This window comes from Bartonella krasnovii (assembly GCF_003606345.3).
Classification (GTDB): Bacteria; Pseudomonadota; Alphaproteobacteria; order Rhizobiales; family Rhizobiaceae; genus Bartonella; species Bartonella krasnovii.
On the sequence record NZ_CP031844.2, the window covers coordinates 2,056,371 to 2,114,041 of the forward strand.

Genomic DNA, 57,671 nt, shown 5'->3' on the forward strand with positions numbered 1-57,671 from the left:
GACGTTCCAAGAGCGGTAATAAGTGTTCCGATCATATCAGATGAGAGCATGCGGTCGAAGCGAGCTCGTTCAACATTAAGGATTTTACCGCGGAGAGGTAAAATTGCTTGATTTTGCCGTGAACGTCCACTTTTTGCTGAACCACCCGCCGAATCTCCCTCGACAATAAATATTTCTGATTTTGCAGGATCACGCTCTTGGCAATCGGCAAGTTTTCCTGGCAGAGAAGTGATGTCAAGCGCTCCTTTTCTCCTTGTCAGTTCACGTGCTTTGCGTGCTGCTTCACGTGCTGCTGCAGCTTCCACCACTTTACTAATGAGAAGCTTTGCTTCATTCGGATGTTCTTCCAGCCATATTGAAAGACCTTCATTGACCAAATTTTCAACAATAGGGCGCACTTCAGAAGAAACCAATTTGTCCTTTGTTTGTGAAGAAAATTTAGGATCAGGAACTTTGACAGAAAGAATAGCTGTTAATCCTTCACGGCAATCATCACCGGTTAAATTTACTTTTTCTTTTTTGGCAATCCCTGAAGATTCAGCATAACCATTAATTTGGCGTGTAAGAGCACTTCTAAAACCGATTAAATGCGTTCCACCATCCCGCTGAGGAATATTATTGGTAAAACACAAGACCTTTTCATGATAGGAATCATTCCACCATAGAGCAACATCAACGCTCATACCATCTTTTTCACTCGCAATATAAATAGGAGTGTCTAGGAGCGCTTTTTTTGATTGATCAATATATTTAACAAACTCTATCAATCCGCCTTCATAATGCAATTCAACAGATTTAATGTCAGCGTGACGCTCGTCAACAAGAAGAATATAAACCCCAGAATTGAGAAAGGCCAATTCCCGTAAACGACGCTCTAAAGTTTCAAAATCAAACTCAACCATAGTAAAGGTTTCAGAGCTTGGTAAAAATCTAATTTCTGTTCCACTTTCTTGATCACAATCGCCAACAACTTTTAATGGAGCATCAGCCACTCCATGGGTAAAAGACATTTCATGAATTTTACCATTACGTTTGATTTGCAATTTAAGCCAAACAGAGAGTGCATTTACCACAGAGACACCAACACCGTGTAATCCACCTGAAACTTTATAAGAGTTTTGATCAAACTTTCCGCCGGCATGAAGTTGTGTCATGATAACTTCAGCGGCAGAAATACCTTCTGTTGGATGGATATCAGTTGGAATTCCACGTCCATTATCACGAACAGAACAAGAACCATCAGCATGGAGTGTGACGTTTACAAGAGTTGCATGACCGGCTAAAGCTTCATCGATAGCATTGTCTACAACTTCATAGACCATATGATGTAACCCCGATCCATCATCCGTATCACCGATATACATACCCGGACGTTTACGTACAGCATCAAGACCTTTGAGAACTTTGATAGAAGCGGCGCCATAGTCATCGCCTTTTGTCGGTGAGGTGCTTTGTGTCGGTGAGGTTATCTCATCACTCATAAGTTAGTCCATTTCTGTATTAAATTTACAATATTTTATCCGCTTTTTAAAAGCTCAACGTTCTGCTCAGTTATTTATGGAATAACCACATTAAACATTTACCGTATATCAGCGCTAGATTCAATATCTGTCGGTATATTGGAGAGAATAATAAAACGATATGACGCTATTATACAGTAAAACTCGTCACTTAGGGTAGTCATATAAGACAAGTGAGCACTTTTTTGATATATTTTAAGTATTTTTACAATGCGTGGTGAATATTCAGCGCAAAATTTATCTGTATGGCCTTTCGTTAAGTGAATTGCATGAATGGGAAGACAGAAAAATTTAAAAGTGTAATTTATCGAGAGAAGCTGAGTTTGAAGAAGATAACGTCAAATACTTATAAAGGCTATAAGGTTCATTTCTTCCAAATTGCTTTTTATACATTTGTTTAAAAAAATATATGAAAATTCTTAAAACTTTTAACAATTAAAAAAAGAGAAAGAATTTTATTTATGAAACGGAAGATATTTTGGTGAAGTGCGTTAGATAATAATTAAACAGAGTTTTATATTATCTTTGAAAAATGGGGGAGAGATTTTGAAAATAAGGAAACCTATACATGTAAAACATCTTCAATGGCATTTACGGTATTTTTTACCCCATAATTTATACACTCTTTTTATTCGCATTTTATTTGTTGCAGGGGGATTTTTATTTTGCTCTTACGCAGAAGCTGACATAGCTGGAAGGTTGCCTTCTTTTTTTGATTCGCATGAATATTTTGTACAACCTGATACCAAGAATATCACTCGTTTACGTTTTGTAACAACTTTTGATTTTCCTCCTTTTAATTTTCTTGATCAAACGGGGCATCTTACAGGTTATAATATCGATTTATTGCGTGCTATTTGCTCAAAATTAAAATTAGAGGAGTTTTGTGAAGTAGAAGTGGTTCCTTGGAAAGAGCTTGTTGAACATGTCAAAAATGGTGGTGCAGAAGTCATTATTGCGGGTTTAAAAGAAACAAGTCAAACCCAACAAGATCTTGTTTTTACAAAGTCATATTTGCGCTTTCCTGCGCGATTTGTTGCTTCTCGACAGTTCAACCTTGATGAGCCAATAAGCAACCAATTGGTTCATTTAACCAGTGGCGTTTTATCTAAAACTATTCACGAAAAGCTCTTTCATGATTATTTTCCTAAAGCAAAATGGCGAGGATTTAAAGAGAGGAAAGAGCTCTATAAAGCCTTACAGGAGCATAAAATTGACCTTATTTTTGATGATGGATTTGCTTTATCGTTATGGTTCAAAAATCAAAAATCTATTGATTTTTACCATTTTGTTGGGGGGCCATATATGGCACCTCAGTTATTGGGTCAAGGAATGCAGCTTGCTGTTTCAAAAAAGAACGAAAAATTGATTGCTATCCTCAATTATGCCCTAAAATCTCTAGAAGAGGATGGTAAACTCACAGAGCTTTATTTGCGTTATTTTCCAATAAGTTTTTACTAATGAACAGTTTTTTAGTGAAGAGCTGTTAATCTTTCTGTTCCCAGTCGATAGGAGATGGCTTCTGCGAGATGATGACGTGAAAGATTATCGGATTCATCAAGGTCAGCAATCGTACGCGCAACTTTGAGAATACGATGATAAGCACGTGCAGAAAGATGCATTTTTTCACTCACATTTCGTAAGAGTATGGCGGCATTTTTATCAGGAATAGCAATTTGTTCTATAATTTTGGCAGGGCAATCGCCATTGGTTCGGATATGATCCAACCCTAGTGCTGCAAAACGTTTGGCTTGAATGGTGCGGCAACGTGCAACGCGTTTTGCAACATCGCAGCTTTTTTCTGATTGCTCTGGTTGCATAAGGTCCATTGCTGTCAAAGCAGGAACATCAATCCGTAAATCAATTCGATCAAGAAGCGGACCAGAAATACGGGATTGATAATCGATTTGACAGCGTATACCTTTAGCACAAACATGGCCTTTTTCACCTGCCATACCGCATCGGCAAGGGTTCATTGCGGCAATAAGTTGGAAACGAGCAGGATAGCTGATATGGTGATTAGCTCTAGCGATAACCGCTTCTCCACTTTCTAAAGGTTGACGAAGGGAATCAAGAACTTGCGGAGAAAATTCAGGCAACTCATCAAGAAATAATACGCCATTATGAGCAAGAGAGATTTCTCCTGGACGTCCTTTAAGTCCCCCACCAATCATTGCTGCCATAGAAGCAGAATGATGTGGGGAACGAAAGGGACAATGAAGTGAAATGGTATTATGAATCGTTTCTCCTGTAATAGATGCAATCAGACAGACATCTAAAAGCTCACGGCTATTAAGAGGGGGTAAAATAGAAGGTAAGCGTTGCGCCAACATAGATTTTCCAGCACCAGGAGGACCAACAAACAAAAGGTTATGGCGTCCAGCAGCACAAACTTCTAAGGCACGTTTGGCTGTTTTTTGTCCTTTGATTTCACAAAGATCTGGAAGTTCAGTTTCGATAGTATATTGGCGCGGTTGTGGACGTTTTTGAATTTGTGTCCCTTTAAAATGATTAACGATAGTGAGAAGTGTCTCTGGAGCAAGAATATTTATTTCTGCATTTGCCCATGCTGCTTCAGGTCCACATTGAAAGGGACAAATCAGTCCTTTATCGAGTGATACAGCTGTCATGGCCGCTGGTAAAACGCCATTGACAGCAGTCAGTGAACCATCCAGTGACAATTCACCTAAAATGACATAGTCTTGCGCTACTTCTGGAGGGAGGATTCCCATAGCAAGCATTAAGCCTACAGCAATTGGCAAATCATAATGTGATCCCTCTTTAGGCAAATCAGCTGGTGCAAGATTAATCGTAATTCGTTTGGTTGGCATAGAAAGCCCACAAGCATGGAGAGCTGCTTGTACGCGTTCGCGGCTTTCTGCAACGGCCTTATCGGCTAACCCAACGATAGCCATTCCTATTTTACCGGATGAAATCATAACCTGTACATCGACAGGAACTGCTTCTAGACCGCGAAAAGCAACAGTTGTAATACGTGCGATCATTTATCTCCCCCCTTTAGATTTGGGAGAGACAATCATATCTACGCATAAAAATCAAGAAGCATCTCTATGGCTTTTTTTATGGATAGATCTATATATGTACGCGGGTTTTTGTAGCGTTCTGAAAATTATTTGTACAAATTTAACCATGATAATATGGAGCGCAATAAAACATTTATAATAAGCTCAATGAATATGTTAAGAAAAAAACGAGGGTGTTTATATGACACAACAGAGAAGAATTTTGTGAAGATATGAGGGGAGGAGGACGTTATATATCGCAGAATATTATCTGATGCGATAAAACGTGTAAAGTATGCAAATTAGTTATATTTACCTTTATTATTTTATATTATTTAGAAGTGTGGTAGATGCAAAGTGTATTAAAGGTATCTGATTTATGGTATACCAGACGAGAATTTTGTTAAAATCAGAAACTGTGCGCAGTGTATTTATAGGTTTGTGTTTCGCTTTTTCTTTTCCACAGCCACTTGCTGCATTTGACTTTTTCGGTCTCCCTCTTTTTGGTCAGAAGAAAACAAATTCTTCTTCACATTCTGTTAAAAGTACAGAGAGATTTTATAAAGTTGATATTGTTACCCCACCAGGGGCACCACCGGAAGGCATAAAAATAGTTAAATCTGTCTCTTCTCTTTTTGCAGATAAAGAGAAAGCATCTGCGAGTTCTTCTGGTTTGTTAGCCAAAGCGCGTTCAGACTATCGTGCTATTCTTTCTGCTCTTTATGCTGATGGGCGCTATGGTGGTGTTATTAGTATTAAAATTAATGGCTTAGAAGCCGCTGATTTAAGTCCAGTAACGCAACTTCCAGCACAATCCAATATCGTTATTACGATTAATGCTGGCCCACAATATGTTTTTAGTATTGCAGATATTGATAAAGTAGCGCTTCCTGAAAAGCGTAAAGCGCATAAAATGCCCACAATTGAAGAATTGGGCTATAAAGTTGGCGCTATTGCCAAATCTGAAACCATTTTGAAAGCAGAAAAATGGGCGGTAGAAGGATGGCGTAAACAAGGTTATGCAAAAGCTAAAATTATAAAAAGTGATATCGTGGCTGATCATGCTGCGTTGCGTATTGAAGGAAGGATTGTCGTTGATCCTGGACCAAAGGCTCATTATGGTCCTTTAAGTATCCGTAATATAAGTAAGAAACCACGTGTCGATTCAGCTTATATCGCATGGATGACCGGACTAAAACCCGGACAGAAATATGATTCCGACGCGTTAGCTAAGGCAAATGAACGTCTTGCACGCCTTGGTGTTTTTCGTGCTATCAATATCCGTGAGGCTGATACCATTAACCCAGATGGCAGTTTACCACTTATGCTTATTGTACAAGAACGTAAACCGCGTCGTTTTGGTGTAGGGGGTAGTTATTCAACATTAGATGGGGCTGGTTTTGAAGCTTATTGGATGCATAACAATCTTTTTGGTCATGCAGAAATCCTTAAAATTGAAACAAAAATGAGTGGTGTTGGCAGCAACAAAAAACAATCATATAGTTTTAAAAATTTTGATTATCTTTTCGGTGCTACGTTTATAAAGCCGGGTGTATTCACACCTGATACAGATCTCAGGTCAGAATTAAAAATACAGCAAGATGTTCTGGAAAATTACACAACAAAAGCGATCAAAGGGAAATTAGGTATTACGCATATTTTCAATAGTAATCTATCGGGACAGGCTGCTATAGAAGTTTCAAATGGTTATTCACGTGATATCTATTTTGGAAGCCGTAATTTTACAACAATTGGTCTTCCTACTGGTTTGATTTATGATAGTCGTAATAATAGGTTTAATGCAACAAAAGGTTTATATGGTGAAGTTCTCATTGAACCCTTTTATGAGATGCGTTTTAGCAATTTTGTTGCAAAAGTAACGGCAGAAGGCCGTTCTTATTGGGCGTTAGGCGAAGGGGATCGTTTTGTTTTTGCTGCGCGGGCAAAGCTTGGTACAATTCTTGGAAATAATACAGCACAGGTTCCTGCAGATACGCTCTTTTTTGCTGGTGGTGGGGGCTCTGTTCGTGGTTATGCTTATCGTAATATTGGTATCAAAACAGAAAATGATGCGGTTGTTGGTGGACGAGCACTTATTGAGGGATCGGCAGAATTGCGTGTTTCTTTAAATGATAAAATAGGATTTGTCGGTTTTCTTGATGGAGGTCTCGTAGGGGAAAAGGCGAAATTTGATTTTTCTCAAAAAATTAAATGGGGAGCCGGTATAGGAGGCCGCTATATGACAGGTCTTGGTCCTTTGCGCGTTGATTTAGCCTTTCCTTTAAAAAGAGAGAAGGGTGATCCTCGTATTGGTTTTTATGTGGGTATAGGACAAGCATTTTAATGAAAAAAACTGTACGTTTATCAGCTTTCTTCTTTGGATTTGTGTTTTTTTTGGTCGGTGGTTTTGTTCTTGCACAAAGAGAAGACCGTTTTCCTTCTAGCGAAGAGATAGCAGACGATCGTTCATGGTTTGTTTCTTTAATTGAAAGCAAGCTTTCAGCGCCTAATCGTCAAGTTCGCTTGTACAATATGCAAGGAGCGCTATCTTCTCAAACATCAATTGATGCTATTACTGTCAGTGATAAAAAGGGAATTTGGCTTAAAATTACCAATGCCAAAATGGATTGGAATCGTCTAGCCTTGCTAAAAGGGCGGATGGATATTAATCAGCTTTCGGCAGAACGGGTTACGTTTTTGCGCAAACCACAAAGCAATTCTTCTCTTGAGATAGGTAAGTTTTCTTTACCAAAATTGCCGCTTGCTCTTTCGATCAATACACTTGCAGCTCAACATGTGACGTTTGAGCAAAATCTTTTTGGTTTTTCTGCTGATATGTCCTTAGAAGGCAATCTTACTTTGGCGAGTGGTTATTTTGATGTTAATATGGTGGCGCATCGTTTAGATGCACCGGGGTCTTTTTCTGTTCTTACCAAGATATCAGAGAATAATCGTACAGCTCAAATTGATATCTCTGCTGATGAACCGCAAAATGGCATTTTGGCGAATGTTTTTAACATGGAAAAACGCCCAGCATTGAATCTCGCGATTAAAGGTGATGGTACTTTTGATGATTTGGTTATCAAACTTTCTTTAGAATCCGATCATCATTCTATTTTAGATGGTCATGTTGTTCTTGCAAGTGTTTCAGAAGGACACAGTTTTTCTACGAAACTAGAGGGTAGATTAGATCCTTTAATACCTTCTCAATATCGTCATCTCTTCGCATCTGATATAATATTAAAAGCAGAGGCAAGAAGGACAAGAGAGGGGGTGACCCACCTTGATCAGATGGTTCTTCAGGGCAAAGCAATGAATGTTATCGCCAATGCTGAAATAACCGCCGATGGTTTTTTGCGGCGGCTTTTTGTTGATGGTAAAATGGCTCTTGATAACGAAAAGGAGTTTGTTCATTTGCCCATATTAGAGGCGTCAAAACCTGCGAATGCTCTTTCTTTGAACATTGACTATGGTCGCGAAGGACAACAATCTTGGAATGGGCGGCTTGTTGTCAATCATTTTAGCAATAACAATATTTATGTTCGCGATGCGGTTTTTGATATGGGGGGAGTAAGCGAAAATCTTGACAATGCGGCTTCTCGTCATGTTGGTGTTCAGGTTAATGGAACGCTTCAAGGGGTTAAAAAGATTAAGGAAGGGGTCGTAGAAGATTTAAGCCAAGCGGTTCATATGTATTTAGATACGGATATTGTTTCGAATAAACCGATTTTAATTCATGATCTTAGTGTTACGGCTCAGGGTTTTTCTTCTTGGTTGAAAGGGACAATGGAGAATTTTATTTTTAAAGGCGATCTTGGGTTAAAAGCCAAAACACTAGCTCCTTTAGAACTATTCAGTAAAAAACCCCTCTCTGGTAGAGCAGATATTAAAGCCAAAGGAACAATTGGTCTATTGAGTGGCATTTTTGATCTGAAATTATCAGGAATGGCTGACAATATGAAAATAGGCGTGCAGCCTTTTGATCGTTTATTTAAAGGAAATGTCACTCTTTCAGGTAGCATTGCCCACAACACGACGGGCTTTATTTTACGTCATTTGAATTTGAAAAATCAATATACAAACATACAGGCTAATGGTTATTTTTCGGATGAAAGCGCTAAAATGGATTTATCTGCTCAAATATCTGATCTCGCCAAATTAGATCCAAAGATAAGCGGTGCTCTTACAATTCAAGGAACTGCAAGAGGGCGCAATAGCCATATAAAGCTCAATACAAGTGCTCATATTGATAAAGCGTTCGTTATGGGGAAGGAACTTCGAAACACAACATTTAACATAAAAGCACTTATAGATAATACAACACCCGTTACGTCTTTTACGGGGAGTGTAAAAGGTGAAGGAGTTTTTGCTCATAAGCCTCTACATTTGTCTGCTTCTTTTAAGGATTCTCATAAAATTAGAAAACTTGAGAATATTGATATTAAAGGGGGAAGTGCAAAAATAACGGGTGATCTTTCTCAACAACTTGGAGGTTTTTTGAAAGGAGCGCTGCATATTGATGCCGATGATATTTCAGTGCTTTCAGCGTTATTTTTACAGGATGGTAGTGGACAAGTAAAAGGAGATTTTATTTTTGATGAACAAAATGGTAGACAAAAAGCCCATGTGAAGGCGCATGTTAATCATTTGAATTTTGCCAAGAATAAAATAAAAAAACTGGCAATAGATGCCGATATATTCGATCCTTTTGGTACGACACAGTTTGAAGGTGTTATCAATGCAGAGCATATCCAAACTCCTTTGATAATGATCAATCGTTTAAATGCTCATGCCAATAGAAATAATGAACAAACGGTTTTTACTGTCCAAGCGATGTTGCATGATGCTCTTAATGCTCAGCTTTCTGGTCGTGCAAGGAGTGTAGAACTTCCAAAAGGCATAAAACGGGAAGTGCAAATTGAAACCGTAGATTTAAAACAACACCATTTTCATGCAACATTGCCAAAACCATCGATAATTGTTTTTGATAAAGATGGAATGACAATCAATGAATTAGGAATTGCAATAAATGGCGGTAAAATCACCCTTGCGGGGAATATTCAAGATACTTTGAATTTGCAACTTACCGTGGATTCTCTCCCTGCTACTTTAGCTAATCTGTGGAAATCCGATCTTGGAGCATCAGGGAGTTTAACTGGAAAGGTTATGATTCGTGGTCATTTAAAAAAACCTGATATAACCTATGATATAAAAGGTGAGGAACTAACAACCGTTGCTCTTCAAGATAAAAAAATTATGCCTTTTTCGCTTTCTGCTACGGGAAAAACTTTAGATCAAAACCTTACTTTGAATGCAAGTTTAACAGGGGAAGGAGTACAAGCACAAGCTCAGGGGCTGGTATCTTTAGAGAAAGACAAACTTGACCTCCATATTAATTTGCAAAATTTATCTGCACGTTTGGCGAATAGCTTTATTGCAAGACAAGCGCTTGATGGGGCGGTGATAGGCAAAATTGATATTGGTGGGACAATGAAGGATCCATCGGCTCATTTTGAGCTTTCGAGTCAAAGCCTAACCACTATGACGCATAAAGGACCGATGTCAATCAATATAAATACTCGTGGTTCTTATAAAAAATCGACATTGCATATTGAAAATATGATAGCAACTGGAGATAAAGGATTAGATCTTTCCATTCATGGGCCTGTTTCTCTTAATGGTTCAGAGGCAAAATTAAATGTTAAAGGGATAATACCTCTTGATTTTGTTAATCTCTTATTAGCTAAGCGTGGTGCATATATAACGGGTACAGCAAGAGTTGATACAGTTCTTAATGGTGCGTTATCAAAGCCACAATTTACTGGAAATATTTCTATAGCCGATGGTAGCTTTTTGGATTCAAAAACCCATGTAGGATTGAATAATATAACGCTTGAAGGCAAATTAAATGGCGATCATATTCTTATAGAGAAAGCTTCAGCTTCTTCATCTGAGGGAGGGAGAGTTTCTGCTTCAGGCCGTATTTCTAATGATCTAGAGACAGATTTGATCTTTCATCTTGATAATGCCAATTATAATGATGGCTCTATGATTCTTGCAACATTGTCAGGCGAGATGACAATGACAGGTAACTTTCTAAGTGATCTTGTTATTGGTGGAGATATCATCGTTGAAAAAGCTGAAATTCTGGTTCCTGATCATTTTCAAAATGCTAAGTTTCTTGATGTCAAAAATAAGAATTTAACAAAGCCAATTCAAAAAACACTTGAACGTGCTGATGCTAAGAGCACGAATAAAAGTCCTAGTGCCACAGAAGAATCATCATCTGTTGTGTTATCAAATATGCGTATTACAGCACGCAATCAACTTTTTGTACGAGGAAAAGGGTTAGATGCCGAACTGGGAGGGCGCATTAATTTAGCAGGTCCATTAAATGATGTGCATCCAGTGGGTGAATTTAGAATGATTCGTGGACGTTTTGATATTCTTTCACAACGTCTTAATTTTGATCAAGGACAAGCAAGTTTTAGCGGTAATCTTAATCCTACGGTTTATTTTGTAACCAATAATAACAGTGGTGATATTCGCGTCACTGTAACCGTAAGTGGAACGATTGATAATCTTGATATTAATTTTTCTTCGCAACCGAATTTGCCACAGGATGAGATTTTAGCGCGTTTAATTTTTAAGCGCTCTCTTAATGAACTATCACCATTTCAGATTGCTCAACTTGCGGCAGCCGCTGCTGATCTTGCGGGTGGTTCTAACACATCTTTGTTGAACACTTTACGAACTAAAATTGGACTTGATGACCTTGATGTTATCGTTAATGAAAAGGGTAATACAGGTTTACGCATTGGACGCTACATACACAATAACATTTATTTAGGCTTTGAAGCAGGATCTGATGGAACGACGAAAGGGACAATTAATTTGGATATTTCGCGTCACCTTAAAGCTAAAGGTTCTATAGGAAATGAAAAAAATTCGAGTATTGGTCTCTTTTATGAAAGAGACTACTAAAGATTAAAGTTTAAAAAACAAGTTTTTTATTTTTTGTCTCTCATTTCTAAGATTGAGAAAGGAAGCTTAGACTAGAAAAATACTTAAACCTTATTCTCAAGCCCATTCCATGCTGTTGACTAAAGAGTGTATTGTATGCAAATATTGATTTATAAAGTTAATTTATCTTTATTTACCTTGAATTAGAGCTTTGAAAGCCGTAAGCTACTCTCATTGCATAATTAAAAATCAACAGCATTCAACAAAATAAAAGAAAAGGCTTTCATCTAAATCCAAGAAATTTATTTTCGATAAACCATAAATTTTTTGCCAATTCCTAATTGAAATAATATTTTTTTACAAATAGGGCGTTAACTTCTATCCGTTTTTTACTTTAAATCTTCTTTAAATACCTAGAAATTAGGGCGTGTGTTTTTTGAACTGGATATTATGAAGTTTTTTATAAAATCCATTTTCTTTTGCGAGTAATTCTTTCTGAGTTCCTTGTTCAATCAGTTGTCCATTTTGTATGACCACAATTTTATGAGCACGAGCAATCGTTGAAAGGCGATGAGCAATAATGATCGTTGTACGCCCTTTGGTAAGATGATGAATAGCTTCATTAATTTGTGCTTCGGTGTGTGAATCGAGCGCGCTTGTTGCTTCATCAAGAATGAGAATTTCACTATCGTGAATCATTGCTCTAGCAATAGCGAGTCGTTGTTTTTGCCCCCCTGAAAGATTACAGCCATTATCGCCTATTTGTGTATCATAACCATTTGGCAAATTCATAATAAAGTCATGAGCATTTGCTGCTTTTGCTGCTGCGATAATTTCGTCATCACGAGCGCCTTCTTTTCCAAGCCCAATATTATATTTAACGGTACCTTGAAAAAGAAAAGTATCTTGCCCTACATAGGCCATCAGTTTTCTCAGAGAACGAAATGTTGTGTAGCGAATATCTTGATCATTAATCAATATGCGTCCTTTTGTGGGGTCATAAAGGCGCATAATAAGATTGATAAGTGTTGACTTTCCTGAGCCGGACGGTCCCACCAATGCGGTTATTTTTCCGGCTTCTATTTCTAAATTGATGTCTTTTAACACTATTTTGTTATCAGTATATGCAAAAGAAACATGTTCGAAACGAATAGCTCCTTGCGTTTTATTTAGATCTTTAGCTTCTTTATGTTCTGTAACAGTAAGGGGACGATCAAGTATTTCAAACATTGTACGGATATTGACCAAGCCAGATTCAATTTTGACACGGACATTTGCTAGTCTTTTTGCGGGGTCATAAGCTAAAAGTAAAGCAACAATAAAGGACATAAACTCACCTTGAACACCTGCGCGTTGGGTTGCAAGGTATCCAGAAAAACAGATAATACCGGCAATAGCGACACCTGTGAGTGTTTCCATAATTGGATTGGTAATCGCTTCAAGTGTTGCAATATTGTTTGTTTGTTTTTCAACATCACAAATGGCTTTGTCCATCCTTTTTTTCATGACTTCTTCTAGTGAAAAAGCCTTAATAACTCGAATGCCAACAGCCGTTTCCTGTACGATTTTGATAATTTCACCAAGTGAAAAAAGTTCTTTTTCCATAAGGCGACGAACGCGTTTTAAAGCCATTCGAACACCGAAAAAAGCCAGTGGTCCTACGATTAAAGTAATGGAGATTAACACAAAGTTTTGAATGAACATGACAAGCAACAAACCACTAACGGAAAGCAAATCACGCACAAAAGTTGTGATAATAGTATCAATGATATTACGCACAGCTGTCGCATTATGGGTTACGCGAACAAGCAAATCAGATGACGTGTTATTATGATAAAAAGAGACACCTTGTTCCATAAGGCGCGCATAAATTTTACGCTGTTGTTCAGCAATGATACTGTTGCCTGCTTTGCTTAAAAAGTAAGTTTGGGCAAAAGTTGCAATCCCTTTAAGAATAAAGATAAAGGCAATGAAGCTAGAAATCAAAACGATCATAGCAAAATTTTGCGCAGCAACAATATAATTAACAACATCACGCATAATCCATGCACTGGTTGCAGTTGTGCAGGAGATAATGATCATTGAGATAATAGCTGCACTGTACCAACGCGCATGTTTATGAAAATTTTCTCGCAAAAGGCGAATAATAAGATGTTTATCAAAAGAGGAAAGTTGTTTTTTGGCCATGAAGTGCTTCTATATTTTCTTGTTGTTTTATGCAAGATTGAAGCGCTCTTAATTCAAAAGCTCCTTAATCTTTTTTACAAAAAGAGCCTTCTTCTTTCAATATGTGTCATACTCTTTCATGTGACAGTGCTTCATATGATGTAAAATCCTCCCATAAAATGGTCTATGCGCCACTGTTTCATTTATATAAGATATAAGCTGATACCACTACTTTATTGGCATTCCCATATCGCAACCGTCCCCTAGACTCTTGAAAAAGTTCACAAGAGGATTATGGCTTTTTTCTATGCATATGATACTACCACTTATGACGTGCAAGCCAATATTTTTGTGTGATTTCATATTGAAAAGATTTGAAATAAGAGAAATCTACGATATCCATTTCCTTATTCGAAAAAAAAATAAATTATCATTATTAATTGATACGTTATTCTATTCTGCTCCAATGTAAAATATCGCGCAAGAAATTTTCATACTTTGAACATTTATAAATACATCATTTTCATTCTATAATGTTGCGTATCCGCTTTATCCTATTACATTCAAAAAGTTAGACTAAAGGAATAAAAAAATTTTAAAGGCTTTGGTATTAAACCAACAAAACGATCTCTCTTTAAAAGAGATAGTAGCTAAAGTTGCTGAGAATGCTGACAATAGAGTGGATAATAAGAGGAAATTTGTACTGAGGAAATGATCTTTTATTTAAAAAAATAAACACAGGTTATCCACTGGCTTATTGAATACTGTTTTATAAAGTGTTGTTATTAAGCACCTACATCTTTACGCTTATGAAGGAACAAGCCGACACCATCACACACTTTGCAAGCTTGTGGGTGCTGCGACAATCTTTGGCACTCGAGATTTTTCATAAGAGGCATTTTTGCTCTTTATCTTGTACAGTTTTTATTTACGCAGGCTTCTCCGTTTGTGATGTGCAAAGCAAGAGATTTTGATTGATTCAACATGGAACAAATTTGAACTGAAAGAATCTTACGATCTTTGAAACTCTTATTCAACATGCAAGCAATGAATTGTTTTTATAAATCAGTATGTTGGTATTACAAGCAACATATGAAAATAGTTGTACTAATGGGCACCATTATCTTTACGATTATGAAAGTTCAAGTTAACATCCTCATTCCTTTACCCTTTTCCATATTGCTATAGGCTTTGGCATTTGAAATGGTTCACAAAAGACATTTCTACTTTCTTAATATTTTATGTATTATTTCTGTTTGTGCTCTCTCATTTAATATGCAAAATAACACATTTTCCTTATAAATCGAGAAAGCATTGTTAAACTCTTCAAAGAATCTATACCAATTTATAAAACTTTAAAAACACTACAAAACTCTCCGTAACGCCTTTAACCAATATCCATCCGCTTAATCTTTATGAGTTGCACAAAGACATCATTTCAACGAAAAGTTATTTAGGTGCTATCACCATCATTATTTGCCGCCCTTCAAGCTTTGGCTCCAATTCAACTTTGGCAATACCACTTGTATCTTCTTTTACACGCTGAAGAAGTTTTAATCCAAGATCCTGGTGAGCCATCTCACGACCACGAAAACGCAAAGTAATCTTTACTTTATCACCATGGTCAATAAAACGATGAACAGCCTTGAGCTTGACTCCATAATCATGGACATCAACATTCGGGCGCATTTTAATCTCTTTAATTTCAATGACTTTTTGTTTTTTGCGTGTTTCAGCAGCTTTTTTTTGAGTTTGATATTTTAGTTTGCCCAAATCGATGATTTTACATACGGGTGGTTCCGCATTTGGTACAATTTCAACCAAATCAAGCCCGGCTTCTGCGGCCATAGCAAGAGCTTCTTGTATCGCAACAACTCCCTGATGTTGTCCCTCATCATTGATAAGCTGAACATGGGGCACCCGAATATCATGATTTGAACGCGGTCCGTCTTTTGGGGTAGGTGTCATTTTAAATGGTCTACGAATGGTTTATGCTCCTTAATTTTGATTCAACTACGATTATTTAATATACAATTATACACATAAAGACAACAATAATTCGTGTATTTTTCATTATTTGATTTGTTACTTTTTTTAAAAATTTAGATTATAAAAGTTTTTCTCTTGATTTAAAGAAATTGTTTTATGGAGGAAAAGAATCATGAATCAAAATGTTCCTTGCCAGTTTTTTTCATTTGAGGACACTTCTCTTGCAGTGCGTCATCGCAAAGGGCGCCACTCTCCAGGTTTGGTTTGGCTTCATGGCTATCAATCCGATATGTTAGGAAGTAAGGCGATGTTGATTGATCAGTTTGCTCAAAAGCATGATTTGTCTTGTTTGCGTTTTGATTACTCTGGTCATGGGGAATCTGAAGGAGATTTTTTTCAGGGAACGATTTCACGTTGGGTGAGTGAAAGTTTAGCAGCTTTTGAAACCTATTGTGAGGGGCCGCAAATTTTGGTTGGTTCCTCTATGGGGGGATGGATTGCTTTAAGGCTTTCTATGATGTTAGCACAGAAAAATAAGAAGCTCGCTGGTATGCTATTAATTGCTCCAGCTCCTGATTTTACACAAACTTTGGTGGAACCAGAATTAGGCCCAGAAGAATGGGAAATTTTGGAAAAAAAAGGCTATATTGAACGACCTGCTGCTGGTGATGAGGAGCCGATGCCCTTTACAAAAAAGTTGATTGAAGATGGACGCGAAAATTGTGTCATGAAAGGGTGTATTGATGTTGGCTGTCCGGTCCATATTTTACAAGGGATGGAAGACGACAAGATACCCTATCAGCATACATTGACTTTACTTGATCATTTACCTCTTCATAACGTAACATTGACACTTGTGCGTGATGCAGATCATCGTTTTTCTCGTCCACAGGATTTAGATTGTCTAGAAACAGCTTTGAAATCTTTGATTGATCAGATTAATGAAAAATAAGGGGGCTATTTATTGGTGATGAAGATAAATATATGAGTATTTCTGAAAAGCATTTTATTTTTTCTGATCACGTTATTCCTATACGTGTGCGAGAAAATAAGCACGCACGCCGTTTTACCTTACGTATTGATGCCAGAAGCCTGGAGGTTTGTGTAACAACACCACCAGCGATAGATCTCTATGCGATTGAAAGCTTTATTGAAAAACATCGGTCTTGGATTGAGACGCGCCTTACGCGTATACAAATTTCTCATGAAAATACCTATCTCAAAGAGGGAGCAACAATACCTTTCTTGGGTGTTTCTCATACCATAAAGCATGAGAAAGGACGTGGAGTAACAAAAATTGTTACAGCAGATGCGGAGCAAGGGCCTAAAATTATTGTTTATGGTCAATTAGAATATCTTCCAAGACGCATTGCTGATGTTTTAAAAAAGCAAGCAGCGCTTATTATAACACCCTTAGTGACACATTATGCTCATCAGGTAGAGCGGAAAGTCAAATCCATTTGCTATAAAGATACGAGAAGTCGTTGGGGATCTTGTTCCATCGATAAGCGTCTTTCTTTTTCTTGGCGTCTTATTATGGCACCAAAAGAAGTTGTTGAGTATGTTGTCGCCCATGAAGTTGCTCATCTTGTTGAAATGAACCACGGACCAAGATTTTGGGCTCTTTGTGAGAAACTTTGTCCTGATAGTAAAACGCATCGTGCTTGGTTGAAAGAAAATGCCCATAGACTACACGCTATTAATTTTGATTCATATAAATTAGAAGCGTAAAAACGTGCAAATGTGTAAATAAGAGTAATATTTAACGGAACTTTTTGTTGAGCGTTTCGTTGTGTATGTGCTTCGTCATGCATGATGAGGAAGCCATTGAAGCTCTCAGCACGATTGTCCTCCCCTGCTTGGTTTGCTGAGTGTCTTCAATGTTTTTGCTTTATCTTTTTTACCATTCAGCGTAATAACCTTAAGTTCCGATGATTTATAACAAATGGGAAGGGGTTTTTATGTCTGTTCTTACAGATCCACTTCAGCTATTACAGGCACTTATTCGTTGTCCTTCTGTTACACCTCATGAAGCAGGGGCTTTATCAACGTTGGAACAATTTTTGAAAAAAATGGGATTTCATGTCGAGCGCCCTATTTTTACGGATAAAAATACAGATAATGTTGAAAATCTTTATGCAAAAATGGGAAGCGAAGGACCTCATCTTATGTTTGCGGGTCATACAGATGTTGTGCCGCCAGGTGCATTAGAAGATTGGACTTATCCACCTTTTGAAGCTGTTATAGATCAGAAGAAATTATATGGGCGGGGGGCTGTTGACATGAAAGGCTCTATCGCCTGTTTTATTGCGGCTCTCGCGCGGGTTCTTGAGAAACAATCCATTAAAGGAACAATAAGCCTTTTGATTACTGGTGATGAAGAGGGGCCTGCTATTAATGGCACGGTAAAACTTCTCCAATGGGCAGAAGAAAAAGGCGAAAAATGGACTGCAGCTCTTGTGGGAGAACCAACAAGCGTAAAGACTGTTGGTGATGTTATAAAAATTGGTCGCCGCGGATCGATTTCTGGGGTCATTACCGTGAAAGGTCGCCAAGGTCATGTTGCTTTTCCAGAGCGCGCTGCCAATCCTTTGCCTTTGGCAAGTAAGCTTATTCAAGCATTGACACAAACGGCTTTAGATCAAGGGACAGAGAATTTTCAGCCCAGTAATTTAGAACTAACAACAATCGATACCGGTAATTTGGCGGTCAATGTTATTCCAGCGCAGACAACGGTTCGTTTTAATATACGCTACAATGATCTTTGGACAAAAGAAACCTTGATGGGGGAAATTGAAAAGCGTCTTGCTCTGGTGCAATCAAGAAATAATAGTGGTCAATATCCCTTTTATCAGCTTGAATGGATTCCGAGTTTAGGGGATGTTTTCTTGACCAAAAATGATAAACTTATTCAAATTTTATCCAATGCTATTGAAAATGTAACAGGGAATGCGCCAGAATGCTCCACGTCTGGGGGAACTTCAGATGCGCGATTTATTAAGGATTATTGCCCCGTGGTTGAATTTGGCTTACCAGGGCAAACGATGCATATGGTTGATGAATGTGTTGCCCTTGATGCAGTGGAAACGCTCACTTTTATTTATGAGCGTTTTATTATTGATTTTTTTGCCTAAAGAAATAATTGTTCGGTTCAATGATATCTTTATCTTATTTTGCCATAGAACCCTTTTGTTCCCATAAAACATCATCTTTTGAGGTGTTAATATATTAAGTGGTTTTAGAGTATGTGGTGCGCAGTTTTAAAGCTGGAGTTTTCGCTCGTAAAGCCTTCAGCTCAGTGAATCACATCAGTGGAAAATCAAGTGGAACCTGTTTTAAGAAGTAGAGCCGTTTACAGACCGGATTGGGTTAAGAGTATTCATCCTTTAAGGTGAAGGGAAGCAGTTAGCGCGCAATTCATATATAGAATGAACATTATATCACAATTGGTTATGATGACAAGTTGAAGTCATAAAGACACATAAGAATAGGTCGCTTTTTTAAGAAGTTTTTACAACGTAAATACATTCATTTCTACTATATATCTTAATATGTTTTCACGCAAAAAATTCTTTATTTCAATAATTCTCTATTAGAGTAAAATCCACAGAAACACACTTTAAGTTTATTTTACCATGCTCTTTTTACGCTTATGAAAAAGAAAGTCAGATCATCATATACTTTTCTATCGCAAAATATTTTGGTAACTCTAGGCGCTTTAAAATAGTCATAAAAAGCATTTTTACGTCTTTTGTATAGTTTGTACCCACACACTTCACTATTTTTAAAAAAGTAAGAATTAATATATTATAAGCATTTTTGAAAAAAGATCTTACGATACTTTAATTTCATTTTTTCTATGACAAATAATGATGATCATTAAAATCAATATGTTGTTATAAAGGCTTTAGTTTGCAAGTTGGCTGATAATATGATCAAGAACAATACGTCCTTTGGTTGTTGCTTTTAAGCGTTGATTATCCACCATTTCGACCAATTCTTGGTGTTGTAAATCGATCAGTTTTTCCATTGGGATGCGTTTTGGGCTTAAAGTTTCATAACGTGTAAGCTCCAAGCCTTCACAAAGGCGTAACCCCATAAGGAGCATTTCATTCGCCTGTTGCTGAAGAGTTAATCGTTCTGTTTCAACACAGCCGTGTCCTGTTTTTTCGACTAATGCAAGCCATTGTTCGGGATTTTTTTCATTGATTGTGACATAACGTTCATGGTTTTCAAGGTGTGATAAAGATGTTTTTGAAAAGGGGAAAGAATGATTTGATATATTTTCAATAAAACGACCGTGTGCTCCTGGACCAAAGCCTGCATATTGGTGATAACGCCAATAAAGAAGGTTGTGTGCTGATTCAGCACCAGGCATGGCATGGTTTGAGATTTCATAGGCGGGAAGTCCATACAGAGCTGTTATTTCTTGGGTAAGATGATACAGATCTGCTGCGAGCTCTGATGGGGGAAGGATAAGCCTTCCTGCATCATGAAGTCGTTTAAAGGCAGTTCCTTCTTCGATTGTCAATTGGTAAAGAGAAAGATGGTCTGCTGCCAAATCAATGGCTTGTACAAGTTCAGATTTCCATTGTTCAAGAGTTTGTTCAGGACGAGCATAAATAAGATCAAAGGATAAGCGTGGAAAAATTTTCCGTGCTAAATCAATAGCATAAAGAGCTTGTTCTACATTATGGAGGCGGCCAAGTTTACGCAATGCTTTATCATTGAGTGCTTGTATTCCTAGAGATAAGCGATTAACACCTGCAGCGCGGTATCCGCGAAAACGTTCTGCTTCCACACTGGATGGATTAGCTTCCAACGTAATTTCAACTTTATCATCAAGTATCCACTTTTTTGCAAGTGCTTGCAAGAGGGCATCAACAGTTTGCGGCTCCATAAGAGAGGGGGTTCCACCACCAATAAAAATACTCGTAATATGGCGTGGACCTATTTTATGGTATTGTGTTTCTATTTCGCGCTCAAAGGCGGTGACAAAACGCGGCTGATCAACACCATGAAGGCGAACATGTGAATTAAAGTCACAATAGGGACATTTAGCAGCACAAAAGGGCCAATGAATATAAATTCCAAAAGGTTCATTCATGAGAATGCCAAAAGGTTTTCTGCCAAAAGTTTAAAAGCTCGTGCACGATGTGAAAGAGGAGGAATATCATTGTGTTGCCAGCCGTGTTTTTGCTCTGTTGACATTTCTCCAAATGTATTTTCATATCCATCTGGTAAAAAAATAGGATCAAAGCCAAAGCCTTTATCTCCCCGTGGAGGCCAAATGAATGTTCCTTCAACGTATCCGCGGAAATAATCTGCATGAGTGTCAGGCCACGCGATGCAAATGACGGATATAAAACGGCATTTTCGTTGGCTTTTTTCTCGTGCTCCGACTTTTTGAAGTTCATCTTCTATTCTTTGCATCGCTTTTGGAAAATCACGTGTACCGTCGGCTTGAATCGCCCAATCGGCTGTATAAACGCCCGGTGCACCACCCAATGCATTGACTTCTAAGCCTGAATCATCAGAGAGAGCAGGAAGTCCTGTTTTTTTTGCTGCTGCAAAAGCTTTAATGTAAGCATTTTTTTCAAATGTTGTTCCTGTTTCTTTCGGTTCTGGCAAGCCAAGCTCTTTTGCTGATTGTATTATTAAACCGAAAGGTGCAACCAAGGTGGTGATCTCATGTAATTTGCCGGTGTTATGTGTCGCAATAACAAGTCTTTTATCGGCTATACTTCTCATATAGATTTCTCCAAAAATGAAAGGGGAACTATTTTTGCGCTAGGAACCAGCTTAAATGCTCATATACACACATATTCTACTTAATTTTACATGATAGAGTTATTTTACACGTTTTATGATATTCTATTCAAATAAAATTTTTCATATTTTGTGAAGACGACGATTAAAAAGACATGAGAGACGACTTTTTTTATGAAAGCATTTTTATGATAAAAATCTAATTTTCTACTCCCAGTGGTTTATAAATAAACAAGCTCCTCTTGGTCAGCGCCTAAAGAGACCAATTACTACCTTAAATATCCAATCACACACTCTAATAAAAACATCTCATGCATAATAATTATGCTTATATCATCACTTTAAAAGATGGTGTTTTGTGGCTCAATAGGATAATATATTTTGATACTACTTTAGATTATTTGACCAAACATTGGCAAAACTTATATAAGAGAAGAGTGTTTTTTTAAGTAGTGAAATAATTTTTATGAAGCACAAGCCTATTGATAATGAGCTAAAATATCTTGATGAGCGTTCGCGTGATATTTTCCGCCATATTGTTGAAGCCTATCTTAATGATGGTGAACCCGTAGGGTCACGCAATCTTTCGCGACTTTTGCAACAGACCTTATCACCTGCGACGATTCGCAATGTGATGAGTGATCTTGAACATCTCGGTTTGATTTATGCACCGCATGTTTCAGCAGGGCGAATGCCAACCCAATCGGGTTTACGCTTTTTTGTTGATGCATTTATGGAAGCGGGTGATTTGCCAAACGAAGAGAGAGAAAATATTGAAATGCAAGTTAAAGAGGCAGGTCATGCACAATCGGTTGAACATTTTCTTGTTCAAGCAAGCCGAGTTCTTTCAGATCTCTCTCGTGGAGCAGGGCTTGTTCTCGCAACAAAACAAGAAGGAACATTGAAGCATATTGAATTCGTACGCCTTGATAGAGAGCATGCTCTTGCTGTTTTAGTGACACAACAAGGTGAGGTTGAAAATCGTATTGTTCATTTGCCAGAAGGGGTTACCCATGCACAATTGACAGAAGCAACGAATTTTCTTAATGCCCATATTCAAGGGCGTACATTGAGTGAAGCTAAAGGAGAAATTGCTTGTCTATGTGCAGAAACACGGGCAGCACTTGATGATTTATCACATCATCTTGTTGAAACGGGATTAGCTCTTTGGGGAGGAGAAGGTGCTGATCATAAAATACACCTCATTGTTCGTGGACGCAGTAATTTGCTTGAAGATGTGAAAGCAGAAGAAGATTTAGAACGGTTACGCCATTTGTTTGATGATCTTGAAACACGTGAAAGTATGGCTCAGCTTCTTGATTTAACAGATGAAGGGTCAGGGGTCCGAATTTTTATTGGTTCGGAAAATAAGTTATTTTCACTTTCTGGTTCTTCTTTAGTCGTAGCGCCTTATCGTGATTCACAACAAAGAGTCATTGGTGCTTTAGGTGTTATTGGTCCTACACGGCTTAATTATGCAAGGATTGTACCCATGGTTGATTATACAGCCCAACTTGTGTCACAGTTATTGCGTTAAACGATGCGGTTAAGTATTTTTACTATAGAAGCTCATTGTATTAATATGCATTAATACCCCTTGATTTTTGTCTGTAAAATTTCGATATCGAGAATAACAAATCTTATGAAGGAATAGAATTTTTATGTCTGATGAAAAAAACAAGTTTACTGACGCTTCATTTGAAAATTGTGATTTAAAAAATCCAGCTGATCGTAATGCACTTAAACAAGCAGCGGATGAATTTTTAAAAACACATAAAACAGAAGCACACGGAGGCGTTGAAGAAGAAAGTAATGAGGTTGATCCTTTAGCATCTTTACAGGATGAAAACAAAGAGTTGAAAGATCAGCTTTTACGTCTTGCTGCGGATATGGAAAATCTTCGACGCCGTACTGCGCGTGATGTAGCGGATGCGAAGGCTTATTCCATTGCTAATTTTGCACGAGATATGTTATCTGTTTCTGACAATCTCAATCGCGCTTTGGAAGCGATTCCAGAAGGTTCACGAGAAAGTGATTCTGGTTTGAAATCATTAGCAGAAGGTGTTGAAATGACTGAACGTGCCATGATGGCAGCATTAGAACGTCATGGGGTGCAGAAAATTCATCCAGAGGGACAAAAATTTGATCCTCATTTTCATCAAGCGATGTTTGAAATTCCTAATGCCGATGTTCCCGATAACACTGTTCAACAAGTGGTTCAGGCTGGTTATATTATTGGAGAAAGGGTTTTACGTCCAGCGATAGTTGGTGTGGCCAAAGGAGGAACAAAAGAAGCTTCTATTGAAACTGATTCGGCTTAAAACATATCAATAACAAGTTTCCAGCGTAAAATGCAGTATTCTCTGTAATTTCGCCGATATGGGGTCTTTCCTCAAAGAATTTTAAAGGGTGTTACAAACACCCTTTTATCTTTGAAGTGGCCAACTTCCTTTTACAATATATGGAGCATCGCTTGAGGGAGATGGCGATGAAAATAAAACAAAATGATTAACATCAAAGGGAGGAAATGAAAAATCACTCCGAGAGGACAGATAAGGAGGAAGGTCTTCAGGCTTAATATCGAGCAATCGGGCAATAGTAATATGCGGTGTAAATTCTTTTTTATCCGGCTCCAGTCTCAAGTGGCTACGAATACATTGCATCTTTTCGTGTAAAAGATTGAGAGCTTCACAAGGTTCAATGCGGACAACAAGAGAATGTGGAGCGTTTTCTGAACCAAAAACGTCAAAATCCTTCATTTGTAGCATAAAAGGAGGGAGCTTTATTATGTCAAAGGCATGCCTAAGGGCATCTTCTGTATCACTTTCAACTTCACCGAAAAAAGACAAAGTGATGTGAAAGTTCTGCGGATTAATCCACTGTGCATTTGGTAAGCCATTTTGCAACGATACAAGTTGTTGTGTTGTTTGTTGAGGAATCTGAAGGGCACTAAATAAACGATCCATAATGTTATCTCCTTATAATGAAAAGATGCTATCCCAAGTGCAATAAAAGATAAAAAGTGCAATAACAGATAAATTAAAAGCGAAAAATGCCACGAAAGATAAGGCGATAATATAGAAAAATAATGTCTAAAAAATGCTTACCATAATTATAAATGTAGAAAGGTTATTTGTTGTAAGAAAATGGTTATGATGTCGATCAAAATAAAAATTGCGTTTTCATAATAGTAGATCACAATAATCTGAAGCCGGGGATTTCTTGTGTATTATAAAGGTTACAAAGCTAGCAAAAAATAAAGAAAGTTGATCAATTTCTGATTTCTGACATTATATTGATATTTTCTTTTACTTAAAAGCAAACATATTCAGTCCAAGCCAAAATTCTCTTTTCTGTAAAGATGTAAACCATATGATTAAGTTGGATAACAACCATAATACACAATAGCTATTTAAATGGGCCCAATAATGTTAGGACAGAAAACAAAAAAATCTGCCTAATACAATTAGAATAAACTGCCACATTTATAATAATTGTGCCAATCTACAGTGGATATGAATCTCGGCATAAAAATGAGAGAAGAAATCACAATTCAAGATAATGATAGAAAAATTTTATTCTCTAAGGATCATCATTCTTGTTTATTGTGAGAAAGGGCTAGTTTTCCTCTCCAAAGTTGTTATTGATGAGCTTTTCAAGAGCATTAAGGGCATCTGTTGCTTCTGGCCCCCAAACACGAATAGTAAGGTTGCAACCGGATGAAGCCGCTAGCATCATGAGTCCCATAATTGATGTTCCACCAACGATTTTTCCATCTTTTTCAACTTCAACAGTGGCATTAAAATTGTCAACAGTTTGTACAAATTTTGCAGAAGCCCTTGCATGCAACCCACGTTTATTACAGATATTAAAATGACGACTAAGTTTAGAGGGGAGAGGGTCTTTGGAAAGCATTAGTATTTTATCATCCGCTATAAAATCATACTTGGTACATTAATATACTTACGCCCTGCTTCTTGTGCTATTCTTAACGCGTCTGATAATGAGATATCAGGACATTTGCGAATAGAAATCAATTTAATAAGCATGGGCAAATTAACCCCCGCGATCATTTCAACGCGTCCTTTTTCAATAGCAGGAATAGCTATATTTGATGGCGTCCCACCGAACACATCTGTTAATATGATGACGCCATTATCTGTATTTGTATCGGTTACTGCGGCTATAATATCACCTCGGCGCTGATCTATATCGTCATCGGGATAAATACATATTGTTGCGAACTTTTCTTGTGTCCCAACAACATGTTCCACGGCATGTAAAAATTCAACAGCCAGCTCACCGTGCGTTACAAGCACGAGTCCAATCATTTACGCAAACTCCTGTTAACTAATAAGATCCAACCATATTGGTGGGAAGGATATTTTACAAGGCTTTGTCTTGCTGCCAAGAAAAATTTGCAAAAAAAAGGCAAAAAGTGTGATTTTTTTTATCTTTGGAAAAAATTAGACGGGTTTATGCCATATTTTTCTGAACAAAAATGCTTCAATAGCTTGACAAATGGCTGTACAATCGGCCTCGTGAAGAGAGGGAAGTTTTAAAAAAGGAATGTGCAAATCTTCAAATTGAAAAGTTTTATTTGTGGAAAAACGTTCGTATTCAGGACCAAGAAAAATAATACAATCGATAGTTGTTTGCTTTTGAAATTCTATCATGTAGAGACCAGCACCACGAATCTCGATACCACCCTGTAAGTCGTCAGGCGTGTATCCGTAAAGTTTTCCATTTTTTACACGCAGCATTGTATAATCATCACTGATAAGTTTTGCTTCACGTTTTGACCACTCAGCACGGTCGAGCAAAGCAAGGGTGATGGTTGATTTTCCTGATCCCGATGGACCTATAATCAACAGTCCCTTTCTTCCCAGTTGAAGGCAATTTGCGTGGAGTATTTCACACTTTATTTTCATGTCCTTTATTTGTGGTAAAAGATTTACTTAATGAGGGGAAGCATAATAATAAAACGTGCACCAATCTTACATTTTCCAAGTGCGGGATCAATAATATTTTCGGCTGTAATTGTTCCATTATGAGCCTCGATGATTTGCCGACTAATAGAAAGGCCAAGTCCAGAATTTTGTCCAAAAGCATCTTCATTGGGTCGATCAGTATAGAAACGTTCAAAAATGCGTTCAATATTCTCTGAACGAATACCGGGGCCATTGTCTTCAATGGTTAAAATGAGAGTTGAAGCATGACTTTTCATAGTAATGCAAATTTTTCCCCGATTACGGGGAATAAAGGAACGCGCATTTTCAAGAAGATTGGAAATCACTTGCCCTAAACGGAGCTCATGTCCTAACACAAGATAAGGTTTTCCATAAGGACGTGGGATAATATTCAGGCTTACATCGATGGTTTGTGCATTGCGGTATACTTCCTGGACGGCGTGAACAAGACTTTCCAAAAGTGGTGTCATATCAACAATCTCTGCGGTTTCTCGTGCAAGCTCTGCATCGAGCCTAGAGGCATCAGAAATATCTGTAATCAACCGATCAAGACGACGCACATCATGTTGAATAATTTCAAGCAACTTTTCTTGTGCTTCTTCATTTTTAGCTAGAGGGAGGGTTTCAACAGCACTACGGAGAGAAGTGAGGGGATTTTTTAATTCGTGGCTTACATCAGCCGCAAAGCGTTCAATGGCTTCAATCCGCATATAAAGAGCATTGGTCATGTCACGAATAGAGGTTGAGAGATGACCAATTTCATCTTCACGCATTGAAAAATCAGGAATTTCTACACGCTGATTATTGCCATTCCGCACTCGGTTAGCAGAGGCAGATAATTTGCTTAATGGATGGGCAATTGTATGGGCTAAAAAAAGCGAAAGAACCAAGAGTACACTACCTACAACGACAAAGACTTTAAATATAACCAGTCTTTCGGCCTTTACAATGTTATCAATATCGGAGCCAGTTGTTGAAAGAAGAAGGGCGCCAACCACTGCACGATAGCGTTGAACAGGAACGGCAACAGAAACGATAAGTTGACCTTGTCTGTTGCGTCTTTTTGCGGTAGCAAGAGATCCGTTTAATGCTCGGTATACTTCTGGATAAGCAATACCGAGGTTTTTTGTTTGCTCTCTATCAAAAGCAATACCTTTGCCATAAAATGTGTTTGAATACCATGAAGTAAGGCGATCCCATATATTTTGTTCTGTTTTAAGTGGGGGTAAATCATATCTAAAAACGTCTCCACTAGAATAAAGAACCCGCGAATCAAGAAGTAAAGTAGCATCACGATCATAGATACGTGCTCTTGTTGTTTTAGGTGTGATGAGACGTCGTAGAAGAGGGGCAACTTGCTCAGGATTAATGGGGAAATCCCAAGAGTCTATTGATTGAGGGGTGGGTGTAACGCTTTCACCAGTCTGTAACTCTAAGAGTTTTTGGGGGTCAATGAGGATAGAGTTTGTATCTACTGTTGCAGAAGCTGCAATGGCTCCAGCAATAATTTTTCCTTGGGTACATAAGCTTTTAATTTTTGCTTCAATTAAACCATCGCGAAATTGGTTAAGGTATAAAATGCCTGTAACCAGAACGGCAAGGGCAGCAATATTTAATATAACAATGCGGCGTGTAAGACTGGAAAAAAGCAATTGTCTAAAGAGACGTTGTATTCGAAGGTGTAAATGAGTAAACATAAGAAATGGCGCTGAGGATATACCGTTAGGCGCTATTTTTTTTAGAGTTTCCAGTTGAGAATTGTCTGTCATCGATTTGATTGCCATTCAAATTTTTGCGACAAAGCAGTTTTATACCTCGTGAAAACGATAACCTACACCATAAAGTGTTTCAATCATTGCAAAATCATCATCCACTTGTTTAAATTTTTTACGCAGACGTTTAATGTGGCTATCAATGGTGCGATCATCTACGTAGACCTGATCACTATAGGCAGCATCCATTAAAGCATCACGACTTTTTACAACGCCTGGTCTTTGTGCGAGGGTTTGCAGAATCAAAAACTCCGTAACAGTTAAAATAACAGGTTTATCTTTCCATGTACAGGTGTGACGCTCTTGATCCATCACAAGATCTCCACGTTTGAGGGAAGAAGTGGAAGCAGTTCCTGTGGAAAGAGGTTGGTTACGAGCGTTGGAACGGCGCAAAATAGCTTTTACGCGCTCAATGAGAAGACGTTGGGAGAAAGGTTTTGTAATAAAATCATCTGCTCCCATTTTAAGACCAAATAATTCATCAATTTCATCATCTTTGGACGTTAGAAAAATAACTGGAAGATCAGATTTTTGACGTAAACGACGCAAGAGCTCCATCCCATCCATTCGGGGCATTTTAATATCAAAAATAGCTAAATGTGGGGGGTGAAGTGTGAGACCTTTGAGTGCAGATGCTCCATCTGTATAGCTTTCAACCCGATATCCTTCTGTCTCAAGCGCAAAAGATAGAGATGTCAAAATATTGCGATCATCATCAACAAGTACAATCGTTTGCGTGATTGTTGGTGTATCTTTCATGGTTTCTTAGACCTTTCTATTGCTGTGGTAGCAAATTACCCACACTTATTTATATGGGAGTTCACATTTTTTTTGCAAAACAAATATGATACAAACTGTAGCAAAGTAAAAAACCTGTTGTCATTCCTGTAAAATCTTGTTTTGCTTTCATAATTTATAATGCTTCTACGTCTATTAAGATCCCTTCGTTTGAGAGAAAATTTGCATAAAGGCTTTTTTTATTAAAATTTATTGCAAAGTTTATTCTTATCTTTGTCCCAAAATTGAACAGGTTTAGTTTTGTTTGTTGAAGTTTAGAAAATCCGCCTATGTGTTTTAAGAGCAAAGACAGGAATGTGGCAATATATGCACAAAAATTTGTTTCTGCTATACGAAAGGAGGTCATAATGGGATTTTTTAATTTTATTAAAACCGTAGGGGAGAAGCTAGGTATGGGGGACCATGAACCAAGAGAAAAAGACTTTAAGTCCGCATTTGATCATTTTCAACTCGATACAGAAAAAGTTAATATTCAAATTGAAGACGGTAAAGCTATTTTAAGCGGTGAGGTTCCAGATAGGGAAACACTTGAAAAAGCACTTCTGGTTGTTGGCAATTCACAAGGTATCTCTTCTGTGGATGTTGAACAATTAAAGGTTATAGATACAACGTTTAAAAAAACTTCTCGTTTTTATGAGGTTAAGTCTGGTGATAATCTTTGGAAAATTGCTGAAGAGGTTTATGGAAAAGGGCAAGGTGATAAAAATATATTTATTTTTGAAGCTAATAAACCAATGCTAAAATCTCCTGATAAAATTTATCCTGGACAAGTTTTGCGTATCCCTGAAATTGACCCTATTTAACGCATAAAAGAGAATAGTTTTTTGCTTATGTTATGACATTAAACAAAATGAAGAAGTGTAAAAATTTCACGCTTCTTCATTTTATAAAATGTGTGTTTATAATAATTATAATAAAAAGGGCTTAGTGAGCAGGAGTGGATTTGGAAGGAGGGGTTGTTTTCATAGCGTTTATAGAGAAATCAACATCAATGGTTCCTGCATTCTCAAATGTCAATTTTGCGCTAACTTTATCACCTAGCTTGAAAGGTTTTGAAAATCCCATAAACATAATATGATTACCACCGGGCTTAAGCGTGACTTCGCCATTTCCTGGGATCTCAATGCCATTATGCATTTTTTCCATTTTCATAATATCATTAACAACGGTCATAGTGTGTATTTCTGTTGTTTTTACGCCGTCTGTGGAAATAGAAACTAAACGATCTGGGGTATTACTGTGATTAATAATATAAAAATAACCGCTACTAACTTTTGCACCTTTAGGTGTTTCGCGTGCCCAAGGATTAAGAATTTCTATGTCACCAAGTTTATATTGCTGAGCGTTTGCTGGTAAGGTTATACTCGCAACAAAAAGAGCACATACGATATTTGCGATAACCTTTTTATATAGAGGTGCATATATTGTATTCTTAAAGATGAGTTGCGTTATTTTCTTGATAATAGATATCACCATTGATTTACCCTCCTTCATAAGATTCACACTGTGAATATTTTTTATTTTAGCAGATTTTTTATTTAAAATAAAAGCAAAGAATTGCTAAAATAAAATTGCTTTAAATTATGAGAAGAGGAACCATAAAATTCTTGCATCTTAAATAAAGAGAGTCATCTTTATAAAGACAAAACATTTTTCAACATTTATGTGCTCATCTCACAAAAGTATTTGTAAATGATAAAAATTTACAGTCCACCACTATTTTACTGAATAAAGATACAATACAAAAAGATCATATATTTGATCAACTCTTAGTGTTACAATAGCTCTCGATACTTTAAAGCGTTTATACAGAGGCATTATTTTTCGAATTTTAGAAGGATATAGTTAAGAAAAAGCTTTTTTGATGAATTTAAAGCACAGCTTTCAAATATAATGAATGATGAGACAATTAGAAGAAAAATTGTTGAGAGGAGATCAATGGACAATATCATTATCAATATGAACATTTGGAAAAAAACACCATTTAATACTATAAATGATGCTCAAAAAATAGGTTTATAAGATATGAGAGCTGTTTTAGTCTAAAGAAGGTTTATAATATTTATGCTGTAAGTTATTTTGCTTTAAGTGATATTTTTAAAAGCTTTTATGTTCGGTATTTCTTCATTCATGATGAGAGATCAAAGAGGTGTGTGCAAATGACTTTTTATTATTTTTATGGATAGATTTGTTTGTTGAGGATTGAAAGAAAAATATATTATGATCTTAACCCTTTCATAAATATGGTATTTATGGATTATTAGAGCGCCTACTTTAAAAGATTTTTTTTATTTTGGAGATGTTTCTCTCATTATTCTCTTGTAGCAATAAAATCCTGTTCTTATATACGAGGCAGCGAGGCTTGTTGGCGACTTGCGATTTATTATTATTTTATGTTGCTTAAAGCAGGATACGGGCTTTGAGTGTTATGAGGAGCTATCTTAAAAAGATGCTTTATGAAGGCTGAGGTAGCTTGCTGAATGGAGATTATAATATGGCAAAAGTAATTGGTATTGATTTGGGGACGACGAACTCTTGTGTGGCTGTTATGGATGGCAAAAACGCAAAAGTTATCGAAAACTCAGAAGGAGCGCGAACAACACCTTCCGTTGTTGCCTTTACGGATGGGGGAGAGCGGCTTGTTGGACAGCCTGCTAAACGTCAGGCAGTAACAAATCCTGAAGGGACAGTTTTTGCAGTGAAACGTTTGATAGGGCGGCGTTTTGATGACCCTATGGTTGAAAAAGATAAAGCACTTGTGCCTTATAAAATCGTTAAAGGTGACAATGGCGATGCATGGGTTGAAGAAGCGGGAAAGAAATATTCTCCGTCGCAAATTTCAGCAATGATTTTGCAAAAGATGAAAGAAACAGCTGAATCTTATCTTGGTGAAAAAGTTGAACAAGCAGTTATTACTGTTCCTGCTTATTTTAATGATGCGCAACGTCAAGCGACTAAAGATGCAGGTAAAATTGCTGGACTTGAAGTCTTACGGATTATTAATGAACCAACAGCTGCTGCTTTAGCTTATGGTTTGGACAAAAAGGACGGAAAAACAATTGCTGTTTACGACCTTGGTGGCGGTACATTTGATATTTCAGTCCTTGAAATTGGAGATGGCGTTTTTGAAGTTAAATCAACGAATGGAGATACATTCTTAGGAGGTGAAGACTTTGATATGCGCTTGGTCGGTTATTTTGCCGATGAATTCAAAAAAGAGCAAGGTATTGATTTAAAGAATGATAAACTTGCTTTACAGCGCCTAAAAGAAGCGGCAGAAAAAGCAAAGATTGAGCTTTCTTCATCACAGCAAACAGAAATCAATTTACCATTTATCACGGCTGATCAATCAGGTCCCAAGCACTTAACAATGAAATTGACTCGGGCAAAATTTGAATCACTCGTTGATGATTTAGTGCAGCGTACCATTGAGCCTTGTAAAGCTGCATTGAAAGATGCTGGATTAAAGGCTGGTGAGATTGACGAAGTTGTTTTAGTGGGTGGTATGACACGTATGCCTAAGATTCAGCAAGTTGTGCAGAACTTTTTTGGCAAAGATCCACACAAAGGTGTTAATCCCGATGAAGTGGTTGCAATGGGTGCGGCCATCCAAGGGGGCGTCTTACAAGGCGATGTCAAAGATGTGTTGCTTCTAGATGTCACCCCTTTATCCTTGGGGATTGAAACATTGGGAGGCGTTTTCACACGTCTTATTGAGCGCAATACCACTATCCCGACGAAAAAATCGCAAGTTTTTTCAACAGCTGATGATAACCAGAGTGCTGTAACGATTCGTGTTTTCCAAGGTGAACGGGAAATGGCGAGTGATAATAAGTTATTGGCTCAATTTGATCTTGTTGGTATTCCCCCAGCACCACGTGGTATACCGCAAATCGAAGTTACTTTTGATATTGATGCGAATGGTATTGTTAATGTTTCAGCCAAAGATAAAGGAACGGGTAAAGAGCATCAAATTCGTATTCAGGCATCAGGTGGCTTAAGTGATGCTGATATTGAAAAAATGGTACAGGATGCAGAAGAACACGCAGCTGAGGATAAAAAACGCCGTGAAGGTGTTGAAGCCAGAAACCAAGCGGAAGCTCTTATTCATTCGACGGAAAAGTCACTCAATGAATATGGCGATAAAATATCAGCTGAAGAGAAGGGGCAGATTGAAACAGCAATATCTGATTTGAAATCTGCGCTTGAAAGCAGTGATACAGAAGAAGTAACAACAAAGATGCAAAAATTAGCAGAAGTCAGTATGAAGCTTGGACAGGCTATGTATGAAGCGTCACAAGCAGCAAGCGCTGACACTGAAACAGAGACAAAGAATGATGATGTTGTTGATGCTGATTTTGAAGAAGTTAATGATAAGAAGAAATAACATAAGCAAATGTGTTGATTAATTTATAAACCCGGCCTTTGGAATATAAGGCTGGGCTTTATTATTTGAGATAAGTTGCAACTTTGTTGCTAAAAATATAAATTAAAAGAGATATTATCCATAAAGATGGATAATAGAAAAACTATCAGGAATACATGATGAAGGTTGACTATTATGAAATTCTTGGCGTGACTCGTGAATGTGATGATAAAAAATTGAAATCTGCTTTTCGTAAGTTGGCAATGCAATATCATCCTGATCGCAACGCCGGGGATAAAGAGGCAGAGCGAAAATTCAAAGAAATTGGCGAAGCCTATGAAGTTCTTAAAGATCCCCAAAAGCGTGCTGCTTATGATCGCTTTGGTCATGCGGCCTTTGAAAATAGCGGTGGTCAAGGAGGAGGCAATCCCTTTAGCGGTTTTGCTGCCGGTGGTGGATTTGCTGATATTTTTGAAGATTTTTTTGGTGAGATTATGGGAGGTGCACACCGTAAGCGTGGTGACGGTCGCGAACGTGGTGCAGACTTAAGTTATAATATGGAAGTGACCTTAGAAGAGGCCTTTTCAGGAAAAACTGCAGAAATTAATATTCCTAGTTCTGTCACGTGCGATGTTTGTGAAGGTTCAGGAGCGAGAAAGGGCTCTAGTCCACAAGTTTGTGGGACATGTCATGGGTCTGGTCGTGTGCGTGCTGCACAAGGTTTTTTTTCTATTGAGAGAACATGTCATACATGTCACGGACGTGGTGAAACGATTACAGATCCATGCCCTAAATGTCAGGGTACACGGCGTATAGAGAAAAAACGTTCGTTAAGCGTGAATGTTCCAGCTGGTATTGAAGATGGGACGCGTATTCGTCTTTCTGGTGAGGGTGATGCTGGTGTTCGTGGTGGTCCTAATGGTGATCTTTATATTTTCCTTTCCGTTAAACCGCATGAATTTTTTCAGCGAGAAGGAGCAGATCTTCACTGTCGCGTTCCTATTTCGATGGTAACAGCGGCTTTAGGAGGAGAGTTTGAAGTTTCTGATCTTGATGGTGTTAAAGCACGTGTTAAGATCCCGGAAGGAACGCAAAATGGACGTCAATTCCGCCTTAAAGGCAAAGGTATGCCCATGTTGCGCCGTCAGCAGCTAAGAGGTGATCTGTACATTCATATCACGATTGAGACACCACAGAAGCTCACGCACGAGCAACGTGAACTATTGAAAAAATTTGAAAAGCTCTCAAATCATGAGAATTCACCACAATCACATGGTTTTTTTTCACGGATGAAAGAATTTTTTGAAAATATTTCTGGTTAAAATAGGTAAATGTTTTCAAAGTAAATGAGAAAACATTTTTGGAAGGTTATTTTCATTAAACTTTTGATTGTTTTATCATCTTTGAAAAGCATTCTTTTTGTTTGAAAAGAAAAAAAGAGAGATGATTGATTGAGTGTAAGTTCCTGCTGTGTAGAATTTTTTACATTTTATGGATAAGTCTTACTTTTGAATATTTATAATATTTTAAAAAGGGCTTATCCATAGAAGGATGCACTGAATGATTGATAATATTTCCAGTGTAACGGCCATTTATCTTTTGTACCACAAAAGATCGTCATTTAAGGCGGTAATACAAGTCATGTAAGCCTCTTGTACACATGAAACATTTTTAGAGAAGTGCGAGGTTATGAGGCTTGTTCATAGAGTCTTATGTGAATAAATCATATAAACAATCATCAGGTGGAACCAACCCAGTAAGAATCCAGATTTTTTTTACAGACAAAATCTCTTTTTAAAAACTCCAACAGAAACTTTTAAAATGGCAAAATCTTATCAAGTAAGGCTAAAAAAGCTGTTGGGCACTCTATCTCTTATTCCCAATAATATAACCTTTCATGATCGATTGTATAAGGTACTATTTTCATAGTTTTAGCCACAGCCTGCTCTAAAATATGGGGACTTTTATTCGGATAATACTTTGATTTATAATAATAATTAACTGTTTTCTATGTTGAATGAGAGTACCGAATAACGTAAAGATTCTCTCATTTCAAAGCTGTTTATCTTGAATCAATCAAAATCATTCCCTTGCACGTCAAAAGCGGGATGAATGTGTGGATAAAATTTGTATAAGAAAGGACTAAGAATGGCTCTTATGAACCGTCTTAATGCAAGGTCTGTCGCAACATTGGGGCTGGTAAATATAATGATGGTGCCGGCTTGTTACTTCACAAGCGTAAAGATGGCGGTGCCCAATGGATTTATCGTTATACCCTTCACGGGCACCGCCGCAAAATGGGCTTGGGTGCTTTAAGAGATGTTTCTTTAAAACAAGTCCGTGAATTGGCAACGGGGTGGCGTTCTATTCTTCGGATAACGCTAGCTTATGATTATAAATTCAATTGTATTGTAAGTTTTATATGGTGTTCATATACTAATTTCATTTTTAATGTGAAAGCCTATGGTTTTGATTGATTTGAAATTTAAGTATTAAAATGACAAAACATTCCTATATTCAGATCTTTTATTTTTTTTTTACGCTATAAAAAGACAAATTATTATTATAAATCAGTTTATTATAATTCTCCATAACGTGCATTCTTGTAAAATCAAAGGTTGTATATATTCTCATTCATTGTTAAGTATCCATAAGGGTAACCGAATGAGTTGATTGTACAGCGTAGCTTAAAAGTTTTGCTCTTCGATTTTATACATAAGATCATAAAATAGTGACATTTTTTGCGCTTATTTTGTTTAATTTTTCGCTATTACGTTCATTTAGGAAGTTATTTTCTTGTTTCATCTGGTTATTATTTTTTCGTAATTTGAAGGAAAATTAACGATTTTCAGGGGGATGGATAGAGTAAAGCTTTGTTTTATTGTTTTCACTTTTCCTAAATTTCACTAAGAGATAGTAAAAAGTGATGAGGAGGCTCTATTAATGGATGATGCTAAAAACAGTGCTGTCGATGTTTTAGAAAAACAAGCAGCATTTTTATCGTCTGCTTTACCTTATATGCAAAAATACGAAAATGAAACAGTCGTGGTAAAATATGGCGGTCATGCTATGGGTGATCCTGCTTTAGGGCGAGCATTTGCGCGTGATATTGCTCTATTAAAGCAATCGGGGATTAATCCTGTTGTTGTTCATGGTGGAGGACCTCAAATTGCTGAAATTTTGATGAAAATGGGGATTGAATCACGATTTGAAAACGGCTTACGGGTAACCGATGAGCGGATCATTGAAGTGGTTGAAATGGTTTTAGCGGGTTCCATCAATAAGGAAATAGTTGCTCTTATCAATGCTGAGGGTGAATGGGCAATAGGTCTGTGCGGCAAGGATGGCAATATGGTTTTTGCCGAAAAGGCTTATAGAACTGTCATTGATCCTGATTCGAATATTGAACGTGTTCTAGATTTGGGATTTGTTGGTGAGCCTATTGAAGTTGATCGTACATTACTAGATCTATTAGCTTGTTCTGAAATGATACCAGTTCTTGCTCCTGTGGCTCCAGGTCGGGATGGTAAAACCTATAATATTAATGCTGATATTTTTGCTGGAGCTATTGCGGGTGCATTAGAGGCTAAACGTCTTTTATTTCTTACTGATGTTCCTGGTGTTTTGGATAAACAGGGTAAACTTTTAAAAGAATTGACAGTTTCTGAAGCTGAGAAACTTATCAAAAATGGAACAATTTCAGGAGGCATGATTCCCAAAGTAGAAACTTGTATAAAAGCCCTTCAAAATGGTGTGGAAGGGGTTGTCATTTTAAATGGAAAAACCCCTCATTCTGTTTTACTAGAACTGTTTACCGAACAGGGAGTTGGGACGCTTATTGTTTCATAAATTGTGCGGAAAATTGGAGGAGAAGGCTTTTCATGACGAATATCAAACAGTTTAAATACCCTTTATTAAGCAAACCAGAATTGGCAATATTTGCTGCAACAATATTATGGGGGATTACATTTTTAGTTATTCACATTGCGGTACGCTATAGCGGTCCTCTGTTTTTTGTTGGATTTCGTTTTATTGTTGCATCCCTTATATGTGGAGCAATTTTTTGGCGCTCTATAAAAGGTATAACTGTTTATGAAGTTTTTGCTGGGATGGCAATTGGTTTATCCATGTTTTTGGGTTATGCTTTTCAAGCAGCTGGACTTCAAACGATTATTAGTAGTCAGTCGGCTTTTATCACAGCGCTTTATGTTCCGATGGTTCCAATCTTGCAATGGATTGTTTTTAAAAAACCTCCCCGTTTTGCTTGTTGGATTGGTATTGTTTTTGCTTTTATTGGTCTTGTACTTGTTTCAGGACAAAAGCCGGGAAGTTTTGATTTTTCAAAAGGCGAAATTTTGACTTTGTTGGGGGCTTTAGCAATTGCTGGAGAAGTCATACTCATCGGAATTTTTGCCAACAAGGTTGATAGTCGACGTGTGACCATTATTCAGTTATTCTTTAGTGGTTTTTTTTCGTTTTCTTGTATGCCTTTGATGGGGGAAAGCATTCCTGAATTTTCGTGGGTATGGTTTAGTATTGGTATGGGATTGGCATTAATGAGTGCGATTATCCAATTGGCCATGAATTGGGCACAAAAGTCCATTTCCCCTACACGTGCAACACTCATTTATGCAGGTGAACCAGTATGGGCTGGTATTGTTGGGCGTTTGGCTGGAGAGCATTTATCTCCTTTAGCTTTATTGGGTGGTTTGTTTATTCTGATTGGGATCATTGTTGCTGAATTACAACCTTCACAATGGCGTAAAAAAAATAAAGCAATTGAAAAGACTGATTAGCGATGCACTTTTCCTATGATAATTTTATTGCATGCGTTTTTTACTTACAGAGTTTTCATTTAAATTACAAAACAATAAATAATAATTATAAATCAATGTATTATATAATTATTTGAAGAGGATTGATGTTTTTATCTTTAATGGAGGAAGAAAGGAGTTGTATAAAAAGTACATAAAAACTCTATGCAATAGAACTTATTTTTACAGTCTTAAACGTTAAAAAAACTATCCTTTTGGACATACATTTATTAAATAAGATTGCTAAAAAAGCAAATTATTGTGTACAAATGAAAAGCATTTCTCGCAAGCTTTATCGAAAATTTAAGTGATATACACGTCCACTCTGCATTTATACAACATATAGATTTATAAGGAGAATATAGCATTCTTCACATTGAATTAGAATCCTCAATACCGTAAAAATTTTTCATGTTAAATCAATACAAATCTCTTGTTTGCACGCCATAAGCGGATGGGCCATGTGGTAAAATTACATAACAAAGGCATGTCTCCTCTAAATTCTTTCAAGTCTAAAGGACTATTGCAACATTGGGGGTTGGAAAAGTGTGTGATGGTAGCGGCTTATCATCATATGGAGTCATAAGACAAGATGTGAAAAGGTCATTTTAATCTCATTGGTATTTAATTTATTAAATAAAAGTCTTATTTTTTCAGATTATGAGAGGTTGTGTTTTGAGAAGCTTTTTTGGTTAATATTCTTTTGAAAGGTTCTCGATAGGACATAATTGGTCTTTGCGTTTTGTATTATTCTTTGCTAAATCGCCTTATATGACAATAGATCGTAATTATATTCGTAATTTTTCCATCGTGGCGCATATTGACCACGGCAAGTCCACTTTAGCGGATCGTTTGATTCAAATGACAGGAGGGCTTGACACACGTGAGATGAAGGAACAAGTGCTTGATTCCATGGATATTGAGCGTGAACGTGGAATTACTATTAAAGCACAAACAGTACGTTTACATTATAAAGCAAAGAATGGTGAGACCTATATTTTAAATCTTATGGATACACCAGGTCATGTGGATTTTGCTTATGAAGTTTCGCGTTCATTGGCAGCTTGTGAAGGTTCTCTGTTGGTGGTAGATGCGAGCCAAGGTGTTGAGGCACAAACGTTGGCAAATGTTTATCAAGCTATTGATAATTCCCATGAATTGGTTGTTGTACTCAATAAAGTTGACCTTCCGGCAGCAGAACCTGAACGTGTTAAAGAACAAATTGAAGATGTGATAGGCATTGATACCTCTGGGGCCGTGGAAATATCAGCAAAAACAGGTTTAGGTGTCCCTGATGTTTTGGAGGCAATTGTTACACAGTTACCACCTCCACGTACAGGCGATGTTGCAAATCCCTTGAAGGCAATGTTGGTTGATAGCTGGTATGATGCATATCTTGGTGTCATCGTTTTGGTACGAGTCATTGATGGTGTGCTAAAAAAAGGCCAAACCATTCGTATGATGGGTACGGGCGCAAAATATCCCGTTGAGCGCGTTGGGGTGTTTACACCTAAAATGGTACAGGTTGATGAATTAGGACCAGGTGAGATTGGTTTTATCACTGCTTCTATCAAAGAAGTTGCTGATACACGGGTTGGCGATACGATTACGGAAGAGCGTCGTCCTTGTGAAAATGCTTTACCTGGTTTTAAGCCTGCACAACCGGTTGTCTTTTGTGGACTTTTTCCAATTGATGCAGCCGATTTTGATGATTTGCGTGCAGCCATGGGCAAATTACGCTTAAATGATGCGAGTTTTTCTTTTGAAATGGAAACATCTGCAGCTTTGGGGTTTGGTTTTAGGTGTGGCTTTTTGGGACTTCTTCATCTTGAAATTATTCAAGAGCGATTAGAGCGTGAATTTAATTTGGATTTAATCGCGACAGCACCTTCAGTTGTTTATCGTATGAATATGAATGATGGTTCAGTTAAAGAGTTGCACAATCCAGCAGATATGCCTGATGTGGTTAAAATTTCTTCTATCGAAGAACCGTGGATTCGAGCGACAATCATGACTCCTGATAATTATCTTGGGTCAATTTTAGAGCTTTGCCAGGAGCGGCGTGGAATACAGGTTGGTTTATCCTATGTTGGAACGCGTGCTATGGTGACGTATGATTTACCACTCAATGAAGTTGTTTTTGATTTTTATGACCGCCTAAAATCGATCTCAAAGGGATATGCTTCTTTTGATTATCAGATGAGGGATTATGCAGAGGGGGATTTAGTTAAAATGTCTATTTTGGTAAATGGAGAGTCTATTGATGCATTGTCAATGCTTGTGCACCGTACGATTGCGGAAAAGCGTGGGCGTTCCATGTGCGAAAAGCTGAAAGATCTTATTCCCCAGCATATGTTTCAGATTCCAATTCAAGCGGCTATTGGTGGTAAAGTCATAGCGCGCGAAACAATTCGTGCTTTGCGTAAAGATGTAACAGCAAAATGTTACGGGGGCGATGTGACGCGTAAGCGCAAATTGTTGGAAAAGCAAAAAGAAGGCAAAAAACGGATGCGCCAATTTGGAAAGGTAGAAATTCCTCAGTCAGCTTTTATTCAAGCGCTCAAAATGAATAAATAATGAAAAAGGGTGTATTTTCCTCATTAAACTGCGCTTTTGTTTTTGTCGATTGGTTTAGGTTTTTAAAGAGTGATTCTTAAATGGAAATTGGGCAGTCCTCACGCTTTTGGGGATAGTGTGCTTTTTCATTGCGTCACGTTGCTCACGTAAAATGGAATGCTTTAAACAAAAATACATTTATGTTGCGTATTGTCCCCCCTTTTTTTTAAAAAAGAAATATCTCTCAATGCACCCGAGCCCATTTCACAATGGTGTTCGTCAAAAGGATAATGGTTAAAGCTTCCGTAAATAACATAAAACCCATTTAGCATGACCATCTTTACATATCATAAAGACGCATGGTGCTACCATCATACTTTTTGCGGGTTCAAAATGTTATGATAGTTCTTGGTTTTTGAGAGCGTTCATTAAAGATATTTTTACTCTTTTATTAAGGTATGCCTTACCCAAACACTCTTTACTTTTGTGATGCGCAAGGAAATGAGAGCAATTAATTCAATATAAAAGGATTTGAAATAAGAAGAATCCTTATTTTATGGTGTTATTCAAGTTGAAAACAATAAATGACATTATCAATCAATATTATGTCTAATCACGTAAAAGCTCATTAATCGATGTTTTTTCTCGTGTTTTTTGATCAACGCGTTTTACAATAACAGCACAGTAAAGGTTTGGTCCCGCTTCACCATTAGGGAGTGGTTTTCCAGGGAGAGACCCTGGTACAACAACTGAATATGCTGGTACTTCACCGATAAAAATTTCACCTGTTGTACGGTCAATAATCTTTGTAGACTTCCCAATAAAGACTCCCATCCCTAAAACAGCACCTTCACGAATAATACAACCTTCAACAACTTCAGAGCGAGCACCAATAAAACAATGATCTTCAATAATGGTTGGATTTGCTTGCAGAGGTTCCAAAACGCCTCCAATACCAACACCACCAGAAAGGTGAACATGTTTGCCGATTTGTGCACAAGAACCAACGGTTGTCCAGGTATCAACCATTGTTCCTTCATCGACAAAAGCACCAAGATTGATAAAGGATGGCATGAGTATGACGTTTGGTGCAATATAGGCAGAATGACGTACAATCGCTCCAGGAACGGAACGAAACCCCGCTTTTTGAAAATCATTTTCTTTCCAACCAGAAAATTTTGAAGGAACTTTATCCCACCAATGTGTTCCGTTGATTCCACCAGCAATAATTTTCATTGGGTTTAGCCGAAAAGAGAGCAAAACAGCTTTTTTCAACCATTGATGAACATGCCATTGTCCATTTTTTTGCCGTTCTGCCACACGGATTTCACCTTTATCAAGAAGGCTTAATATGTGTTCGACACTCTCACGGATTTCGCCTTTTGTGGTAGTATTGATAGAATCGCGATTATCAAATGCTTTTTCGATAATGATTTCAAATTGTGTGAGAGGGGTCATGACGAGAGTTCCGTTAAACAAGTTGAAAGCTTCAAGATTTATTCTCTATGACCTACGCGAAGAAATGTTTTCAGTCAATAAAACGATGAGAAAGTAAGACATGTGCATGAAAAAAAACTGTAAAGAAAAAAGTAAAGAAGAACAAGAAAATTGGACACCACTTCTTCACACGAGAGAAGCTCTCCAAAAGATCCATGAAGTTTCTAATTCAACACAAATGTGTTCACCTACTTATCGTTTAGCCTATATCGATCAAGATTTTATGATGCGTCCAGAGCTACGCTCACAACGTATTGGTCTTGAATTTTTAAAGCCAGAAATAACACTTAAAGAATATGATATCCAATCAACAGTTGTTTTGTTTGGTGGTGCGCGTATTCCTGAACACGGGCAAGAAGCTTGGGCAGCAAAAAATGAAACGCAAAAGAAAAACTTGCATGCTATGTCACATTATTACGATGAGGCAAGGGAATTTGCATGTTTATGCTCACGCTATTCCGCTACCACACAATATCGTGAGTTTGTGGTTGTCACAGGGGGTGGGCCAGGGATCATGGAAGCAGGAAATCGTGGCGCTTGTGATGTTGGAGCCCCAACGGTTGGCTTGAATATTATTTTACCACATGAACAAGAGCCTAATTCATATGTATCTCCGCATTTGTGTTTCAATTTTCACTATTTGGGGATGCGAAAAATGCATTTTCTCATGCGGGCGAAGGCATTAGCTATTTTTCCTGGAGGATTTGGGACTCTGGATGAGTTGTTTGAGACGTTAACTTTGATACAGACGGGACGGATGAAACAGGTTCCAATTTTACTGTTTGGTCAAGAATTTTGGAGCAATGCCATCAATTTTGATTATTTATCAGAACAAGGTACAATTTCTCCCTCTGATATTGATTTAATAAAATTTGTCAATACCGCAGCAGAAGCCTTTGAAGAAATCCGTTGTTTTTACAAACTACCTTAATTGTTCTTTAAGAGGAAACTTTGCAGAATAATTAATATTCTACTTTGGTTAAATAAAGTCCTGAAGGGGGGGCAACAACACCACAACGTTTACGATCTTTAGCATGGAGAGCTTCTTCAAGATCTTGTGCTCTCCAGCGGCCAATACCAACTTCCATGAGGCTTCCTGCGAATGAACGGATTTGATGATGAAGAAAAGAGCGGGCTCGCGCATAAAGGAAGATTTCTTCTCCTTCTCTTTGAACATCGAGGCATTCAAGGGTCCGAATAGGGCTTTTGGCTTGGCAATGTGTTGAACGGAAAGTTGTAAAATCATGTTGTCCTACAAGCTTTTGAGCAGCTTCATGCATAGCTTCAGCATCAAGAGGCTTTGGCAACCACCACACACGTTTGGCGTTTAAGGCTGGTGGAGAGCGACGATTGAGGATTTTAAAAAGATAATGACGTTTGATAGCAGAAAATCGTGCATCAAAGTCATCAGAGACATTTTCTACATTTAAAATTGAAATCGCTTCTCCCTGTTGGCGTAAAAGAGCATTGAGCGCATTCTGTACAGTATATGGAGGCCAGTTTTTTATGAAATCAACATGGGCAACTTGTCCCGTAGCATGCACTCCAGCATCCGTTCGACCCGCTGTTGTAATAGTTAATTGTTGTCCACTAAAGCGAAAAATAACCTGCTCAAGAGCTTCTTGTATCGTGTGAAGCTCTGCTTGACGTTGCCAGCCAGCATAATTTGATCCATCATATTCAAGAGTAAGTTTAAAACGTGGCATATCAATAAACAGCAGAAATATGAGCGCCTCGCAAAAATGTTACGCTTTCAAGGACTTTACCACCAGATCTTTGCAGGTGGGTTATTTCAAGGCGCCCTTGTCCACAATGGATAATCAAAGAATCTGGTTCTATTCGACCAATTTCAAGAGAAGGGCCTGTTATTAAACGACTTCCAAGAATTTTTACGCGTTCTTCTTGTCCCATGATACTCATGTTACACCAGCAACCAGGAAAGGGAGAGAGTGCGCGAATATATCGATGAATAAATTCAGCAGACTTTGTCCAATCAATGCGGGTTTCTTCCTTTCTGATTTTGGCAGCATAGGTGATGCCTTCTTCTGATTGGGGGGTCAGTTTGAGTTGTCCTTTTTCTAAAGTTGATAGAGCTTCTATCATAAGCTCTGCGCCGATATATGAAAGCTTATTTGAAAGTTCATCCGTGGTGGTAGTATCCGTGATGGGAATAGAGCGTGAGAGGGCAATAGGCCCTGTATCAAGCCCTTCATCCATTTTCATAATCATCATCCCCGTTTCCTTATCACCAGCCATAATGGCACGCTGAATAGGTGCAGCACCACGCCAGCGTGGTAAAAGCGAAGCATGGGCATTAAAACATCCAAAACGTGGTGTTTCAAGAATAGCTTTTGGTAAGAGGAGTCCATAGGCAACCACAACAGCAACATCAATACAAAGTGCTGCAAGTTGGGCTTGCTGTTCAGCTGTTTTGAGTGTTTTGGGGGTGAATACAGGAATAGACTTTTCTTCTGCTGCATTTTGCACAGGTGAGGGAATGAGTTTAAGACCACGACGTCCTGCCGGGCGAGGAGGTTGACTATAAACGGCGACAACATCATGACCAGATTCCAACAAAGCATGTAAAATGGGAACAGAAAAACTGGGGGTCCCCATAAAACTCAACCGTAATGCCATTACAAAATTGCTTCCTGAGTATTTTTTTCTTTTGCGCGTTTTTTAAATTTTCGTATCACCATATCGCGTTTGATTTTTGAGATATAATCAATAAAAAGACGCCCATCTAAATGATCCATTTCATGCTGCAAGCAAGTTGCCAACAAATCATCTGCTTCAATTTCTGTTTGTTTTCCTTCACGGTTCTGATAGCGAACACGCAGACGTTTAGGGCGTTCAACTTCTGCAAAATAGTCAGGAATAGAAAGACAACCTTCTTTGTGAATATTACGCTCTTCTGAAAGCCATAGAATTTCTGGATTGATAATGACAAATGGATTTTTAGGTGCATCATTTGGAGAGACATCCATAACCAGCATGCGCAGTGGTATGCCAATCTGAATAGCAGCAAGACCAATGCCGTGGGCATGATACATAGTTTCCAGCATATTATCCGCAAGCTTTTGAAGGGTTGCATCAACATGCTCGATGGGCTTGGACACTTCCCGTAAAATCGGATCTGGTAAAGTAACTAAAGATCTTATTGACATGGAGTGCAGATTAATCAATGCTTGTGTATGGGTCAATATTGAATAATAAATTCTTGCGCTTTTTTGCGATGAGGACGTTATATTATTTCTCATGTTTGATTCGTTTTTTTCTTTTATATTTGCTGATGAGTCTTTTACGAAATTGAGTGTTTTTCTTTTATTGATACTCGTTTGCTTAGCACTTTTTATATTGATTTATTCTCATCGGAAAAAGGCACTTTTGGAAAGTGAAGTTGCCAAGCATGCTCGTGAAGCACAAGAGCAGATGGCTACTTTGCTCAAAACACAAGCTGAAATGCAAGGGCGAATGCAAACGATGGCGGAAATTTTTGGTCAACGGCAAGCTGAATTGAATAAATCACTCAGCGAGCAACTCAATGGCATGACAGCCAATATAGGTAAAACACTTCAGGTACAGACAAAATCCACCTATGAAAATTTGAATCGTTTGCAAGAGCGTTTAGCAGTGATTGATGCAGCACAAAATAATATTCAATCGCTTACGGGACAAGTTGTTCAGTTGCAGTCTATTTTAAGCAATAAGCAGACACGTGGTACTTTTGGTCAGGGGCGGATGGAAGCCATTATTGCCGATGCCTTACCAACAAATGCTTACGTTTTTCAGGCTGTTCTTTCCAATGGAAAGCGCCCAGATTGTCTTATTCACATGCCAAATAAAGCACCTTCTCTTGTTGTGGATGCTAAATTTCCTTTGGAAGCTTGGAATGCACTGCGTAAAGCAGAATCAGCACAAGAGCGTCAAGAGGCAGAGCGTCAATTTCGTACCGATATAGAAGTTCATATTCGTGATATTGAACAAAAATATTTGATTCCTGGAGAAACTCATGACACCGCTTTTCTTTTTGTACCATCGGAATCGATTTTTGCAACAATTTATGAGGATTTTGAGCCATTGGTACAAAAAGCCAATAGAGCTCATGTGATTATTGTTTCACCGTCTTTATTGATGCTCTCTGTCCAAGTTGTACAAACCATTATGAAAGATGCGCGGATGCGTGAACAAGCACATTTAATTCAATCAGAAGTAGCAAAATTAATGGAAGATTTTGGACGAATGGATATGCGTGTTCGCGCACTACAGAAGCACTTTCACAAAGCAGGTGAAGATATAGAAGGAATTTTAATATCATCATCCAAAATTATGAAACGGGCAAATCGCATTGAAACCTTCGAGTTAAAAGAAAATCACTCTGAAGTAACAAAGCAGCATTAAAGCAATTAGGAATCTGTGTAACGCAAGTTATTATTCCACGCTTAGAACTTTTAATGCAAAAAAATTCAAATAGAGACACATATTATCCTTTAAAAAGCAAAAGTTTTTATATCTCTTTCTCCATAGCCAGAAGTGTTTTCTCGTCTTCGTCTAATTAACCAGTTACTCTAAAACCTAATTTTTTATAAAAGAAAAGGTCTTTGGTATTTTCGCTGTTCACTTTAAGATAAATCTTATCTTGTATCTTATTGATCGCTATGGCTAGCAACTTTGTCCATCCACCTTTCTATCCAGAAAAAAGCACTATGTTTTTTGATCTGATCACTTATAGCTTCAACATTATGCCATTTATCCGTTTGAGCTGTAACAACTTCTGCATCAAGTACCGCATCATAAGTATCATGCTAAGTTTTAACCAGAAGGCGGCTGACTTCTGACGCATCAGACAACAAAGTTTGGATAATTGCAACTTCCATAAACATTCTCCACGAAGATTAATCTATTTTATTGTTTGTTTAAAAAATAGAACCTATCAAGTCCTTCAAACTTTTAAATTCGTGAATTTATTTCAAAAGAATATAACGCGTTAGATACAGGCCACTTATTCCCCCCACACCCTTCATTCCACAGCGACAAGTTCAGTACTTGGCGTCCGTACCACACTGTTTGTCGCCGACATCCCACACTTAAACAATAACATCTTTTCAGTCGCAAACATCGCATTTTGTTGATGCAAACTAAAGTAAAGTAAGGCAAGTTTTTAATATCACAAGACAGATCATCGCCTTTATTGATTGGTAATAATTTTTTAGTATCCCTATCTTGTTTTATTTCTAAACGAGAGGAATAGGGAATATGCGACACCTTTTGTTTTTAGGAGCACTGGTGTTTTTGCTAGGGGGATGTGCAACAACCACTCCCATCCATACAAACAATGCTTGTACTATTCTAGCACAAAAAAATAGTTTTTTTGATAATTGGGGTAGGGCATCTCAAAGAGCAGAAATGCGTTATGGAATTCCTATGCCGATTATTCTTGCAACCATTAATATGGAGTCGGGCTTTCGTCACAATGCACGTCCTCCACGCAAAAAATTACTTGGCTTTATTCCATGGAAGCGTCGGTCGACAGCTTATGGCTATTCTCAAGCGCTTGACAGTACATGGACAATGTATCTTCGCTCTACGGGTAGGTCTTTTGCATGGCGTACCAATTTTGCAGATGCTGCTGATTTTGTTGCTTGGTATCATCGCCAAAGTGTTCAACGCAATGGGGTGAGGTTTGATGATGCCTATAGCCTTTATTTGAATTATCATATGGGGCATGGTGCTTATGCACGGAGTAGAGGGTATGTTAATGCCGCGCTTTCACAGGTAGCACAGCGTATGGAAAGGATGTCTAAGCTCTATGAACATCAATTGAAGAGATGTGGATGGCATTAGGAAAGATTTTTAAAAATCTCAATTAGGGAATTGATGGGATCAAATTGTTCAAGAGTAAAATTTCTTATGGCGCGATAAGGCAGTATCTTTTTTTCCGATTATTAAAGAAAAAATTTAAATAAATTCAAGAAACAGAAAGCTTTTGTAAGACATAATCTATTTGAATATACTCTTGATATTTTTGTCTTCCTTAAGAAGATATATTTATTCAAAAAAGTTACAAGGGATACTATCATCCACTGAATGCTGGCATTTAGCTCTAGAAAAAATACCTGAGAGTGTTGAAAAAATTTTTAAATTTCATTATGCGCATTATTGGCTGATTAGACATGAATATTTATTTATTAAGCGTATAAAAAAGAGCAATTAAAACAAATGCAATTCAAGCATCATAAAAAAGGTGAAACATTCAATATAAAAAATGAAAAATGCATTAAACAAAAGAGTATTGCTTCATAAAAAGATTGCTTGGTATAAAGGTACAGTTACAGCCTCCCACAAGACTAATAGTCTTTAGTATTGTATGAAATGAAGTCTGTTCATATTAATTAAAAAGTTATTTTGTTGTACAACCCTATTATTTAGGGGGGAAGCTATATACCGCTTTCATATAATGAATATTCAAGGCAAGATTTTTCTTTAGTATGAAGTAACATTGGGAGCTAGAAAAATGTGTGATAGCGTCGCTTTGCTCCTACATTCAGCCTTGCTCATGATGCGCCAAGGAAACGATTTTCATTGATTTAATATGTGAGGGTTTGTGATAAGAAAAGCATCCTCTGTTCGGAATTATTATTGAATAGAGTAGATAATTTAATTATGATAAATCAATATGTTTTTTAGGCTTTAATATATCTCAGGAATGAGTTGGTAAACATTATTCAAGTGGGGATTTTTTTAAAACTGGCAGGTCATTTGATAAAGCTAAAAACACTGGAAAAAAGTTTTAATTCGCGATGATCGAGAAGAATATCCTGTTCCAGAGCTTTTATTTAAGTAGCTTACACCTGTTAACAAGATATCCATAATCGATGTATTGTGATTTTGCGAAAATTTTGTAGTGGAGGGGGAGTTAGAATTTTGTTTTTTAAAACAATGTGTAAGATAAATAACACACATTTTTATTTTTGTGCAAAGCATAAAAAACGTCACTTACTTTCCATTCCTATGACAGTAAAATTTCACAATCCAACAAATGATCAAAAGTATATTACAGTGCTGAAAGAAGCGTGCACTAATGGATTAATAGTTAGAAGGCATATAATCTTTTAAAATTGATTACACGTTCTTTACTATAAATTGATTCCTTAAAAGAAGAGCTGGTCTTTTTGGTGGAGCTAAGCGGGATCGAACCGCTGACCTCTTGCATGCCATGCAAGCGCTCTCCCAGCTGAGCTATAGCCCCTATAAAAACAAATTTTCCCAAAAGAACAATCTATGATTTCGACTTTTTTAAAACGAGAAAAGTTGAAGATCAAGAAGAATTTGCATTCAATGAAAAAGATGCCTTCTTTTGCTTCTTTTAGGCATCGTCATCATTAGAAACGCCGCTTCCAAGAATATCGGTAACGTCATCATCCTCATCGTCATCATCGTGAGATAAAAATGTATCGTCGTCATCCCCGAGATCGACATCACTATCTTCCAGATCAGGCAGATCATCATCTTTAGAATTGTCATCATCCTCTTCAAGAAGCATAAAAGCAGACTTTTCAAGTGCTGTATCAAGCTCTTCAGTATCCACTTCTTCTTCGTTGTTTGCTTCAGCAGCCGCAACCTCAAAATAAGAACGCGGATAAGAAATTCCTGTATAAGGTGACACAATAGGGTCGCGATTTAGATCGTAAAATTTTTTTCCTGTTTCTGGATCAACACGTTTCGTTCCAAGTTCCTGTTTTGCCATAAACCGTGCCTCTTTGATTAACTCTATTCCATTAAAAGATAAATTTTATGGTGCTTAATCGAAAAATAATGCCTTTGTCAAAGATAAATACACTGTTCCACGTAGATTTTTTCATGACGCCCTTTAAAGCATGTGCTAAAGGATGCATAATTTCATACAAGTTAGATAGAATTAAATAGAATTTCCATGCAAAAAGCAATCCCTATAACCGCCTATAAATCGAGTAGTCTCTCTGGAAAAATTCGAATACCAGGAGATAAATCAATCTCCCACCGCTCTCTTATATTGGGAGGGTTAGCAAGTGGTGAAACATATATCCATGGATTACTTGAAAGCGCTGATGTACTCAATACAGCTGCTGCTATGCAGGCTATGGGCGCCTATATGATTAAGAAAGACGACCTCTGGATCATACGAGGAACAGGGAATGGTTGTCTCTTAGCTGCACAAAAACCGTTAGACTTTGGAAACTCTGGAACAGGTGCTCGCCTGATTATGGGAATGGTTGGTTCCTATCATATGAAAACAACTTTTATGGGTGATGCTTCTCTCTCTAAACGTCCCATGGGACGTATCCTCGAACCACTGCGTCTTATGGGTGTGGACATTGAGGCAACACACGGCGATCACCTTCCTTTAACGCTTTATGGTCCCAAAATAGCTAATCCGATTCGCTATCGTGTCCCCATAGCTTCCTCTCAAGTTAAATCAGCGGTTCTCCTTGCCGGACTCAATACTGCTGGCATTACAACTGTTATTGAACCGGTTCTTACACGCGATCATACGGAAAAAATGTTAAAAGCATTCGGTGCTAAACTTGAAATAGAAAGAGATAAAGAAGGTGCGCGTTTGATTCATCTTAATGGTTACCCCCATCTTACTGGACAAACGATTTATGTTCCAGGAGATCCTTCTTCTGCTGCTTTTCTAATTGTTGCTGCCCTTCTTGTAGAAGATTCTGATATCACTATTGAAAATGTTTTGATAAACAGTTCTCGAATAGGACTTATCAAAACATTGTGGGAAATGGGTGCTCAAATTGAATTTTTGAATCAACGCCAAACAGGTGGAGAAGATGTTGCTGATCTACGGATCAAATCATCGATCCTTAAAGGTGTTAGCGTGCCTAAAGAACGTGCTCCATCGATGATTGACGAATATCCCGCTTTGGCGGTAGCGGCAGCCTTTGCTGAAGGCAAAACAGTGATGCTAGGCATTGAAGAGTTGCGCGTTAAAGAATCAGATCGTCTCTCTGCTGTTGCTCAAGGATTAAAAATCAATCATGTAGATTGTGAAGAAGGGAAAGATTTCCTCATTGTTCATGGAAAAGGCTCTGGCAAAGGTTTAGGTGGTGGATATGTTACCACTTATCTTGATCACCGAATTGCTATGTGCTTTCTGATCTTTGGACTCGCATCAGAAAAACCTGTTACCATCGATGATAAACGAATGATCGCTACTAGCTTTCCAGAATTTATCCCTTTTATAAAACAACTTGGGGGAAAAATCGCTTGAAACCTTTTGTGATTGCAATTGATGGACCAGCGGCTTCCGGAAAAGGAACATTAGCACGCAAAATTGCTACGCATTACCATCTTCATCATCTGGATACGGGGCTTACTTATCGCGGTGTTGCTCATGCACTTTTACAAAAAAAACTGCCTCTTAATGATGAAAAGAATGCTATCATTTGTGCCCAACAGCTTGATTTTAATACCTTAAATTCTGCCCTTCTTTCTACTCATGAACTTGGTGAAGCGGCTTCAAAAATAGCGATTAACCCTGCTGTACGCAATATTCTTGTCGAAAAACAACGTAATTTTGCCAAAACTTTACCTGGAAGTGTACTTGATGGTCGTGATATTGGTACTGTTGTCTGCCCCGATGCCGATATTAAATTTTATGTTTTAGCCAATGTTCAAATACGTGCCAAACGCCGTTACCAAGAAATTTTAGAAAAGGGGGGGCAAGCAAATTATCATGAAATTCTTAGCGATCTTGAACAGCGAGACAGTCGCGATATAACGCGCAAACAAAGCCCCCTAAAACCGGCAAAAAACACCCACTTGCTTGATACGTCAGAATTGAGTATAGAAGCAACATTTGCAATTGCATGTACTTTTATTGATCCAATCATAAAAATGCATATAATTGGATAAATTCATTAAGGTGGTTTCCAGCCTAGCGCTAATTTTCTCTCCTTTATTCAAGGGAAAAGGCTAAGGAGTCACCCGTGTTAACACTAACCTAGCGCTCATACCTTATAAAGTAAGGTATATATTAGGAGTTCTTATGTCACAATACAATCCCACAACAGCGGATTTTGAAGCCCTTTTAACAGAATCTTTTCAAACCAATGATCTTAATGAAGGATCTGTTGTTAAAGGTCGTGTTATTGCAATCGAAAAAGACATGGCCATTATTGATGCTGGACTTAAAGTCGAAGGACGTATTCCCCTCAAAGAATTTGGAGCTAAAGCAAAAGATGGTTCTCTGCAAGTTGGCGATGAAGTTGAGGTTTACATTGAACGCATTGAAAATGCAATGGGCGAAGCTGTTTTATCGCGTGAAAAAGCACGTCGCGAAGAAAGTTGGGTCCGTTTAGAGGAAAAATTCAATGCTGGTGCACGCGTTGAGGGTGTTATCTTTAGTCAAGTAAAAGGTGGTTTTACAGTTGATCTTGATGGTGCCGTTGCTTTTTTGCCGCGCAGCCAAGTTGATATTCGTCCCATTCGTGATGTTTCACCTCTCATGCATAATGCACAATCTTTTGAAATTTTGAAGATGGATCGTCGTCGTGGCAATATTGTGGTCTCACGTCGTACTGTCTTAGAAGAAAGCCGTGCTGAGCAACGTTCAGAAATTGTACAAAATCTTGAAGAAAACCAAATTGTTGAAGGTGTGGTGAAAAATATCACAGATTATGGTGCCTTTGTTGATCTTGGTGGGATTGATGGTCTCTTACACGTTACAGATATGGCATGGCGGCGTGTGAACCACCCATCTGAAGTGCTTACAATTGGTCAAACGATTAAAGTTCAGATTATTCGCATTAATCAAGATACGCATCGTATTTCTCTTGGGATGAAACAGCTTGAAAGTGATCCTTGGGAAAGTATCAGTGTACGCTATCCTATTGGTAAAAAAATTACGGGTGCTGTTACCAATATTACTGACTACGGTGGTTTTGTTGAAATTGAACCAGGAATTGAAGGATTAATCCATGTTTCTGAAATGAGTTGGACAAAGAAAAATGTTCACCCTGGAAAAATTCTGTCTACATCACAAGAAGTAGAAGTGGTTGTTCTTGAAATTGATCCTTCTAAACGGCGTATTTCTCTTGGCTTAAAGCAAACATTTGAAAATCCATGGGAAGCTTTTGCCAATAAATTTCCTGTCAATTCACAAATTGAGGGAGAAGTTAAAAATAAAACAGAATTTGGTCTCTTCATTGGGCTTGAAGGCGATGTTGATGGTATGGTTCATCTCTCTGATCTCGATTGGAACCGTCCTGGTGAACAAGTTATTGATACTTACAATAAAGGCGATATCGTTAAAGCTGTGGTTTTGGATGTTGACATTGAAAAAGAGCGTATTTCTCTTGGAATTAAGCAGCTTTCTAGTGATAAAGTTGGAGAAGCGGCTGCTTCTGGCGAATTGCGAAAAGGGGCTGTTGTAACCTGTGAAGTGATTGCTGTTAACGACAATGATATTGATGTGAAATTGGTTGATCACAACCTTGAGACAACCATTCGGCGTGCTGATCTTGCGCGTGATCGTGATGAACAACGTCCTGAGCGTTTTGCAATTGGACAAAAGGTTGATGCACGCATCACAGCATTTGATAAAAAAACACGTAAAATTTCAGTATCTATCAAAGCATTAGAGATTGCAGAAGAAAAAGAGGCTGTTGCTCAATATGGTTCTACAGACTCAGGAGCTTCTCTTGGTGATATTCTCGGTGCAGCTTTGAAAAAACAAGAACAAGATTAATCATCAATCATTAAAATCGATGGTATTATTAAGGTCACTCATTTTAGGAGTGACCTTTTTATTTTCTAAAGAAATTATTTCCTTAATTTTTAATTATTGCATTAAAATTATTATAATTACTTGCAAATAAAAACAAAAAGTTTGTTTTTTGTCTCTCAACGGTTCACTATTCAGATAAAATTCTTACAATTTAAATAACAAGTGATGTAATTGAATAATAATGGGACATTATGGCGTGCACAATACCTTTCATAAAGTACTTTTTTTCTCAAAAGAAAGGAAAAGACCATTTTATTAATACGGCTCTTCCTCTTCGTGCAATTTATAAAGTACAGGAAGATCTTTATGACCTAGGGCATGATATAGCTTCTGGCAAAGAAATTTTGCTCCCTGAATATGAAGGAGTAGAAGATTTTCGCAAGAGATTAGATGAAAATGCTAAACTTATTCTCCGTGCCTTTCACACCTGTTATATTGCTGCGCAAAATGATGAAACTATGGCGCCATCTGCTCAATGGCTCCTTGATAATCATTATACCATTGACAAAACGATACAACAGCTTCGGTGTAACTTATCCAAATCCTTCATTAAACAACTTCCTCTTTATAAACAAAGGACAGATATACCACGTATCTTTGCTTTAGCTTGGCTTTATATTGCCCATACTGATAGCATATTTTCACAAAAAACACTCACGGCTATGATCAATGGATTTCAAGAAGTTTGTGCTCTCAAAATTGGTGAATTATGGGCACTTCCTTCTGTGATACAGATGTTGCTCATTGAAAACGTCCGTCGTCTTGCACTGCGCATTGAACAAACACGCACTATGCGCCAGCTTGCCCATAAAGTTGCTGATAAAATTTTCCTCACTTATAATGAAACAAAATTACATACTCTTTTTACTTGTTATGCACCATTCACTGTTTATCCAAGCTTTTCAGCCCATTTATTCTATCGTCTACGCAGTGCATCTGTCGATTCAACAACCGCATTAAATTGGCTTGAACAGCAATTACACAGCCAAGGCAGTAGCCTAGAAATCGCCACAACTGATGAACATCTGCGTCAAGCAGAAGATGGTGTCACCATGGGCAATATTATCCGTACCCTTAAAGCACTTGGTGATGTTGATTGGACAGTATGGTTTGAAACTGTTAGTTCCGTAGACTCTATTTTGCATAAAAATAGTGATTTTTCTAAAATTGATACTCACTCACGCAATATTTATCGACAAGTGATCGAAAAAGTTGCACGCTTTTCGCCCCTTAGTGAACAAGAAGTTGCACGAAAAGCGATAGAAATAGCACTTTCTCCTTCTGAAAATACACCTCTTCATTCTTCTGTTGGGTGGTATCTTACCGGTGATGGGCGGCATAGTTTTGAAAAAGCATGTGGCTACACCCCACCTTTTTTTATAAAATGGGCACGATTTTTCTGCCGCTCAAAGATAAGCATCATTGCTATTCCTGTCTCTTTTCTCACGCTTATCCTTTTGCTTACAATCTACGCTCTCTTACAGACATCTGAAACACCCTGGGTATCTCTTCTTTTCACTGCATTAGCGCTGTTTCCTGCCATAGATACCGCTTTTTCCTTCTTCAACACTGTTGTTTCATGGATTATTCCCTCAAAACAGCTCATTGGTTATGAATATAAAAAGGGAATTCCGGAATATGCACGCACAATGGTTGTTGTGCCTACTTTAATCACCTCACGCGAGTCTATTGATGAGCAAGTACACAATCTTGAAGTGCACTACCTTTCCAATCCCAAAGGCGCCATCCATTTTGCACTTCTCACAGATTGGGTAGACTCTCCCTTAGAGCAAACGCAAGATGATCTTGACTTGCTGCATTACGCGCAAAAGAGTATTGATCAACTTAATTGTCGTTATCCTCGTGGTGATATCCCTCTTTTTTTTCTTTTACACCGTAAGCGCCTTTATAATACCAGTGAAAAATGCTGGATGGGGTGGGAACGAAAGCGTGGTAAACTTCACGAACTTAATCTGTTATTAAGAGGCAATAAAAATACCAGTTTTTATCCGCCAAACCCGCATCTTCCTATGGATTGCCGTTTTGTTATGACGTTGGATGCAGATACGCGTCTGACCCCTGAATGTGTCACAAAACTTGTTGGAAAACTTAACCATCCGCTCAATCATCCTACTTTTGATCCACATCACAAGAAGGTTGTAAAAGGCTATAGCATTTTACAACCCCGTATTACGCCTTCTCTTACCACAGGAAAAGAAACATCAATTTTGCAACGGGCTTTTTCTACTAATCGCGGTCTTGATCCTTATGTCTTTGCTGTTTCTGATACCTATCAAGATCTTTTGGGAGAAGGAACTTTTATTGGCAAAGGTCTTTATCATATTGATGTATTTCAGCAAGCACTTGACGGAAAAATTAAAGAAAATACTGTTCTTAGTCATGACCTTTTAGAGGGGGGATATGCACGTACTGCATTGGTGAGTGATGTAGAAGTCATTGAGGATTATCCAATAGCTTACCATGTTGATGTGGCGCGTTATCACCGTTGGGTTCGTGGGGATTGGCAACTCTTGCCGTATCTCTTTTGTCCTCGTCAAATTAGCTCTACGACACGTTGGAAAATGCAGGATAATCTGCGCCGTTCCCTCACGCCTCTGATGTGGCTCATTGCTGCCTTTGCAGGATGGTCTCTTTTACCATTAAAGAGTGCAATTCTTTGGCAAACATTCTTGTTCTTTAGTCTTTTCATTTCACCAATTTTAAGTGTCTTACAAACGCTTATTCCATCCAATATTGATTATTCTTTACGTGGGTATTTTCAATTAATTTTGCATAAAATGACCCTGATAAGTGCAAATATATTTCTTAAAATGATATTTCTTGCTCATTCAGCTTATTTTATGACTGATGCAATTATCCGCACACTTTATCGCATGGCGATTTCAAAACAGCACTTGCTTGAATGGAAAACCTCTGCCGCAACAAAATCTATGCCCAATAGTCTTGGCTTCTCTATTTTTACAATGTGGCCAGCAGCACTTATTGGTATCCTTGCCATAGCAATGCCTCTCTTTTCTCATAATTTTGCAAGTTTTATTGCCTTACCTTTTGGTCTGGCATGGTTTTTTTCACCCTTCATTGCGTGGATTGTTAGTCAACCTTCAACATTTCAAGATACTCTTCATGAATCTTTTGAAGATAAGAAAACTCTGCGATCTATTGCACGACAGACATGGCTTTATTATGCAAATTTTGTCAACGCACAAAGCAATTATTTGCCCCCCGATAATTTTCAAGAAGATCCTGAACCTCTGATTGCACAACGCACATCCCCCACAAATATTGGACTTTATCTTCTTTCTGTTATTGCTGCACGTGACTTTGGCTGGATTAGTTGTGACGAGACCATTACCCGCATTGAATGTACATTAAGCTCTCTTGAAAAAATGGAAAAATTCCGTGGGCATCTTTATAACTGGTATGAAACAGATACACTCAAACCTCTTTTGCCCACTTATGTATCAACTGTTGATTCAGGAAATCTTGCTGGCCATTTGCTCACTCTTGCTTCAGCCTTAAGAGAATGGGCGGAAAAACCTCATGTTTTTATTCAAAGTGATCAAGAGGGCTTGCGTGATGTTTATGCTCTTTTGGCAGAAACTGTCAAAGAAATTCCGAATAATCAACCCACTTTACATTCCTTACGTCAACAAATCGAAGAGCATATC

General features: G+C 37.8%; 39 protein-coding genes, 1 tRNA gene and 1 pseudogene (2 of these 41 cut by a window edge). 22 read left to right on the forward strand and 19 right to left on the reverse strand.

Annotation, left to right across the window (positions count from 1 at the left end):
- Positions 1–1,481, reverse strand: the 5' portion of a protein-coding gene (gene gyrB, locus D1092_RS08865) for a DNA topoisomerase (ATP-hydrolyzing) subunit B (protein ID WP_120121559.1). The gene continues 970 nt to the left of window position 1, outside the view; 1,481 of the gene's 2,451 nt are visible here — the first part of the coding sequence; the start codon lies at positions 1,479–1,481; its stop codon lies off the left edge, out of view.
- Positions 1,482–2,066: 585 nt separating this feature from the next.
- Between gyrB and D1092_RS08870 the strand changes: the two genes are divergently transcribed.
- Positions 2,067–2,981 (forward strand): transporter substrate-binding domain-containing protein, encoded by a 915-nt coding sequence (locus D1092_RS08870; protein WP_241436117.1) that lies wholly within the window; start codon positions 2,067–2,069, stop codon positions 2,979–2,981.
- A gap of 11 nt (positions 2,982–2,992) precedes the next feature.
- Here D1092_RS08870 and D1092_RS08875 read toward each other — a convergent pair whose 3' ends face one another.
- Positions 2,993–4,525 (reverse strand): YifB family Mg chelatase-like AAA ATPase, encoded by a 1,533-nt coding sequence (locus D1092_RS08875; protein WP_120121561.1) that lies wholly within the window; start codon positions 4,523–4,525, stop codon positions 2,993–2,995.
- A gap of 397 nt (positions 4,526–4,922) precedes the next feature.
- Here D1092_RS08875 and D1092_RS08880 point away from each other — a divergent pair, with 397 nt between their 5' ends.
- Both D1092_RS08880 and D1092_RS08885 read left to right on the forward strand, forming a co-directional pair.
- Entirely contained in the window at positions 4,923–6,887 is a 1,965-nt protein-coding gene (locus D1092_RS08880; RefSeq protein ID WP_120121562.1) for an autotransporter assembly complex protein TamA, read from the forward strand.
- The gene (locus D1092_RS08885; protein ID WP_120121563.1) at positions 6,887–11,527 is read left to right on the forward strand and encodes a translocation/assembly module TamB domain-containing protein; all 4,641 of its coding nucleotides are present in this window, start codon (positions 6,887–6,889) and stop codon (positions 11,525–11,527) included. The genes D1092_RS08880 and D1092_RS08885 overlap by 1 nt, the downstream gene beginning before the upstream one ends.
- Before the next feature lie 399 nt (positions 11,528–11,926).
- On the opposite strand, the gene D1092_RS08890 is transcribed toward D1092_RS08885, so the two are convergent.
- Positions 11,927–13,693, reverse strand: a complete 1,767-nt coding sequence (locus tag D1092_RS08890; protein WP_120121564.1) for an ABC transporter ATP-binding protein — start codon at positions 13,691–13,693, stop codon at positions 11,927–11,929.
- A gap of 1,428 nt (positions 13,694–15,121) precedes the next feature.
- Complete coding sequence (infC, locus tag D1092_RS08895; RefSeq protein WP_120121565.1) at positions 15,122–15,640, reverse strand: translation initiation factor IF-3; 519 nt, start codon at positions 15,638–15,640, stop codon at positions 15,122–15,124.
- A gap of 193 nt (positions 15,641–15,833) precedes the next feature.
- Here infC and D1092_RS08900 point away from each other — a divergent pair, with 193 nt between their 5' ends.
- The 3 genes from D1092_RS08900 to dapE all read left to right on the forward strand — a co-directional run bounded on the left by D1092_RS08900 (position 15,834) and on the right by dapE (position 18,795).
- The gene (locus D1092_RS08900) at positions 15,834–16,613 is read left to right on the forward strand and encodes an alpha/beta hydrolase (protein WP_120121566.1); all 780 of its coding nucleotides are present in this window, start codon (positions 15,834–15,836) and stop codon (positions 16,611–16,613) included.
- 32 nt (positions 16,614–16,645) lie between these two features.
- Positions 16,646–17,392, forward strand: a complete 747-nt coding sequence (locus D1092_RS08905) for a M48 family metallopeptidase (RefSeq protein WP_120121567.1) — start codon at positions 16,646–16,648, stop codon at positions 17,390–17,392.
- A 230-nt stretch (positions 17,393–17,622) separates the two neighbouring features.
- Complete coding sequence (gene dapE / locus D1092_RS08910) at positions 17,623–18,795, forward strand: succinyl-diaminopimelate desuccinylase (protein ID WP_120121568.1); 1,173 nt, start codon at positions 17,623–17,625, stop codon at positions 18,793–18,795.
- A gap of 773 nt (positions 18,796–19,568) precedes the next feature.
- Here dapE and hemW read toward each other — a convergent pair.
- Complete coding sequence (hemW, locus tag D1092_RS08915) at positions 19,569–20,768, reverse strand: radical SAM family heme chaperone HemW (RefSeq protein ID WP_120121569.1); 1,200 nt, start codon at positions 20,766–20,768, stop codon at positions 19,569–19,571.
- Positions 20,765–21,412 carry a non-canonical purine NTP pyrophosphatase gene (locus D1092_RS08920; RefSeq protein WP_120121570.1) on the reverse strand — a complete coding sequence of 216 codons (648 nt, stop codon included), beginning with the start codon at positions 21,410–21,412 and terminating at the stop codon, positions 20,765–20,767. Before D1092_RS08920 ends, hemW begins: the two co-directional genes overlap by 4 nt.
- Positions 21,413–21,896: 484 nt before the next feature.
- Here D1092_RS08920 and hrcA point away from each other — a divergent pair, with 484 nt between their 5' ends.
- Positions 21,897–22,967 carry a heat-inducible transcriptional repressor HrcA gene (gene hrcA / locus D1092_RS08925; RefSeq protein WP_120121571.1) on the forward strand — a complete coding sequence of 357 codons (1,071 nt, stop codon included), beginning with the start codon at positions 21,897–21,899 and terminating at the stop codon, positions 22,965–22,967.
- Positions 22,968–23,091: 124 nt separating this feature from the next.
- Positions 23,092–23,751, forward strand: coding sequence for a nucleotide exchange factor GrpE (grpE, locus tag D1092_RS08930; RefSeq protein WP_120121572.1), 660 nt, complete (start codon positions 23,092–23,094; stop codon positions 23,749–23,751).
- A gap of 105 nt (positions 23,752–23,856) precedes the next feature.
- On the opposite strand, the gene thpR is transcribed toward grpE, so the two are convergent.
- From thpR to D1092_RS08960, 6 genes are all read right to left on the reverse strand, one after another.
- Positions 23,857–24,396: an RNA 2',3'-cyclic phosphodiesterase gene (gene thpR, locus D1092_RS08935; RefSeq protein WP_120121573.1), complete on the reverse strand. Its 540-nt coding sequence runs from the start codon at positions 24,394–24,396 to the stop codon at positions 23,857–23,859.
- Between the two features lie 652 nt (positions 24,397–25,048).
- Positions 25,049–25,345: an HPr family phosphocarrier protein gene (locus D1092_RS08940; protein WP_120121574.1), complete on the reverse strand. Its 297-nt coding sequence runs from the start codon at positions 25,343–25,345 to the stop codon at positions 25,049–25,051.
- 17 nt (positions 25,346–25,362) lie between these two features.
- A complete protein-coding gene (locus D1092_RS08945; protein WP_120121575.1) occupies positions 25,363–25,761 on the reverse strand; it encodes a PTS sugar transporter subunit IIA in 399 nt (132 codons plus the stop codon).
- A gap of 135 nt (positions 25,762–25,896) precedes the next feature.
- Complete coding sequence (locus tag D1092_RS08950) at positions 25,897–26,361, reverse strand: HPr kinase/phosphatase C-terminal domain-containing protein (RefSeq protein WP_120121576.1); 465 nt, start codon at positions 26,359–26,361, stop codon at positions 25,897–25,899.
- Between the two features lie 23 nt (positions 26,362–26,384).
- Positions 26,385–28,169: a sensor histidine kinase gene (locus tag D1092_RS08955; RefSeq protein ID WP_120121577.1), complete on the reverse strand. Its 1,785-nt coding sequence runs from the start codon at positions 28,167–28,169 to the stop codon at positions 26,385–26,387.
- Between the two features lie 39 nt (positions 28,170–28,208).
- Positions 28,209–28,931 carry a response regulator transcription factor gene (locus D1092_RS08960; protein ID WP_039759370.1) on the reverse strand — a complete coding sequence of 241 codons (723 nt, stop codon included), beginning with the start codon at positions 28,929–28,931 and terminating at the stop codon, positions 28,209–28,211.
- Positions 28,932–29,317: 386 nt separating this feature from the next.
- On the opposite strand from D1092_RS08960, the gene lysM reads away from it, so the two are divergent.
- Positions 29,318–29,773 carry a peptidoglycan-binding protein LysM gene (gene lysM, locus D1092_RS08965; RefSeq protein ID WP_120121579.1) on the forward strand — a complete coding sequence of 152 codons (456 nt, stop codon included), beginning with the start codon at positions 29,318–29,320 and terminating at the stop codon, positions 29,771–29,773.
- A 121-nt stretch (positions 29,774–29,894) separates the two neighbouring features.
- On the opposite strand, the gene D1092_RS08970 is transcribed toward lysM, so the two are convergent.
- Complete coding sequence (locus tag D1092_RS08970) at positions 29,895–30,446, reverse strand: copper chaperone PCu(A)C (RefSeq protein WP_120121580.1); 552 nt, start codon at positions 30,444–30,446, stop codon at positions 29,895–29,897.
- 1,018 nt (positions 30,447–31,464) lie between these two features.
- Between D1092_RS08970 and dnaK the strand changes: the two genes are divergently transcribed.
- From dnaK to lepA, 6 genes and pseudogenes are all read left to right on the forward strand, one after another.
- A complete protein-coding gene (gene dnaK / locus D1092_RS08975; RefSeq protein ID WP_120121581.1) occupies positions 31,465–33,357 on the forward strand; it encodes a molecular chaperone DnaK in 1,893 nt (630 codons plus the stop codon).
- Between the two features lie 158 nt (positions 33,358–33,515).
- Positions 33,516–34,658: a molecular chaperone DnaJ gene (gene dnaJ, locus D1092_RS08980; protein ID WP_120122727.1), complete on the forward strand. Its 1,143-nt coding sequence runs from the start codon at positions 33,516–33,518 to the stop codon at positions 34,656–34,658.
- Positions 34,659–35,484: 826 nt separating this feature from the next.
- A pseudogene (locus D1092_RS08985) lies at positions 35,485–35,711 on the forward strand (Arm DNA-binding domain-containing protein); the annotation flags it as partial.
- Between the two features lie 568 nt (positions 35,712–36,279).
- A complete protein-coding gene (gene argB, locus D1092_RS08990; protein WP_120121582.1) occupies positions 36,280–37,185 on the forward strand; it encodes an acetylglutamate kinase in 906 nt (301 codons plus the stop codon).
- 32 nt (positions 37,186–37,217) lie between these two features.
- Positions 37,218–38,132, forward strand: coding sequence for a DMT family transporter (locus D1092_RS08995; protein WP_120121583.1), 915 nt, complete (start codon positions 37,218–37,220; stop codon positions 38,130–38,132).
- Between the two features lie 789 nt (positions 38,133–38,921).
- Positions 38,922–40,727: a translation elongation factor 4 gene (gene lepA / locus D1092_RS09000; RefSeq protein WP_120122728.1), complete on the forward strand. Its 1,806-nt coding sequence runs from the start codon at positions 38,922–38,924 to the stop codon at positions 40,725–40,727.
- A 588-nt stretch (positions 40,728–41,315) separates the two neighbouring features.
- On the opposite strand, the gene dapD is transcribed toward lepA, so the two are convergent.
- A complete protein-coding gene (dapD, locus tag D1092_RS09005; RefSeq protein WP_120121584.1) occupies positions 41,316–42,164 on the reverse strand; it encodes a 2,3,4,5-tetrahydropyridine-2,6-dicarboxylate N-succinyltransferase in 849 nt (282 codons plus the stop codon).
- Between the two features lie 106 nt (positions 42,165–42,270).
- Here dapD and D1092_RS09010 point away from each other — a divergent pair, with 106 nt between their 5' ends.
- Positions 42,271–43,134: an LOG family protein gene (locus D1092_RS09010; RefSeq protein ID WP_120121585.1), complete on the forward strand. Its 864-nt coding sequence runs from the start codon at positions 42,271–42,273 to the stop codon at positions 43,132–43,134.
- A 31-nt stretch (positions 43,135–43,165) separates the two neighbouring features.
- Here D1092_RS09010 and truA read toward each other — a convergent pair whose 3' ends face one another.
- Genes truA through def form a run of 3 tightly spaced genes read right to left on the reverse strand, consistent with a single transcriptional unit; the run spans position 43,166 to position 45,370 of the window.
- A complete protein-coding gene (truA, locus tag D1092_RS09015) occupies positions 43,166–43,909 on the reverse strand; it encodes a tRNA pseudouridine(38-40) synthase TruA (protein WP_120121586.1) in 744 nt (247 codons plus the stop codon).
- Position 43,910: 1 nt separating this feature from the next.
- Positions 43,911–44,840 carry a methionyl-tRNA formyltransferase gene (fmt, locus tag D1092_RS09020; RefSeq protein ID WP_120121587.1) on the reverse strand — a complete coding sequence of 310 codons (930 nt, stop codon included), beginning with the start codon at positions 44,838–44,840 and terminating at the stop codon, positions 43,911–43,913.
- Complete coding sequence (def, locus tag D1092_RS09025) at positions 44,840–45,370, reverse strand: peptide deformylase (RefSeq protein ID WP_120122729.1); 531 nt, start codon at positions 45,368–45,370, stop codon at positions 44,840–44,842. The genes fmt and def overlap by 1 nt, the downstream gene beginning before the upstream one ends.
- A gap of 91 nt (positions 45,371–45,461) precedes the next feature.
- Between def and D1092_RS09030 the strand changes: the two genes are divergently transcribed.
- The gene (locus D1092_RS09030) at positions 45,462–46,604 is read left to right on the forward strand and encodes a DNA recombination protein RmuC (RefSeq protein WP_120121588.1); all 1,143 of its coding nucleotides are present in this window, start codon (positions 45,462–45,464) and stop codon (positions 46,602–46,604) included.
- 855 nt (positions 46,605–47,459) lie between these two features.
- The gene (locus D1092_RS09035) at positions 47,460–48,047 is read left to right on the forward strand and encodes a transglycosylase SLT domain-containing protein (protein ID WP_120121589.1); all 588 of its coding nucleotides are present in this window, start codon (positions 47,460–47,462) and stop codon (positions 48,045–48,047) included.
- A gap of 1,329 nt (positions 48,048–49,376) precedes the next feature.
- On the opposite strand, the gene D1092_RS09040 is transcribed toward D1092_RS09035, so the two are convergent.
- Together D1092_RS09040 and D1092_RS09045 are read right to left on the reverse strand one after the other, a co-directional pair.
- Positions 49,377–49,452: transfer RNA gene (locus tag D1092_RS09040), tRNA-Ala, on the reverse strand.
- Positions 49,453–49,569: 117 nt separating this feature from the next.
- Positions 49,570–49,950 carry a TIGR02300 family protein gene (locus D1092_RS09045; RefSeq protein ID WP_120121590.1) on the reverse strand — a complete coding sequence of 127 codons (381 nt, stop codon included), beginning with the start codon at positions 49,948–49,950 and terminating at the stop codon, positions 49,570–49,572.
- A gap of 186 nt (positions 49,951–50,136) precedes the next feature.
- Here D1092_RS09045 and aroA point away from each other — a divergent pair, with 186 nt between their 5' ends.
- The 4 genes from aroA to D1092_RS09065 form a co-directional block, all read left to right on the forward strand.
- The gene (gene aroA / locus D1092_RS09050; protein ID WP_120121591.1) at positions 50,137–51,465 is read left to right on the forward strand and encodes a 3-phosphoshikimate 1-carboxyvinyltransferase; all 1,329 of its coding nucleotides are present in this window, start codon (positions 50,137–50,139) and stop codon (positions 51,463–51,465) included.
- Positions 51,462–52,109: a (d)CMP kinase gene (cmk, locus tag D1092_RS09055; RefSeq protein ID WP_120121592.1), complete on the forward strand. Its 648-nt coding sequence runs from the start codon at positions 51,462–51,464 to the stop codon at positions 52,107–52,109. The genes aroA and cmk overlap by 4 nt, the downstream gene beginning before the upstream one ends.
- A gap of 133 nt (positions 52,110–52,242) precedes the next feature.
- On the forward strand, positions 52,243–53,943 hold the full coding sequence (rpsA, locus tag D1092_RS09060) for a 30S ribosomal protein S1 (protein WP_120121593.1): 1,701 nt from the start codon (positions 52,243–52,245) through the stop codon (positions 53,941–53,943).
- Positions 53,944–54,173: 230 nt separating this feature from the next.
- A protein-coding gene (locus D1092_RS09065; RefSeq protein WP_120121594.1) for a glycoside hydrolase family 94 protein crosses the window boundary here: on the forward strand, positions 54,174–57,671 show its start. The gene runs 5,079 nt beyond the window's last position; only the first 3,498 of its 8,577 coding nucleotides appear in the window; its start codon is at positions 54,174–54,176; the stop codon falls past the right edge of the window.

Bases quoted from the DNA above. Each gene is read 5' to 3' on its own strand.
- D1092_RS08885 (WP_120121563.1), top strand. From the start codon at position 6,887: ATGAAAAAAACTGTACGTTTATCAGCTTTCTTCTTTGGATTTGTGTTT.
- D1092_RS09035 (WP_120121589.1), top strand. From the start codon at position 47,460: ATGCGACACCTTTTGTTTTTAGGAGCACTGGTGTTTTTGCTAGGGGGA.
- infC (WP_120121565.1), bottom strand. From the start codon at position 15,640: ATGACACCTACCCCAAAAGACGGACCGCGTTCAAATCATGATATTCGG.
- D1092_RS09010 (WP_120121585.1), top strand. From the start codon at position 42,271: ATGAAAAAAAACTGTAAAGAAAAAAGTAAAGAAGAACAAGAAAATTGG.
- dnaK (WP_120121581.1), top strand. From the start codon at position 31,465: ATGGCAAAAGTAATTGGTATTGATTTGGGGACGACGAACTCTTGTGTG.
- D1092_RS08900 (WP_120121566.1), top strand. From the start codon at position 15,834: ATGAATCAAAATGTTCCTTGCCAGTTTTTTTCATTTGAGGACACTTCT.
- D1092_RS09030 (WP_120121588.1), top strand. From the start codon at position 45,462: ATGTTTGATTCGTTTTTTTCTTTTATATTTGCTGATGAGTCTTTTACG.
- grpE (WP_120121572.1), top strand. From the start codon at position 23,092: ATGTCTGATGAAAAAAACAAGTTTACTGACGCTTCATTTGAAAATTGT.
- def (WP_120122729.1), bottom strand. From the start codon at position 45,370: ATGTCAATAAGATCTTTAGTTACTTTACCAGATCCGATTTTACGGGAA.
- D1092_RS08995 (WP_120121583.1), top strand. From the start codon at position 37,218: ATGACGAATATCAAACAGTTTAAATACCCTTTATTAAGCAAACCAGAA.
- lysM (WP_120121579.1), top strand. From the start codon at position 29,318: ATGGGATTTTTTAATTTTATTAAAACCGTAGGGGAGAAGCTAGGTATG.
- D1092_RS08940 (WP_120121574.1), bottom strand. From the start codon at position 25,345: ATGCTTTCCAAAGACCCTCTCCCCTCTAAACTTAGTCGTCATTTTAAT.
- D1092_RS08920 (WP_120121570.1), bottom strand. From the start codon at position 21,412: ATGAGAAGTATAGCCGATAAAAGACTTGTTATTGCGACACATAACACC.
- D1092_RS08880 (WP_120121562.1), top strand. From the start codon at position 4,923: ATGGTATACCAGACGAGAATTTTGTTAAAATCAGAAACTGTGCGCAGT.
- D1092_RS08875 (WP_120121561.1), bottom strand. From the start codon at position 4,525: ATGATCGCACGTATTACAACTGTTGCTTTTCGCGGTCTAGAAGCAGTT.
- D1092_RS08960 (WP_039759370.1), bottom strand. From the start codon at position 28,931: ATGAAAGATACACCAACAATCACGCAAACGATTGTACTTGTTGATGAT.
- dapE (WP_120121568.1), top strand. From the start codon at position 17,623: ATGTCTGTTCTTACAGATCCACTTCAGCTATTACAGGCACTTATTCGT.
- D1092_RS08890 (WP_120121564.1), bottom strand. From the start codon at position 13,693: ATGGCCAAAAAACAACTTTCCTCTTTTGATAAACATCTTATTATTCGC.
- argB (WP_120121582.1), top strand. From the start codon at position 36,280: ATGGATGATGCTAAAAACAGTGCTGTCGATGTTTTAGAAAAACAAGCA.
- hrcA (WP_120121571.1), top strand. From the start codon at position 21,897: ATGAAGCACAAGCCTATTGATAATGAGCTAAAATATCTTGATGAGCGT.
- lepA (WP_120122728.1), top strand. From the start codon at position 38,922: ATGACAATAGATCGTAATTATATTCGTAATTTTTCCATCGTGGCGCAT.
- D1092_RS08955 (WP_120121577.1), bottom strand. From the start codon at position 28,169: ATGACAGACAATTCTCAACTGGAAACTCTAAAAAAAATAGCGCCTAAC.
- D1092_RS08945 (WP_120121575.1), bottom strand. From the start codon at position 25,761: ATGATTGGACTCGTGCTTGTAACGCACGGTGAGCTGGCTGTTGAATTT.
- hemW (WP_120121569.1), bottom strand. From the start codon at position 20,768: ATGAATGAACCTTTTGGAATTTATATTCATTGGCCCTTTTGTGCTGCT.
- D1092_RS08970 (WP_120121580.1), bottom strand. From the start codon at position 30,446: ATGGTGATATCTATTATCAAGAAAATAACGCAACTCATCTTTAAGAAT.
- aroA (WP_120121591.1), top strand. From the start codon at position 50,137: ATGCAAAAAGCAATCCCTATAACCGCCTATAAATCGAGTAGTCTCTCT.
- D1092_RS08905 (WP_120121567.1), top strand. From the start codon at position 16,646: ATGAGTATTTCTGAAAAGCATTTTATTTTTTCTGATCACGTTATTCCT.
- truA (WP_120121586.1), bottom strand. From the start codon at position 43,909: ATGCCACGTTTTAAACTTACTCTTGAATATGATGGATCAAATTATGCT.
- thpR (WP_120121573.1), bottom strand. From the start codon at position 24,396: ATGGATCGTTTATTTAGTGCCCTTCAGATTCCTCAACAAACAACACAA.
- D1092_RS09045 (WP_120121590.1), bottom strand. From the start codon at position 49,950: ATGGCAAAACAGGAACTTGGAACGAAACGTGTTGATCCAGAAACAGGA.
- dapD (WP_120121584.1), bottom strand. From the start codon at position 42,164: ATGACCCCTCTCACACAATTTGAAATCATTATCGAAAAAGCATTTGAT.
- dnaJ (WP_120122727.1), top strand. From the start codon at position 33,516: ATGAAGGTTGACTATTATGAAATTCTTGGCGTGACTCGTGAATGTGAT.
- fmt (WP_120121587.1), bottom strand. From the start codon at position 44,840: ATGGCATTACGGTTGAGTTTTATGGGGACCCCCAGTTTTTCTGTTCCC.
- rpsA (WP_120121593.1), top strand. From the start codon at position 52,243: ATGTCACAATACAATCCCACAACAGCGGATTTTGAAGCCCTTTTAACA.
- D1092_RS08950 (WP_120121576.1), bottom strand. From the start codon at position 26,361: ATGAAAATAAAGTGTGAAATACTCCACGCAAATTGCCTTCAACTGGGA.